50 protein-coding genes and 2 pseudogenes (1 of these 52 cut by a window edge) are annotated in these 56,378 nt (G+C 71.5%); 20 read left to right on the top strand and 32 right to left on the bottom strand.

The genetic code is table 11. The features are described from left to right. Positions 1–326 precede the first annotated feature (326 nt). Positions 327–1,025, top strand: coding sequence for an aggregation-promoting factor C-terminal-like domain-containing protein (locus ABS735_RS31560; protein ID WP_373902674.1), 699 nt, complete (start codon positions 327–329; stop codon positions 1,023–1,025). Between the two features lie 163 nt (positions 1,026–1,188). Then, positions 1,189–2,592, top strand: a complete 1,404-nt coding sequence (locus ABS735_RS31555; RefSeq protein ID WP_373902673.1) for an AI-2E family transporter — start codon at positions 1,189–1,191, stop codon at positions 2,590–2,592. Positions 2,593–2,697: 105 nt separating this feature from the next. Here ABS735_RS31555 and ABS735_RS31550 read toward each other — a convergent pair whose 3' ends face one another. After that, a complete protein-coding gene (locus ABS735_RS31550; RefSeq protein ID WP_052840909.1) occupies positions 2,698–3,234 on the bottom strand; it encodes an alkyl hydroperoxide reductase in 537 nt (178 codons plus the stop codon). A gap of 6 nt (positions 3,235–3,240) precedes the next feature. Next, positions 3,241–3,795, bottom strand: a complete 555-nt coding sequence (locus ABS735_RS31545; protein ID WP_003973945.1) for a peroxiredoxin — start codon at positions 3,793–3,795, stop codon at positions 3,241–3,243. A gap of 137 nt (positions 3,796–3,932) precedes the next feature. On the opposite strand from ABS735_RS31545, the gene ABS735_RS31540 reads away from it, so the two are divergent. Further along, positions 3,933–4,871 (top strand): LysR substrate-binding domain-containing protein, encoded by a 939-nt coding sequence (locus tag ABS735_RS31540; RefSeq protein WP_373902672.1) that lies wholly within the window; start codon positions 3,933–3,935, stop codon positions 4,869–4,871. A 66-nt stretch (positions 4,872–4,937) separates the two neighbouring features. Here ABS735_RS31540 and ABS735_RS31535 read toward each other — a convergent pair whose 3' ends face one another. The 5 genes from ABS735_RS31535 to ABS735_RS31515 all read right to left on the bottom strand — a co-directional run bounded on the left by ABS735_RS31535 (position 4,938) and on the right by ABS735_RS31515 (position 9,849). Beyond that, positions 4,938–7,280 carry an ABC transporter permease gene (locus tag ABS735_RS31535; RefSeq protein ID WP_373902671.1) on the bottom strand — a complete coding sequence of 781 codons (2,343 nt, stop codon included), beginning with the start codon at positions 7,278–7,280 and terminating at the stop codon, positions 4,938–4,940. Next, entirely contained in the window at positions 7,277–7,966 is a 690-nt protein-coding gene (locus tag ABS735_RS31530) for an ABC transporter ATP-binding protein (RefSeq protein WP_373902670.1), read from the bottom strand. The genes ABS735_RS31535 and ABS735_RS31530 overlap by 4 nt, the downstream gene beginning before the upstream one ends. Beyond that, complete coding sequence (locus ABS735_RS31525; protein WP_373902669.1) at positions 7,963–8,487, bottom strand: PadR family transcriptional regulator; 525 nt, start codon at positions 8,485–8,487, stop codon at positions 7,963–7,965. The genes ABS735_RS31530 and ABS735_RS31525 overlap by 4 nt, the downstream gene beginning before the upstream one ends. 148 nt (positions 8,488–8,635) lie before the next feature. Then, positions 8,636–8,914, bottom strand: coding sequence for a type II toxin-antitoxin system antitoxin (locus tag ABS735_RS31520; protein WP_373902668.1), 279 nt, complete (start codon positions 8,912–8,914; stop codon positions 8,636–8,638). Further along, entirely contained in the window at positions 8,911–9,849 is a 939-nt protein-coding gene (locus tag ABS735_RS31515; protein ID WP_373902667.1) for an SPFH domain-containing protein, read from the bottom strand. Before ABS735_RS31515 ends, ABS735_RS31520 begins: the two co-directional genes overlap by 4 nt. A gap of 248 nt (positions 9,850–10,097) precedes the next feature. Here ABS735_RS31515 and ABS735_RS31510 point away from each other — a divergent pair, with 248 nt between their 5' ends. Next, positions 10,098–12,425: a transglycosylase domain-containing protein gene (locus ABS735_RS31510; RefSeq protein WP_373902666.1), complete on the top strand. Its 2,328-nt coding sequence runs from the start codon at positions 10,098–10,100 to the stop codon at positions 12,423–12,425. Between the two features lie 85 nt (positions 12,426–12,510). Here ABS735_RS31510 and ABS735_RS31505 read toward each other — a convergent pair whose 3' ends face one another. The 4 genes from ABS735_RS31505 to ABS735_RS31490 form a co-directional block, all read right to left on the bottom strand. Beyond that, on the bottom strand, positions 12,511–14,715 hold the full coding sequence (locus ABS735_RS31505; RefSeq protein WP_373902665.1) for a SpoIIE family protein phosphatase: 2,205 nt from the start codon (positions 14,713–14,715) through the stop codon (positions 12,511–12,513). A 282-nt stretch (positions 14,716–14,997) separates the two neighbouring features. Then, positions 14,998–15,708 (bottom strand): cytidylyl-2-hydroxypropylphosphonate hydrolase, encoded by a 711-nt coding sequence (gene fomD, locus ABS735_RS31500; RefSeq protein WP_373902664.1) that lies wholly within the window; start codon positions 15,706–15,708, stop codon positions 14,998–15,000. Between the two features lie 88 nt (positions 15,709–15,796). Beyond that, positions 15,797–17,200 (bottom strand): class II fumarate hydratase, encoded by a 1,404-nt coding sequence (locus tag ABS735_RS31495; RefSeq protein ID WP_373902663.1) that lies wholly within the window; start codon positions 17,198–17,200, stop codon positions 15,797–15,799. Positions 17,201–17,278: 78 nt separating this feature from the next. Next, positions 17,279–18,946 (bottom strand): fumarate hydratase, encoded by a 1,668-nt coding sequence (locus ABS735_RS31490; protein ID WP_373902662.1) that lies wholly within the window; start codon positions 18,944–18,946, stop codon positions 17,279–17,281. A gap of 222 nt (positions 18,947–19,168) precedes the next feature. Between ABS735_RS31490 and ABS735_RS31485 the strand changes: the two genes are divergently transcribed. Continuing rightward, on the top strand, positions 19,169–19,849 hold the full coding sequence (locus ABS735_RS31485) for a DUF1707 SHOCT-like domain-containing protein (RefSeq protein WP_373902661.1): 681 nt from the start codon (positions 19,169–19,171) through the stop codon (positions 19,847–19,849). Between the two features lie 104 nt (positions 19,850–19,953). Then, positions 19,954–20,331, top strand: coding sequence for a WhiB family transcriptional regulator (locus ABS735_RS31480; RefSeq protein WP_373902660.1), 378 nt, complete (start codon positions 19,954–19,956; stop codon positions 20,329–20,331). 237 nt (positions 20,332–20,568) lie between these two features. Here ABS735_RS31480 and glpX read toward each other — a convergent pair whose 3' ends face one another. After that, a complete protein-coding gene (gene glpX / locus ABS735_RS31475) occupies positions 20,569–21,600 on the bottom strand; it encodes a class II fructose-bisphosphatase (protein ID WP_030145768.1) in 1,032 nt (343 codons plus the stop codon). A gap of 126 nt (positions 21,601–21,726) precedes the next feature. Here glpX and ABS735_RS31470 point away from each other — a divergent pair, with 126 nt between their 5' ends. Next, entirely contained in the window at positions 21,727–22,263 is a 537-nt protein-coding gene (locus ABS735_RS31470) for a DUF4245 domain-containing protein (protein WP_373902659.1), read from the top strand. A gap of 97 nt (positions 22,264–22,360) precedes the next feature. Here the strand turns inward: ABS735_RS31470 and ABS735_RS31465 are convergent, their stop codons facing one another. Then, positions 22,361–22,951: a malonic semialdehyde reductase gene (locus tag ABS735_RS31465; RefSeq protein ID WP_373902658.1), complete on the bottom strand. Its 591-nt coding sequence runs from the start codon at positions 22,949–22,951 to the stop codon at positions 22,361–22,363. 238 nt (positions 22,952–23,189) lie between these two features. Between ABS735_RS31465 and ABS735_RS31460 the strand changes: the two genes are divergently transcribed. Beyond that, the gene (locus ABS735_RS31460) at positions 23,190–23,411 is read left to right on the top strand and encodes a DUF4287 domain-containing protein (RefSeq protein ID WP_153178150.1); all 222 of its coding nucleotides are present in this window, start codon (positions 23,190–23,192) and stop codon (positions 23,409–23,411) included. On the opposite strand, the gene ABS735_RS31455 is transcribed toward ABS735_RS31460, so the two are convergent. The 3 genes from ABS735_RS31455 to ABS735_RS31445 all read right to left on the bottom strand — a co-directional run bounded on the left by ABS735_RS31455 (position 23,408) and on the right by ABS735_RS31445 (position 26,456). After that, entirely contained in the window at positions 23,408–23,674 is a 267-nt protein-coding gene (locus ABS735_RS31455; protein ID WP_373902657.1) for an exodeoxyribonuclease VII small subunit, read from the bottom strand. The two genes, ABS735_RS31460 and ABS735_RS31455, sit on opposite strands and share 4 nt — an antisense overlap. 9 nt (positions 23,675–23,683) lie before the next feature. Further along, positions 23,684–24,892 carry an exodeoxyribonuclease VII large subunit gene (gene xseA / locus ABS735_RS31450; protein WP_373902656.1) on the bottom strand — a complete coding sequence of 403 codons (1,209 nt, stop codon included), beginning with the start codon at positions 24,890–24,892 and terminating at the stop codon, positions 23,684–23,686. Positions 24,893–25,073: 181 nt separating this feature from the next. Then, the gene (locus tag ABS735_RS31445; protein WP_373902655.1) at positions 25,074–26,456 is read right to left on the bottom strand and encodes an APC family permease; all 1,383 of its coding nucleotides are present in this window, start codon (positions 26,454–26,456) and stop codon (positions 25,074–25,076) included. Between the two features lie 104 nt (positions 26,457–26,560). Here ABS735_RS31445 and ABS735_RS31440 point away from each other — a divergent pair, with 104 nt between their 5' ends. Both ABS735_RS31440 and ppgK read left to right on the top strand, forming a co-directional pair. Further along, entirely contained in the window at positions 26,561–27,577 is a 1,017-nt protein-coding gene (locus ABS735_RS31440; protein ID WP_373902654.1) for a 4-hydroxy-3-methylbut-2-enyl diphosphate reductase, read from the top strand. Positions 27,578–27,630: 53 nt separating this feature from the next. Beyond that, complete coding sequence (gene ppgK, locus ABS735_RS31435) at positions 27,631–28,371, top strand: polyphosphate--glucose phosphotransferase (RefSeq protein WP_373902653.1); 741 nt, start codon at positions 27,631–27,633, stop codon at positions 28,369–28,371. 69 nt (positions 28,372–28,440) lie between these two features. Here ppgK and ABS735_RS31430 read toward each other — a convergent pair whose 3' ends face one another. Next, positions 28,441–29,046: a DUF6542 domain-containing protein gene (locus tag ABS735_RS31430; protein ID WP_373902652.1), complete on the bottom strand. Its 606-nt coding sequence runs from the start codon at positions 29,044–29,046 to the stop codon at positions 28,441–28,443. Between the two features lie 194 nt (positions 29,047–29,240). Here ABS735_RS31430 and ychF point away from each other — a divergent pair, with 194 nt between their 5' ends. After that, positions 29,241–30,329 carry a redox-regulated ATPase YchF gene (gene ychF, locus ABS735_RS31425; RefSeq protein ID WP_373902651.1) on the top strand — a complete coding sequence of 363 codons (1,089 nt, stop codon included), beginning with the start codon at positions 29,241–29,243 and terminating at the stop codon, positions 30,327–30,329. A gap of 364 nt (positions 30,330–30,693) precedes the next feature. Here ychF and ABS735_RS31420 read toward each other — a convergent pair whose 3' ends face one another. Next, positions 30,694–31,887: an MBL fold metallo-hydrolase gene (locus ABS735_RS31420; protein ID WP_373902650.1), complete on the bottom strand. Its 1,194-nt coding sequence runs from the start codon at positions 31,885–31,887 to the stop codon at positions 30,694–30,696. 266 nt (positions 31,888–32,153) lie between these two features. Between ABS735_RS31420 and ABS735_RS31415 the strand changes: the two genes are divergently transcribed. Further along, positions 32,154–32,780, top strand: a complete 627-nt coding sequence (locus tag ABS735_RS31415; RefSeq protein WP_373902649.1) for a TetR/AcrR family transcriptional regulator — start codon at positions 32,154–32,156, stop codon at positions 32,778–32,780. Between the two features lie 168 nt (positions 32,781–32,948). After that, on the top strand, positions 32,949–34,061 hold the full coding sequence (locus ABS735_RS31410; RefSeq protein WP_373902648.1) for a cobalamin-independent methionine synthase II family protein: 1,113 nt from the start codon (positions 32,949–32,951) through the stop codon (positions 34,059–34,061). 7 nt (positions 34,062–34,068) lie between these two features. On the opposite strand, the gene ABS735_RS31405 is transcribed toward ABS735_RS31410, so the two are convergent. The 8 genes from ABS735_RS31405 to ABS735_RS31370 all read right to left on the bottom strand — a co-directional run bounded on the left by ABS735_RS31405 (position 34,069) and on the right by ABS735_RS31370 (position 43,848). Beyond that, positions 34,069–35,121: a chorismate-binding protein gene (locus ABS735_RS31405; protein WP_373902647.1), complete on the bottom strand. Its 1,053-nt coding sequence runs from the start codon at positions 35,119–35,121 to the stop codon at positions 34,069–34,071. A 97-nt stretch (positions 35,122–35,218) separates the two neighbouring features. Beyond that, complete coding sequence (locus tag ABS735_RS31400) at positions 35,219–36,082, bottom strand: bifunctional 5,10-methylenetetrahydrofolate dehydrogenase/5,10-methenyltetrahydrofolate cyclohydrolase (protein ID WP_373902646.1); 864 nt, start codon at positions 36,080–36,082, stop codon at positions 35,219–35,221. A gap of 322 nt (positions 36,083–36,404) precedes the next feature. Beyond that, a complete protein-coding gene (gene purU, locus ABS735_RS31395) occupies positions 36,405–37,316 on the bottom strand; it encodes a formyltetrahydrofolate deformylase (protein WP_373902645.1) in 912 nt (303 codons plus the stop codon). Further along, positions 37,313–38,185, bottom strand: coding sequence for a methylenetetrahydrofolate reductase (locus ABS735_RS31390; protein ID WP_373902644.1), 873 nt, complete (start codon positions 38,183–38,185; stop codon positions 37,313–37,315). The genes purU and ABS735_RS31390 overlap by 4 nt, the downstream gene beginning before the upstream one ends. Before the next feature lie 153 nt (positions 38,186–38,338). Then, positions 38,339–39,685, bottom strand: a complete 1,347-nt coding sequence (locus ABS735_RS31385; protein WP_373902643.1) for an aminomethyl transferase family protein — start codon at positions 39,683–39,685, stop codon at positions 38,339–38,341. Between the two features lie 191 nt (positions 39,686–39,876). Continuing rightward, positions 39,877–40,770, bottom strand: coding sequence for a dihydropteroate synthase (gene folP / locus ABS735_RS31380; RefSeq protein WP_373902642.1), 894 nt, complete (start codon positions 40,768–40,770; stop codon positions 39,877–39,879). Positions 40,771–40,942: 172 nt separating this feature from the next. Continuing rightward, positions 40,943–41,911, bottom strand: a complete 969-nt coding sequence (locus ABS735_RS31375) for an Lrp/AsnC family transcriptional regulator (RefSeq protein WP_373902641.1) — start codon at positions 41,909–41,911, stop codon at positions 40,943–40,945. A 335-nt stretch (positions 41,912–42,246) separates the two neighbouring features. Beyond that, complete coding sequence (locus tag ABS735_RS31370; RefSeq protein WP_373902777.1) at positions 42,247–43,848, bottom strand: MFS transporter; 1,602 nt, start codon at positions 43,846–43,848, stop codon at positions 42,247–42,249. A 327-nt stretch (positions 43,849–44,175) separates the two neighbouring features. Here ABS735_RS31370 and ABS735_RS31365 point away from each other — a divergent pair, with 327 nt between their 5' ends. Continuing rightward, positions 44,176–45,075 carry a LacI family DNA-binding transcriptional regulator gene (locus tag ABS735_RS31365; protein WP_373902640.1) on the top strand — a complete coding sequence of 300 codons (900 nt, stop codon included), beginning with the start codon at positions 44,176–44,178 and terminating at the stop codon, positions 45,073–45,075. 61 nt (positions 45,076–45,136) lie between these two features. Here ABS735_RS31365 and ABS735_RS31360 read toward each other — a convergent pair whose 3' ends face one another. Continuing rightward, entirely contained in the window at positions 45,137–46,075 is a 939-nt protein-coding gene (locus ABS735_RS31360) for a sugar ABC transporter substrate-binding protein (RefSeq protein WP_373902639.1), read from the bottom strand. A gap of 541 nt (positions 46,076–46,616) precedes the next feature. Here ABS735_RS31360 and ABS735_RS31355 point away from each other — a divergent pair. Continuing rightward, positions 46,617–47,963, top strand: a complete 1,347-nt coding sequence (locus tag ABS735_RS31355; RefSeq protein ID WP_373902638.1) for an aminomethyl transferase family protein — start codon at positions 46,617–46,619, stop codon at positions 47,961–47,963. A 43-nt stretch (positions 47,964–48,006) separates the two neighbouring features. Here ABS735_RS31355 and ABS735_RS31350 read toward each other — a convergent pair whose 3' ends face one another. Further along, positions 48,007–48,939 (bottom strand): MFS transporter, encoded by a 933-nt coding sequence (locus ABS735_RS31350; RefSeq protein ID WP_373902637.1) that lies wholly within the window; start codon positions 48,937–48,939, stop codon positions 48,007–48,009. A gap of 52 nt (positions 48,940–48,991) precedes the next feature. On the opposite strand from ABS735_RS31350, the pseudogene ABS735_RS31345 reads away from it, so the two are divergent. After that, a pseudogene (locus tag ABS735_RS31345) lies at positions 48,992–49,175 on the top strand (IS200/IS605 family accessory protein TnpB-related protein); the annotation flags it as partial. Between the two features lie 21 nt (positions 49,176–49,196). Here ABS735_RS31345 and ABS735_RS31340 read toward each other — a convergent pair. Next, positions 49,197–50,501: a M14 family zinc carboxypeptidase gene (locus ABS735_RS31340; protein ID WP_373902636.1), complete on the bottom strand. Its 1,305-nt coding sequence runs from the start codon at positions 50,499–50,501 to the stop codon at positions 49,197–49,199. A gap of 310 nt (positions 50,502–50,811) precedes the next feature. On the opposite strand from ABS735_RS31340, the gene ABS735_RS31335 reads away from it, so the two are divergent. Together ABS735_RS31335 and ABS735_RS31330 are read left to right on the top strand one after the other, a co-directional pair. After that, positions 50,812–52,023: a HesA/MoeB/ThiF family protein gene (locus ABS735_RS31335; protein ID WP_373902635.1), complete on the top strand. Its 1,212-nt coding sequence runs from the start codon at positions 50,812–50,814 to the stop codon at positions 52,021–52,023. Next, the gene (locus ABS735_RS31330; RefSeq protein WP_373902634.1) at positions 52,020–53,309 is read left to right on the top strand and encodes a hypothetical protein; all 1,290 of its coding nucleotides are present in this window, start codon (positions 52,020–52,022) and stop codon (positions 53,307–53,309) included. The genes ABS735_RS31335 and ABS735_RS31330 overlap by 4 nt, the downstream gene beginning before the upstream one ends. A gap of 5 nt (positions 53,310–53,314) precedes the next feature. On the opposite strand, the pseudogene ABS735_RS31325 reads toward ABS735_RS31330, so the two are convergent. Further along, positions 53,315–53,824: pseudogene (locus ABS735_RS31325) on the bottom strand (LysR substrate-binding domain-containing protein); the annotation flags it as partial. A 10-nt stretch (positions 53,825–53,834) separates the two neighbouring features. Between ABS735_RS31325 and ABS735_RS31320 the strand changes: the two are divergent. Next, the gene (locus ABS735_RS31320; protein WP_373902633.1) at positions 53,835–54,614 is read left to right on the top strand and encodes an MFS transporter; all 780 of its coding nucleotides are present in this window, start codon (positions 53,835–53,837) and stop codon (positions 54,612–54,614) included. A 25-nt stretch (positions 54,615–54,639) separates the two neighbouring features. Here the strand turns inward: ABS735_RS31320 and ABS735_RS31315 are convergent, their stop codons facing one another. Together ABS735_RS31315 and ABS735_RS31310 are read right to left on the bottom strand one after the other, a co-directional pair. Beyond that, positions 54,640–55,137 carry a mycothiol transferase gene (locus ABS735_RS31315; RefSeq protein ID WP_373902632.1) on the bottom strand — a complete coding sequence of 166 codons (498 nt, stop codon included), beginning with the start codon at positions 55,135–55,137 and terminating at the stop codon, positions 54,640–54,642. Positions 55,138–55,162: 25 nt separating this feature from the next. Beyond that, complete coding sequence (locus ABS735_RS31310) at positions 55,163–55,789, bottom strand: class I SAM-dependent methyltransferase (RefSeq protein ID WP_373902631.1); 627 nt, start codon at positions 55,787–55,789, stop codon at positions 55,163–55,165. Between the two features lie 108 nt (positions 55,790–55,897). Here ABS735_RS31310 and ABS735_RS31305 point away from each other — a divergent pair, with 108 nt between their 5' ends. Then, positions 55,898–56,378, top strand: the 5' portion of a protein-coding gene (locus ABS735_RS31305) for a helix-turn-helix domain-containing protein (protein ID WP_373902630.1). Its footprint extends 104 nt past the window's final position; the window shows 481 of its 585 coding nt (coding positions 1–481); the start codon lies at positions 55,898–55,900; its stop codon lies beyond the right edge, outside the window.

Below are 56,378 nucleotides of genomic sequence, written 5' to 3'. Positions count from 1 at the left end.
TTTCCGTGAATCCCCAGGGCCAAACGGGATGTGAGCTTTCACACGCAACACAGAATTGCCTCACCCCGTCGGGTTACGGCAGAGTCTCATTCCTGTCAGGCCCCGCATACGACACAGCTGTACCCCCAGCGGTACGGCGCCCCAGAAGCACCAGTTCCAACTCCATAGTCGAGTCGTATGCCGCCCGAGCACCACGCGGCGCTCCCGCCGAGGGAGTTGTCCACCGGGCCCGTGCCTCCCGTGACCCGTAGTTGGGGAGGCCAGCGCCAGGGGCACGATTGCGTCCGCGAGGGTCACCGAAGCGGGCGATGCTGGAAGGAAACCGTGTGAGCCGGATCTCGGTCCGGGGATTCGCAGTGGCCTCGGCCACGGCGGTCACCGCCGTCGGAAGCGTCGTCGGAGTTGCCTCGGGCAGCGTCGCGCAGAACAACGACGACGCGGAGGCGACGGCAGCAGGCACGACCCTGCTTGCCGACATCCCCATGGGTGAGCAGGCGCAGGTGCAGACCGCGTCCCTGACGCAGCAGGCCGACGTGCAGGCCATCGCCGCGGACGCGAGCGCCAAGAAGGACGCCGAGGAGGCGGCCCGCAAGGCAGCCGCCGAGACCGCCGTGGCCAAGCAGGAGAAGGCCAAGAAGGCGGCCGAGGAGGCCAAGAAGCGCGAGGCGGAGAAGGAAGCGGCCAGCCGCGACGCCCAGCGCGAGTCCACCACCTTCGCCGTCCAGAGCTCCTACAGCACCAGCCAGATCCAGGCGATGGCCCGTCAGATGGTGCCCAGCGGCCAGTTCCAGTGCTTCAGCAACATCGTGGACCACGAGTCCAGCTGGAACTACCAGGCCGTCAACGCCTCCTCCGGCGCCTACGGCCTCTTCCAGGCCCTCCCGGCGGGCAAGTACGCCTCGGCGGGCGCCGACTGGCGGACCAACCCGGCGACCCAGATCAAGTGGGGCCTCAGCTACATGGACAACCGCTACGGCAGCCCGTGCGAGGCCTGGTCCTTCTGGCAGGCCAACCACTGGTACTGAGCCCGCCGTCCGCCCGCCTTCCCCGGCGGCGCGGTGCACGCTCAACCTCGCGCAGCCCCTCACCGTCCTACGGTGAGGGGCTTTCGCGCTCCCGCCATGTACGGTCGGACCGGAACGACTCCAGGGGGGAGTGGTGGGGAAAGACGGGGGAAGAGGACGGATCATGTCACGAGTGCCAGGGTGGCTCGGCCGGCTCGGCGCCGGACTGACGCAGATGAGCGAGCGGTTGGAGCAGCGCCGGGAAGAGGCGCGCCGGCACGACGCCGACGACGGACCTGGCCCGGACTCCGACCACGTGCCGCAGTCCGGGGAGGACCCGGCCGAGGACGCGGCCGCGGAACACCTCGCCGCACACCGTACGGTCGTCGTCGGCAACCGCCCCGACCCGGCGCAGGCCGTGCCCTGGGGAGTACGGGTGGCCGCGGAGGCCGGGTGGCGGCTGCTGGTGCTCGCGGGCACCGTGTGGGTGCTGATGCGGATCATCAGCGCCGTACAGCTGGTGGTGCTGGCGTTCGTGGCCGCGCTGCTGATCACCGCGCTGCTGCAGCCGACCGTGGCCTGGCTGCGCCGGCACGGGGTCCCCCGGGGGCCGGCCACCGCCCTGACCGCGATCCTCGGCTTCGTCGTGATGGGACTGATCGGCTGGTTCGTCACCTGGCAGGTCATGGAGAACATCGACAATCTCTCCGACCAGGTCCAGGACGGCATCGACGAGCTGCGCAACTGGCTGCTGAACAGCCCGTTCCACGTCACCGACAAGCAGATCAACGAGATCGCCAAGAATCTGCGGGAAGCGGTCGGCGCCAACACCGACCAGATAACGTCGGCCGGACTCGAGGGCGTCACGGTCGTCGTCGAGGCGCTCACCGGCATCCTGCTGGCCGCCTTCTCGACGCTTTTCCTGCTCTACGACGGCAAGCGCATCTGGCAGTGGTCGCTGAAGCTGGTGCCCGCGGCCGCCCGGCCGGGCGTGGCCGGGGCCGGACCGCGCGCGTGGCGGACGCTGACCGCCTACGTGCGCGGCACGGTGATAGTCGCGCTGATCGACGCCATCTTCATCGGTCTCGGCATCTACTTCCTTGATGTGCCGATGGCCGTCCCGCTGGCCGTGTTCATCTTCCTGTTCGCCTTCATCCCGCTCGTCGGCGCCGTGGTGTCGGGCGCGCTCGCGGTCGTCGTGGCGCTGGTGACGCAGGGCATGTTCGCGGCGGTCATGACGCTCGTCGTGGTGCTGGTGGTGCAGCAGATCGAGGGGCACATCCTGCAGCCGTTCATCCTCGGGCGCGCGGTGCGGGTCCATCCGCTGGCGGTGGTGCTGTCGGTGGCCGCCGGCGGCATGGTGGCCGGCATCGGCGGCGCCGTGGTCGCCGTACCCCTGGTGGCGGTGACCAACACCGTCGTGGGCTATCTGCGGGCGTACTCCCGCGAGGCCGCCCTGCGGCAGAAGCCGAAGCCGCACGGTGCCACGTCGACCGACGCCGCCCCGGCGGTCGACCGGGCGGCGGAGGCCCCGGAGCCCCAGGACCCCCCTGAGGCCGGTCCGCCGTCGGACGCCTCCCCGGCGTAGCGGAGCGACGCCCCTCCGGCATCGGCACGCGAACGGGCCCCGCCCACCTTTCGGTGAGCGGGGCCCGTGCCGTGTGCGCCGCGTCGGGACAGAGCCCGCGCGGGGCTACTCGGCGGCGAGGACCGCCTCGGCGTCCAGCGTGACACCGACGGCCTCGACCACGGCGGCGATCTTGAACGCCTCCTGGATGGTCTCGCGGTCCACACCGGCCTTGCGGAGCACCTGCTCGTGCGAGTCCAGGCACATGCCGCAGCCGTTGATGGCGGACACCGCGAAGGACCACAGCTCGAAGTCGACCTTGTCGACGCCCGGGTTGCCGATGACGTTCATCCGCAGGCCGGCGCGCAGGGTGCCGTACTCGTGGTCCGACAGCAGGTGCCGGGTGCGGTAGAAGACGTTGTTCATCGCCATGACGGCGGCGGCCGACTTGGCGGCCGAGTACGCCTCGGGCGTCAGGTTCGCCTTCGCCTCCGGCTCCAGCTCGCGCAGCACGATGGGGGAGCGCGAGGCGATGGCGGTCGCCAGCACGGTGCCCCACAGCTGCTGCGCCGGGAGGTCGGAGTTGCCGATGACCGAGCCCAGGTTGAGCTTCAGGTCCTTGGCGTAGTCCGGTACGGCGGACTTCAGGGAGTCGAGCGACATGTCAGATCACTCCCCCGAGAGCAGCGCGACCGGGTCGAGGGTCTCGTCGCCCTTGCTCCAGTTGCACGGGCAGAGCTCGTCGGTCTGCAGGGCGTCGAGGACCCGCAGGACCTCCTTGGGGTTACGGCCGACGGAGCCGGCGGTGACCATCGTGAACTGGATCTCGTTGTTCTGGTCCACGATGAAGACCGCGCGCTGCGCGAAGCCGTCCTCGCCCTCGATGCCGAGGTCACGCATGAGCTCGTGCTTCGAGTCGGCCAGCATCGGGAACGGCAGGTCGGTCAGGTCCGGGTGGTCCTTGCGCCAGGCGTGGTGCACGAACTCGGAGTCGCCGGAGAAGCCGAGGATCTGGGCGTCACGGTCGGCGAACTCGTCGTTCAGCTTGCCGAAGGCGGCGATCTCGGTCGGGCACACGAAGGTGAAGTCCTTGGGCCACGCGAAGACGACCTTCCACTGACCCTCGTAGGTCTTGTGGTTGATCTGCTGGAACTCCTTGCCCTTCTCCAGCGAGACGCAGGCGGTCAGATCGAACTCGGGGAACTTGTCACCGACAGTGAGCACGCGCTCTCCAAAAGTGCAGCGAAGAAACACCCATTTTGCGAGTGTTTCCCATGGGTTGGACGTTAATGATGTTGGCACAGGGTGCATTGATTAGGGAAATAGCTATACTCGGTCGAGTTGATCGGAGGTGGCTATTAGTGTCCGGTAAGAAGAGGCAGCCCAGCCTCGCTCAGCTGCGGGCTTTCGACGCGGTCGCCGAGCACCTGCATTTCCGCGACGCCGCCGCCGCGATCGGCATGAGCCAGCCGGCGCTCTCGGGCGCCGTCTCCGCCCTGGAGGAGGCACTGGGTGTCACCCTCCTGGAGCGCACGACGCGCAAGGTGCTGCTCTCGCCGGCCGGTGAACGGCTCGCGGTGCGGACCAAGGCGGTACTGGCGGAGGTCGGCGCGCTGCTGGAGGAGGCCGAGGCGGTACGGGCACCCTTCACCGGCGCGCTGCGGCTCGGCGTCATCCCGACCGTGGCGCCGTACCTGCTGCCGACGGTGCTGCGCCTCGTCCACGACCGTTACCCCGACCTCGACCTCCAGGTCCACGAGGAACAGACGGCGAGCCTCCTGGAGGGCCTGACGACCGGCCGGCTCGACCTGCTGCTGCTCGCGGTGCCGCTCGGCGTGCCCGGCGTCACCGAACTCCCGCTCTTCGACGAGGACTTCGTCCTGGTCACGCCGCTCGACCACCGGCTCGGCGGCAGGGAGGGCATCGAGCGCTCGGTGCTGCGCGAGCTGAAGCTGCTGCTGCTCGACGAGGGCCACTGCCTGCGCGACCAGGCGCTCGACATCTGCCGGGAGGCGGGCCGCGCGGGTGTCCCGGCGACGACCACGGCCGCAGGACTGTCCACGCTGGTGCAGCTGGTGGCGGGCGGCCTCGGGGTGACGCTGCTGCCGCGCACCGCCGTCCGCGTGGAGACCTCACGCTCCAGCCAGCTCCTCACGGCGTCCTTCACCGACCCGGCACCCACTCGCCGCGTCGCCCTCGCCATGCGCACGGGCGCGGCCCGCGCGGCGGAGTACGAGGAACTGGCGGCGGCTTTGCGGGAGGCGATGGCGGACCTGCCGGTCCGGACGGTGCACGACTGAGCGACCGCCCGGCGGGGCGGTCGCTCAGTCACATCGGTCTGGAAGCGTCGGTCGTACGCCGCGGAGCTACTCCGTCCGGAGCCCCTCCGGCCGCATCAGCCGCAGCAGCGGCGGCAGGCTGCACAGCGTCACCACCAGAACGACCGCCGCACCGATGCCGGTCATGGCCAGGACGCCGGTCCAGTCGACGCGGACCGGGGTGCTCGTCATCTTCAGCAGCACCGTGCCCAGGGTCAGGCCCACCACGGAGGCGAGGAGCAGGCCGAGCACGATGGGGATCGCCGTCTGCCACAGCACCGACAGGCTCAGCGTGCGACGCCGGGTGCCGAAGGCGACCAGGGCCGACAGCAGCTTCTTCCGCTCGCGCAACTGCTCCAGCTGCGAGACCAGCAGACTGGCGCCGATCAGCGCCAGCACACAGGCCGCACCCACGAACAGGCCGGTGCGGATGGCGTCGAAGCGGTCGGTCCGCTCGGTCGCCGCCCAGGTGACGGCGTCAGCCAGCGGGTCGATGGCCACCGTGGTGTTCCGCACCAGGTCGTGCACGTCCGGCACCGAGCCGTCCAGCTGGAGGTAGGCGTGCCCGTCCAGCGCCGGCGCGAGCGCGTCCGGCATCGCCTTCCGCGTCATCAGGAAGCCGCCCCGGTCGGTTCCGGCCAGCAGCCCGGTACGCGGCTTCGCGGCCTTGACGCCCTCCGGTACCGCCCAGGTGATCGCATGGCGCTTCGGGATGCCCTCGTAGGACGGGTCCACGTAGAGTTTCCGGCCCGGCGTGGCCAGCTTCGCGACGTCCTCCTCGCCGTCCCACTCGGCGCCGTGGACGACGAACACGTCCCCTTCGGCGCACGAGGACAGGCTGGCGATCTCCCGCAGCGCGGCGCAGTCGCCCACGGTCAACGTCGTGCCGTGCTCCGGGTCCAGGGGGCGGTCGCCCAGCCAGGCCTCGGAGTAGGCGAAGGCCGCCTCGACCCCCTTCGTGTCACGGAACTTCTCGGCCGCCTGGTCCATCTGGACCCCGCTCCGGAGGATCGCCTCCATCTGTGCCCGCGACACGTCCTGCCCGGTGGGCTTGGTGTAGTCGCTGTCCACGCCCGCGAACAGCATCTGCAGCGCGATCGCCCCGGCGACGGCCACCGCGATGCCGTTGACCATCCGGGCCGCCGTACCGCTGCTCAACTGCAGCCTGCGCACGGCCAGCTGCCAGGCCACGCCGCCGGAGCCGAGCCGGGCGACGACGCTCTCCACGATCCACGGCAGCAGCGCGGTCACGCCGACCAGGAGCAGGACCACACCGCCGGTCACCAGGTACTGGTTGAAGTCGCCGTTGTCGCGGCCGTTGCCGATCATCGGGTAGAGCATCGCCAGTCCGGCCAGCGGCAGCAGCAGCCGCCACCACAGCCGGCGCCGGGCAGGACGGCCCGCGCGCACCACGCCGAGCGGCTCGATGACGACCCCGCGCAGCGCGAACAGCGTCACCAGCACCGCCGCCGCCGGCACCGCCACCGCGACCAGCAGGGCCAGCACCGGCGAGGGGTTGAGATAGCTGGGGAACACGCTGATGCGGAACACCTCGGCGGTACCCGCGAGTTGCCGCCCGACCATGAAGAACCCGGCGCCGAAGACCAGCCCGAGGACCGCGCCGGCCAAAGCCTCACCGGCGGCGATGCGCCGGGTCATGCGGCTGTCGGAGCCCACCAGGCGCAGCGCCGCGAGCCGCCGGTCCCGCCGCTCGCCGCCGAACCGCACGGCGGCGGCGATGAACACCGCGACCGGCATCAGCAGCACCACGAAGACGACGAGGATCAGCAGGAGCAGCACCGGGTCGGACCGCTCCTCGCCCGGCTCCGGGTCGCCGAACCGGTCGATGCGCTCGATCCGGCCCGCGGTGATGTGCTCCGCGAGTCCCTCCGCACCCCGGTAGTAGGCGAGTTCGGCCGAGCCGATCAGCCCCTCCTCGGCGATCGTGCCGACGATCCGGTCCGGCAGCCGCTCGCGCAGCAGCGCGCCGGAGTCCGAGCCCAGCAGCTTCTTCAGCGCGGGGGAGACCACCATCTCGCCCACCGCCGGGAACTTCTCCACCCCCGGTGGCAACGGTGCCCGCGGACCCTCGGGTTCCAGGGCCCGGCCCCGGACGTCGTCGTCGCGGAAGCTCTCGTCGACGTCGGCGATCACGAGCGTGTCGTTCGCCTTCGGCATCGGGTCGGTGGCGAAGGTGATGTCGGAGCGCGCCGCCTCCCGTTCGTGCCGGACGGTGAGCGCGTTCGGGATCGCCGTCGTCAGCAGCAGCAGCGCCACGCCGAGCCCGACGCCGACGGCCGTCAGCACGGCCCGGGTCCAGCCCTCCCGGCCCCCGGTGAAGGCGAAGCGGACACCCAGCATCAGGTCCGCGGCCCACTGGCGCACGCTCATACGACCCGCTCCATGTCCCGGGACTTGCCGTCCCGTACGACGATCTCGCGGTCGGAGTAGGCCGCCACCCGCGCCTCGTGCGTGACCAGCACGACGGCCGCGTTGGTGGAGCGGGCCGCGTCGGTGAGCAGCTCCATCACGCGCTCCCCGTTGAGGGAGTCCAGCGCGCCGGTCGGCTCGTCGGCGAAGAGCACGCGCGGGCTGGTGACCAGCGAGCGCGCCACCGCGACCCGCTGGCCCTGGCCGCCGGAGACCTCGCCGGGCCGCTTCTTCCTGAGGCCGTCCACCTCCAGCCGTTCCATCCAGCTCAGCGCGGCCCGCTCGGCCTCCTTGCGGGAGGTGCCGTTCAGACGCAGCGGAAGGGCGACGTTCTCGACGCACGTCAGCTCCGGCACCAGCTGGCCGAACTGGAACACGAACCCGAAGTCCGAGCGGCGCAGCGCACTGCGCCGGGCGTCGGACATGGCGGACAGCTCGCGCCCGTTGTACGTGATCGTCCCCGAGTCGGGCGGCACGATGCCGGCGAGGCAGTGCAGCAGGGTCGACTTGCCGGACCCGGAGGGACCCATGACGGCGACGACCTCGCCGGGGTGGATGGAGAACTCGGCGCCGTCGAGGGCGAGAGTGGGGCCGTAGGCCTTGCGGAGCTGGTCCGCCGAGAGCAGGGAACCTGCGGGAGGAGTCATCGGGCTACCGCCTCACGGAGCTTGTCGAGGCGCGCGGCGGTCAGTTCCAGCCAGCGCAGGTCGGCCTCGAGGTGGAAGAGGGCGTGGTCGCAGATGAGCTGGTCCGCGAGGTCGCCCTTGCGCTTGCGGTCGGTCAGGATGCGCATGCTGCGCAGGTGCTCCGAACGCTGGGTGTCGAGGATGTCGGCGGCGTCGCGGTGGGTGAGCAGCGCGAGGACGACCTTGGTGTACAGCGTCGACTGGAGGTACGGCTCGGGCTTCTCCGGCGTGGCGAGCCACCGTTGTACGTCGGTGATCCCCTCGTCGGTGATCGCGTACCGCTTGCGCTCGGGACCGCCGCCCGCCTCGATGCCGTCGACGACGACGAGACCGTTCTTCAGCAGGCGGGACATCGTCGAGTAGACCTGGCCGTAGTGCAGCGGCCGGTCGTGACCGAACTTCTCGTCGAAGGCGCGCTTGAGGTCGTAACCGTGGCGCGGCCCGGACTCCAGGAGCCCCAGGAGGGTGTGACCGATGGACATGCCGAGCACTCTACACACGGTGTATACGCCCCATGTATACGCACGGTGCAGAGATCGTGGCGGCGGGTGCGGGCCGGCCACGGGAGCGCAGGTCGGGGCCGATTGTCACGGTTCCGCTACGACGGGTGGCGCGCCTGGCGCCGTACGGTCAAGGCGGTGGCGTGGCCCCCGGGCCGCCGCCCCTCGGCGGGCGGCCGCGGCGCGGCAGCGGTCCGGTGTCGCCGGGCAGCCGGCCGGCCTCCGCCAGCGCCCTGCGGAGCAGGAACTCGATCTGGGCGTTGGCCGAGCGCAGCTCGTCGCCCGCCCAGCGGGCCAGTGCCTCGTACACCTGCGGGTCCAGCCGCAGCAGCACCTGCTTGCGCTGCTGCGGCCGACGCCGCGGAGCCGGGCCCTCGGGAGCCGCGGAATCCTCGGGCGGGGTCGTCACTGGTAGAGCGTCCCCGTGTTCAGGACCGGCTGGGCGGCGCGGTCCCCGCAGAGCACGACCATCAGGTTGGACACCATCGCCGCCTTGCGCTCGTTGTCCAGCTCCACGATGTCCTGCTCGCTGATCCGGGCGAGCGCCGCCTCGACCATGCCGACCGCGCCGTCCACGATCTGCCGCCGCGCCGCGACCACCGCACCGGCCTGCTGCCGCTGGAGCATCGCCGAGGCGATCTCCGGCGCGTACGCGAGGTGTGTGAAGCGGGACTCGATGATCTGCACGCCGGCCGCCTCCACGCGCGCGTGCAGCTCGACGGCGAGCTTCTCGGTGATCTCCTCGGCGTTGCCGCGCAGCGAGAGGCCGTCCTCGTCGTGGGCGTCGTAGGGGTACTCGATGGCGATGTGCCGCACGGCCGCCTCGGTCTGGGTGGAGACGAACTCGACGTAGTCGTCCACCTCGAAGGTGGCCTGCGCGGTGTCCTCCACCCGCCACACCACGACCGCCGCAAGCTCGATGGGGTTGCCGTAGGCGTCGTTCACCTTCAGGACGGCCGTCTCGTGGTTGCGCACCCGCGTCGAGATCTTGGTGCGGGAGGTGAAGGGGTTGACCCAGCGCAGGCCGTCCTGCCGGATCGTCCCCCGGTACCGCCCGAAGAGCTGCACCACGCGGGCCTCGCCCGGCGCCACCATGTTCAGCCCGCACATCGCGAGGAAGGCGGCCAGGGCGACCAGGATGCCCCCGATGATCAGCGCCGCCTTCCCGCCGGTCGCGTCGACCGCCGTGGCGGCGGCGATCAGGCCGGCGCCGACGAGCAGCCCGACCAGTCCGAGCAGCAGCGCGAAACCGCCGCCGATGCTGTGTGCCTGCTTCTCGCGCACCCGCGGCACCGGCATCTCGGGCACGTCCGCGGTGACCTGCGGGGCATCGTGCGTGGACATGGGTGGTCCCCCGTTCTCTCATTGATGGCTAAGTGATATCACTTTACCCGCGAATGACAACCCTGAACCCCTCTCGTACGTCGGTTCCTATGGAGCGGGTGCTGATTCTCACGTCCGTACAAGGCCGGATCAGTTGCCGTTTGTCATATCTCCCGGTGTTAGCTTTCTGAGCTGACCTGAGCGACGAACCTGTGTGACGCGTGAGCGAGACGTGCCCACAGATGACCGAAGCGGAGCGGATCGGACCCATGGGACGAGCGGAAGAGAGAAGAGCGCGACAGCGCGGTGGCCGCCGCGCGGCGCCGAAACGCCGCCGTTCGTCGGGCGCGGGCGGGGCCGCGGGCGGGAAGAGCCGCATACGCCGGCTGTTCACCTGGAAGAAGATCGTCGGCACGTTCTTCGGTCTCTGCCTGCTCGGCATGGGCGCCTTCATCGTGCTGTACATGATGATCGACATCCCCGAGGGCAACCCCGAGGCCGATCTGCAGAGCAACGTCTACAAGTACAGCGACGGCAGCATCATGGCCCGCACCGGCGAACGCAACCGCGAGATCGTCGACCTGGCCAAGATCCCCAAGGACGTCCAGCGCACGTTCGTCGCCGCCGAGAACAAGACCTTCTACAACGACGCCGGCGTCGACCTCAAGGGCACCGCGCGCGGTGTGCTCAACACCCTCTCGGGCAAGGGCGCGCAGGGCGGTTCGACGATCACCCAGCAGTACGTCAAGAACTACTACCTGACCCAGGAACAGACGGTCTCGCGCAAGCTGAAGGAACTAGTCATCTCCCTGAAGCTGGACCGGGAGAAGTCCAAGGACTACATCCTCGCCGGGTACATCAACACCAGCTACTACGGCCGCGGCGCCTACGGCATCCAGGCCGCCGCCCAGGCCTACTACCGCGTCGACGCCGAGGACCTGACCGTCGAACAGGGCGCCTACCTCGCGGCCCTGCTCCAGGCGCCGAACCAGTACGACTGGGCGATCGCCAGCGAGACCGGCAAGAAGCTCGTCCAGCAGCGCTGGAACTACGTCCTGGACAACATGGTCGAGCAGAAGTGGCTGAGCGCGGGCGACCGGCAGGGCATGACCTTCCCGGAGCCCAAGGAGCCCAAGGCCGCCGCGGGGAAGGAAGGCCAGGTCGGCTACCTGGTGGACGCGGCCGACTACGCGCTCAAGAAGCAGCTCGTCGCCCAGGGCGCCGCCGAGGACATGGAGCAGGCCAAGGCCCTGGTGGACCTCGGCGGCTACACCGTCACCCTCAACATCGACAAGAAGAAGCAGGCCGCGCTGGAGGAGGCGGTCAAGAAGCAGCTCACCAGCAAGCTGGACCCCGACAAGCGCAAGGTCGACGCCGACGTCCAGGCCGGAGCCGTCTCCGTCGACCCCAAGACGGGCTCCGTCGTGGCGATGTACGGCGGCGTGAACTACCTGAAGCACTTCACCAACAACGCCACCCGCGACGACTACCAGCCCGCCTCCACCTTCAAGCCGGTGATCCTCGCCGCCGCCGTGGACCACGACGCCGAGACCCAGGACGGCGTGCCGATCACGGCCAACACCCTCTACGACGGCGACAGCGAGCGCCCCGTGGTGGACGGTGGCAAGGAGGTCGGCTTCGCCCCGCCGAACGAGAACGACACAAACTACGGCGAGATCGACGTCCAGGAGGCGATGAACCAGTCGGTCAACTCCGTCTTCGCGCAGATGGGCGTCGATGTCGGCATGACCGAGGTCATGAAGGTCGCCTCCGACCTCGGCATGGACACCGAGGGCGACGACCCCGTGCCCGCGCAGACCCTGGGCAGTATGGGCGCCAGCCCCCTGGAGATGGCCGGGGTCTACGCCACCTTCGACAACCACGGCAAGAAGGTCACCCCGGCGATCGTGAAGTCGGTCGAGCACAAGGACCGCACGATCGAGATGCCCGACCCCATCGGCGAGGAGGTCATCAGCCGGGAAGCCGCGGACACGGTGACCTCCGTGCTCACCGGTGTGGTCGACGACGGTACGGCCAAGACGTCCGTGCGGGAGAACCCGCTGCGCGACGACCAGCAGGTGGCCGGCAAGACCGGTACGTCCGACAACAACAAGTCGGCCTGGTTCACCGGCTTCACCCCGGGGCTCGTCACCTCGGTCGGTCTGTTCGGCGAGGACGACAAGCCCCCGCACAAGCAGGTCCCGATGTACGAGGCGGCCGGCGTCGACTACCGCGTCAACGGTGGCGGGCCCCCGGCGGAGATCTGGGCCGCGTACACCTTCGGCGTCATGGAGAAGGTCACCAAGTTCGACCTGGAGACCAAGCAGGGCGCCGCGGTGAAGCCCAGCACGTCGCCGACGGCCTCTCAGTCGCCGAGCCAGTCGCCGACCCAGGAGGAGACGACCGAGGCGCCGCCCCCGTCGAACGATCCGACGACCGAGGCACCCCCGTCGAACGAGCCGACGACCGAGGAGCCGCCCGAGTCGCCGACGCAGTCGCCGTCGAACAGCGCGTCCAGCGGTGAGACACCGCCGGACGACGGCGGGTCCACCGAGTCGGAGGATCCGGAGTTCCCCGGCGGGGACTGGGAGCCGTAGACCGTCGGCAATCGCGGACACGCGCGAAGGGGCGCCCGGTGCTCACCGGGCGCCCCTTCGCACGCTGCTGCTCGCCGGCCGCGGATCAGCCGCGGTTCAGCTCGAACCACACCACCTTGCCGGTGCTCAGCCGCGTCGCGCCCCAGCGGCGGGCCAGCCGGTTCACCAGGTACAGCCCGCGCCCGCCCTCGTCGGTCGCCCGCGCCTGCCGCAGCCGGGGCAGCTGCGGCACGTCGTCGCCGACCTCGCAGCGCAGCACGTCCGTGCGCAGCAGGCGCAGGGTGACCGGCTTCGAGGCGTAGCGCACCGCGTTGGTCACGACCTCGCTGACGAGCAGCTCCACGGCGTCCGTGAGGTCCTCCATGCCCCAGCGGGCGAGCGCGCGCCGGGCCAGGCGCCGGGCACGGCCGGGTGCCGCGTCCTCCGGCTCCAGGAACCAGTACGCCACGTCGCTGGGCGCGATGCCGTCGAAGCGGGCGGCGAGCAGCGCGATGTCGTCGTCCCGGTCGCCCGGGCCGAGCATGTCGAGCACCTCGTCGCACAGGGCTTCCAGGGGCGGCGGATGGTCCGGGCCGGTCAGCTGCGCGGTCGCGGCCAGCCGCTCCCGCAGCTGCTCTATGCCGGTCCACACGTCCCGCAGCCGGGACTCGACCAGCCCGTCCGTGTACAGGAGCAGGGTGGCGCCGGCCGGGGCGTCCAGCTCCACGGCCTCGAAGTCCACGCCGCCCACACCGATCGGCGCGCCGGCCGGCACCCGCAGCACCTCGGCGTGGCCGCCCAGGTGCAGCAGGACGGGCGGCGGGTGGCCGGCGTTGGCGACGGTGATGCGGTGCGAGACCGGGTCGTACACCGCGTACAGGCAGGTCGCCATGCGGTCGGTGCCGAGCCGCTGGGCCTGCTCGTCCAGGTGGTGCAGCACCTCCTGCGGCGGCAGGTCGAGCCCGGCCAGGGTCTGCGCCGTGGTCCGCAGCTGGCCCATGATGGCCGCCGACGTCATGGAGTGGCCCATCACGTCCCCGACCACCAGCGCGACCCGGCTGCCCGGCAGCGGGATGGCGTCGTACCAGTCGCCGCCGACCCGCGCGGTCTCGGCCGCCGGGAGGTAGCGGGAGGCGAGCCGTACGCCGGTGCAGCGCGGCAGGTTCTCCGGGAGCATCGTGCGCTGCAGCTCGTCGGCGATGTACGCCTCACGCCCGTACAGCACCGCCTTGTCGATGCCCAGGGCGCTGTGCGTGGCGAGCTGGGCGGCCACCAGCAGGTCGTCGGCCTCGAAGGCGACGCGCTCCGGGCCGCGCAGGAACAGCGCGGCACCGATCACCCGGCGCCGGCCGCGCAACGGCGCGAGGATCGCCCTGCGGCCGTCGGGCAGGGCGAAGTCGCGCTCGTCGCCCAGCAGTTCCGGCAGCGCGGCGCGGGCGGCCGGGGTGTCCGTGAAGACCGGGCGCACCCCGCGCAGCACCTCGGCCAGCGCGCTGCCCGGGCGCACCTCGCACAGCTCGGCGCCGACCGTCTCCAGCTCCGAGGGCTCCGGCTGGGCCGCCGGCGTGAAGCCGCCCTCGGTGTCCCGCTCGGCCGGTATGCGGTCGGTGCGCCGCAGCCGCAGCACCAGGGGGCCGGTGGGCCGCTCGTCGCCGACCGGCAGCGGCTCGCGCAGATAGACGAGGATGGCGTCCGCGAACGTCGGCACGGTGGCCCGGCACAGCCCCATCACGATCTCGTCGAGGTCCATGCCCCGGGCGATCCGCCGGGTCGCGGCACCCACGAACCGCAGCCGGTCCCCGTCCCGCCGCATGGGCGTGGGCTGCCCGGGCGCGGTGGGCTGTCCGGTACGCCGGTCCGGCTCCGGCACCGCTCCACGGCGGTCCGCGGCGCCGGCCGGTGCCCCGGACCCCGGCTGCGCCAGACCGGCCTGCCCGCCGCCCGAGGCCACGTCACCCGACGCCATGCCCGCCGAAGGCAGGTCGTCCGACCGCCCACCGGCCGGCTGCACGCCGTCCGGCTGTCCTCCGTCCGGCTGGACCGGGACGCTTTCGGACACGGGACGCGGACGGTGCGTGTCGGGCTCGGCGGCCTGCTCGGCGCCCGGCTGGGAGTGCTCCGAGGCCCCCGGGGAGCCCGCGCCCGCGCCGGGCGGCGTCTGACCGGTGCGGCCCTGGGCCGGTAACGCCGACCCGGAGACGCCCGGCGGCACGGGGGTACGCAGGAGCGCCCCGCGGGGGTCCGTGGGGTCGGCGCCCGGCGAGGGGCGGTCGAAGGATGTCGGGTGCTCCGTCACGCGTGTCGAATCCATCCGTCCGGGACTGCGCGCGGCGCGTGCAGTTCGTCCCGCAGAAATCCCGATACCCGCAATCCGTGCCCAAGGAACGGGATTCCCGCGTGGTCAGAGGCAGTTCCTGTGTCACCGGCGGACCGTCTGCGGCCCGCCCGCGTGTTGCCCTCGTACCCCTCGCTCACGTCCTGCCGCCCCTCGGTGACGATCGGTCAGGCACAGTGCCCACTGCGCCGGTTGCCGCTGCCGCGCTCATTGCGGAGGACGATCCTACGTTTGTTGCCGGGGGGCACAACAAGGGTCTCATGAGGACACGTGCGCGGGCGTGCGATCCCAGTCCCCCGGCAGAGAAGGTACCGGCCAAGCCGGATCGGGCCGCCAGTCCTCCCAGCCGTCGGCGAACGGGGACCCCCAGGCACGGATCTCCGCGACCGCGGCCCGGCCCGCCCGGCGCACCAGCTCGGCCAGCGCCGGGTCCATCAGCCGGTCCCGCTGGGCCTGCGCGAACTCGTCCTCGTCCCGCCAGTGCCAGGTGCGGTCCGGGTGCACGGAGATGTCCAGGAAGTGGTCCTCGGAGTCGACCCCGCCGTCCCAGCGGGTCAGCGGCTGCTCCAGGTTCACGTACCAGTTCTTGAACCGCCAGCCCGGGTCCCAGAACAGCCACACCGACCAGGCCTCGCCGGGCCGCGCCAGCTTCAGCACCCCCGTGCCGAACCACCGGTCGCGCTGCACGGTGCGCGGCTTGGTGTAGCGCGAGGCCAGCGGTTCCAGGTGGACGGGCGTACCGTCCGCGAGGACCGGCTTCACACACTCGGTGCCGGGTGCCAGCCACACGGCGAGCAGGTCGGCGTCGTCCCGTACGACGGTGACGGGGCGCGCGATGTGCACGTGCGGGCCGCCGTTCTCCCGGTACCGCCACAGGATGTGGCTGCCGGGCGCCCAGTAGTCCACCGGGCCCGCCGGGCCGTCCGCTCCCGGCCCCGTCGCCGCGCTCACCGCTTCACCGTCTGCCATGGACAGATATTAGGTGCCATGGCCAATCGACGCGCCGAAGATCGCGAGAGCGTACGCCGGCGTACGCCCCCGCGATCGCCGGGACCCCTCACGGACGGGTCATCCGCAGCACGTCGAGCGCCTCGTCCAGCTGCTTGTTCGTGAGGTCGCCGCGTTCGACGTACCCGCCGTCCAGCACCACCTGACGGATCGTCTTCCGCTCCGCCAGCGCCCTCTTGGCGACCTTGGCGGCCTCCTCGTACCCGATGTACTTGTTGAGCGGCGTGACGACGGAGGGGGACGACTCGGCGTACTCGCGGGCCCGCTCCCGGTGCGCGACGATCCCGTCCACGGTCCGGTCGGCGAGCAGCCGGGAGACGTTGGCGAGCAGGCGCACCGACTCCAGTACGTTCTTGGCGATGACCGGCAGCATGACGTTCAGCTCGAAGTTGCCGGCCGCTCCGGCGGCGGCGACCGTCGCGTCGTTGCCGGTGACCTGGGCGGCGACCATGAGGACCGCCTCGGGGATCACCGGGTTGACCTTGCCGGGCATGATGGACGACCCGGGCTGGAGGTCGGGGAGCGCGATCTCCGCGAGCCCGGTGCGCGGCCCGGACGCCATCCACCGCAGGTCGTTGGCGATCTTCGTCAGCCCGACGCCGATGGTCCGCAGCTGCCCGCTCGTCTCCACGATGCCGTCCCGGGCACCCTGCGCCTCGAAGTGGTCGCGCGCCTCGGTCAGCGGCAGCCCGGTCGCGCGGGCCACCTCCTCGATGACGGCGGCGGAGAAGCCGGGCGGGGTGTTGATGCCGGTACCCACGGCGGTGCCGCCCAGCGGCAGCTCGGCGAGGCGGGGGAGGGAGGCGTTCAGCCGCTCGATGCCGTACCGCACCTGCGCCGCGTACCCGCCGAACTCCTGCCCCAGCGTGACGGGCGTGGCGTCCATGAGGTGCGTACGCCCGGACTTCACCACGTCGGCGAACTCCTCCGCCTTGCGCTCCAGGGCGCCGGCGAGGTGGTCGAGGGCCGGGATCAGATCGCGGGCGACGGCGGCGGTGGCGGCGATGTGGATCGAGGACGGGAAGACGTCGTTGGACGACTGCGAGGCGTTGACGTGGTCGTTGGGATGCACGTCGCGGCCGAGCCGCTCACCGGCCAGGGTGGCGATGACCTCGTTGGTGTTCATGTTGGACGAGGTCCCGGACCCGGTCTGGAACACGTCCACGGGGAAGTGCTCGTCCCACTTCCCCTCGGCCACCTCACCGGCCGCCTCCTGGATGGCCCCGGCGAGGTCCTTGTCGAGCACCCCCAGCTCGGCGTTGACCTTGGCCGCCGCGCCCTTGATCCGCGCGAGCGCCTCGATGTGCGCGCGCTCGATGCGCTGCCCGGAGACGGGGAAGTTCTCGACGGCACGCTGCGTCTGCGCGCGCCACTTGGCGTGGGCGGGCACCCGCACCTCTCCCATGGAGTCGTGCTCGGTGCGGTACTCGGTCCTGTCCTGCTCGTCGGCCATCGACGATCACCTCCACGTGTCACAGCGTCCTGGATGCGACCACTGTTCCCCGTGGAGGTGAACCGTCACCGGCCCGGCTCAGGCGAGCCCGGGCCCCCGCACCGGAATCGTCGTGAACGTCGGCGCGGGCGCCGGGTCCTGGAAGAAGTCGTTGCCCTTGTCGTCCACCACGATGAACGCCGGGAAGTCCTCGACCTCGATCTTCCAGACCGCCTCCATGCCGAGCTCCTCGTACTCGACGACCTCGACCTTCTTGATGCAGTCCTGCGCGAGCCGCGCCGCCGGACCGCCGATCGAGCCCAGGTAGAAGCCGCCGTGCGTGTCGCACGCGTCGGTGACCTGCTTGCTCCGGTTGCCCTTGGCCAGCATCACCTTGGAGCCGCCCGCCGCCTGGAACTGCTCCACGTAGGAGTCCATGCGCCCGGCCGTGGTCGGACCGAAGGAGCCGGAGGCGTACCCCTCGGGTGTCTTGGCCGGGCCCGCGTAGTACACCGGGTGGTCCTTCAGGTACTGCGGCATCTCCTCGCCCGCGTCCAGCCGCTCCTTGATCTTGGCGTGCGCGATGTCGCGGGCCACGACCAGCGGGCCGGTCAGCGACAGCCGGGTCTTGACCGGGTGCTTGGTCAGCTCGGCGAGGATGTCGTCCATGGGCTGGTTGAGGTCGACCTTGACGACGTCTCCGTCGGCTTCGAGGTGCTCGTCCGTCGTCTCCGGCAGGAACCGCGCCGGGTCGGTCTCCAGCTGCTCCAGGAAGACGCCCTCGGCGGTGATCTTCGCGACCGCCTGCCGGTCGGCGGAGCAGGACACGGCGATGGCGACCGGGCAGGACGCGCCGTGCCGGGGCAGGCGCACGACGCGCACGTCGTGGCAGAAGTACTTGCCGCCGAACTGCGCACCGATGCCGATCTTCTGGGTCAGCTCGAAGACCTTCTCCTCCAGCTCCTTGTCCCGGAAGCCGTGCCCGAGCGCCGAACCCTCGGCCGGGATCTCGTCCAGGTAGTGCGCGGAGGCGTACTTCGCGGTCTTGAGCGCGTACTCGGCCGACGTGCCGCCGACCACGATCGCCAGGTGGTACGGCGGGCAGGCGGCCGTGCCGAGCGAGCGGATCTTCTCCTCCAGGAACTTCATCATGGAGGACTCGTTCAGGACGGCCTTCGTCTCCTGGTAGAGGAACGACTTGTTGGCCGAGCCGCCGCCCTTCGCCATGAACAGGAACTTGTAGGCGCCGCCGTCGGTCGCGTACAGCTCGATCTGGGCCGGGAGGTTGGAGCCGGTGTTCTTCTCCTCCCACATGGTGAGCGGGGCCATCTGCGAGTAGCGCAGGTTCAGGTTCTTGTAGGCGTCGTAGATGCCCCGGCTCAGGGCCTCCTCGTCGCCGCCCGCGGTGAGCACGTTCTGCCCGCGCTTGCCCATGACGATCGCCGTGCCGGTGTCCTGGCACATGGGCAGCACGCCCGCCGCCGCGATGTTGGCGTTCTTCAGCAGGTCGAGGGCGACGAACTTGTCGTTGCCGGACGCCTCCGGGTCGTCGATGATGCGGCGCAGCTGCGCCAGGTGGGCCGGGCGCAGGTAGTGCTGGATGTCGTGGACGGCCTCCTCGGCCAGCTTGCGAAGCGCCTCCGGCTCCACCTTGAGGAACGTCCGCCCGTCGGCCTCGAAGGTGGAGACACCCTCGGCGGTCACCAGCCGGTACGGAGTGGTGTCCTCGCCCTGGGGGAGCAGATCGGTGTACGCGAACTCAGGCATCTCGCCCATTCCTCACTCGACATCACGCGCGGCTGGATTTCGCTGGATCTCTCAGCGGATCTCCCAGCGACGACGGCTGACCTCCGTTGGCAGCGCCAACCAGCGTAGAACCTGCCCGTGACGCCGAGCCTGTGAGGTAAGGCTCAGTTGGCCACTCCCGGTCCGCGACAAGGTCGTCCACAGGGCTGGTCGCGATCTATCGCGTTTGGGTACGCTACGGCCGTGGACCTTCACAAGCACGCCCCAGCCGCACCGCGCACCTCCGAGCTGCGCGCCTCGGACGCCGACCGTGACCGCGTCGCCGACATGTTGCGCGAAGCCCTCGCCGAGGGGCGGCTCACCGCGGACGAGCACGCCGAGCGCGTCGAGGGTGTGCTGGCCGCCAAGACCGTCGGTGAGCTGGACGTTTTCGTGCGGGACCTGCCCGCCGCCCACCGCGGCCGGGACACCGCCGCCCCGGCCCCCCACCACCCCACCGCCGGCGCCATCCCGGCCGAGCCCGACGAGAATGTGGTGGCGGTCTTCAGCAGCGCCGTCCGCAAGGGCCGCTGGCGGGCGAACCGCCGCATCCACGCCTACGCGGTCTTCGGCAGCGTCGAGATAGACCTCAGCGAGGCGGTCTTCGAGTACCAGCAGGTCGTCATCAAGGCGTTCTCCGTCTTCGGCAGCGTCGAGGTGCGCGTCCCGGAGAACGTTTCGGTGCGCGGCGCGGGCGGCAGCGTCCTCGGCAGCTTCGAGGTCCACACCCTCGACTCCAGCGAGGCCGAGGCTCCCGTGATCTACGTGGACGGCTGGGCCGTCCTCGGCAGCGTCGAGGCGCGTCCCAAGCGCGGCAAGGTCGTCGCGGACATCCTCGACCGGGTGCACCGCCGGGTCGAGAAGGGCATGCGCAAGCACCTGTAGCGCGGCACGGCAGCGGTTGGGAACCCAGTGCATAGGCACGCGTACAACGGGTAAGCCTTGACGCATCGTCTCTCGCTAGCGAAGCCGTCGTCAGGAGTAGACCCGTGCTGCAACCGCCGCATTCGTCCCTGCAGGTAGCTGCCGTTCCGGCCCAGCGGGGGCCCGTGCGGGACAGGGACCAAGACGCTCCCTGGCACACCGAGGCGGTGTGCCGGCGCGACGAGGCCGCACTGTTCTTCGCCCCCTCCAAGGAACCGACCGCCGCCCGGCTCTCCCGCGAAGAGGCCGCCAAGCGGGTCTGCGCGCGCTGTCCGGTCATGGTCGAGTGCCGCGAGCACGCCCTGCTGCAACCGGAGCCGTACGGCGTCTGGGGCGGCCTCACCGCCGCCGAACGCCGCGTGGTCCTGGCCAGGCGCCGCCGCCGCGACGTGGAACTCAAGAACGCCGCCCGCACGACGGGCCGCATAGCGGCGGCCGGCTGAAGACCCAGACAAACGAAAGGGCACCCTCTCCGCACAGAGGGTGCCCTTTCGGCGCCGGGAACGCTTCACGACTTGCCCACGGCACTTCCCGGCGCCGGGGAAGGCAGCCAACCAAGGGGCGCGGGGCTGTGTCTGACCTGCGGCTCCGCCGCGCGGGCGCGACCGGCCACGACGGCGCCGCAGCCGCCACACAACAGGCACCCCCGCTTCAAACGGCGCCCCGCACAACCGACGGAGTCACTTCGCCCGGTCGAAATCGATCGCGCTGTACGCCCGCAGCTTGCTCAGCCGGTGCTCGGAGTCGATCCGCCGCACCGTGCCCGACTTCGACCGCATGACGATCGAGTCGGTCGTCGCCGTCTCCGAGCGGTACCGCACCCCGCGCAGCAGCTCGCCGTCGGTGATGCCGGTGGCGACGAAGAAGACGTTGTCCCCGGAGACCAGGTCGTCGGTGGTCAGCACCCGGTCCAGGTCGTGCCCCGCGTCGACCGCGCGCTGCCGCTCCTCGTCGTCCTTGGGCCACAGCTTGCCCTGGATGGTGCCGCCCAGGCACTTCACGGCGCAGGCCGAGATGATGCCCTCCGGCGTGCCCCCGATGCCGAGCAGCAGGTCGATGCCGGTGCCCTCGCGCAGGGCCAGGATGGAGCCGGCCACGTCGCCGTCGGAGATCAGCTTGATGCGGGCGCCGGTCTCCCGGACCTCCTTGATGAGGCCCTGGTGCCGGGGCCGGTCGAGGATGACGACGGTGACGTCCTCCGGCGTGCGGCGCTTGGCCTTGGCGATCCGGCGGATGTTCACGGCGACGGGCGCGTTGATGTCGACGAAGTCGGCGGCCTCCGGGCCCGTGACCAGCTTGTCCATGTAGAAGACCGCGGACGGGTCGAACATGGAGCCGCGCTCGGCCGCGGCCAGCACCGCGATCGCGTTGGTCATGCCGTTGGCGGTCAGCGTGGTGCCGTCGATGGGATCGACGGCGATGTCGACCTCCGCCCCGGTCCCGTCGCCGACCCGCTCTCCGTTGAAGAGCATCGGCGCCTCGTCCTTCTCGCCCTCGCCGATGACGACGACGCCGTTCATCGAGACGGTGTGGACGAGGGTTCGCATGGCGCGCACCGCGGCACCGTCGGCGCCGTTCTTGTCACCGCGGCCGACCCAGCGGCCGGCGGCCATCGCCGCGGCCTCGGTGACCCGCACCAGCTCCATGGCGAGGTTGCGGTCGGGGGCCTCTGAGGGGACGTCCAGTTCGGACGGGAGATGATGCTCGGTCATCGGAACGCACCTTTCTGATACGACGACGGCCGGATGAGGGTGTGGCCACGACTCTATCGTCAGTCCGACAGAATGAGCAGGGGACCCCACGTATGAGCACATGGGGGACCTGCGACGATAGGGGGCGTGGCAGGTACGAACGGCAAGCAGAAGACGGCCCGGGACATGGTCCTCTCCCTGGGGGTCATCGTTCTCGCGGGACTGGTCATGTATCTCTTCATCCCGCACGACGACGACGGCGGGCCGGACATCAGGCGGGTCGACTACACGGTCGAGCTGACCACCGCGCGCCGAGCCGCCCCGTATCCGGTGGCGGCGCCCGAGGGGCTGGCCGAGGAGTGGAAGCCGACCTCCGTCCGCTACCGCGGCGCCGAGGGCAACGCCTGGCACCTGGGCTACCACGCCCCCGACGGGGAGTACGTGGCGGTCGAGCAGTCGACGCGGAAGCCGGCCGAGTTCATCGAGGAGGCCAGCCAGGGCGCGCGGAAGACCGGGACCACCGAGGAGATCGGCGGCCGGACGTGGACCCGTTACACGGGCGGGCGGTACGAGGCCCTGGTGCTGCACGACACCGACGGCGTGAAGGGCGCGACGACGGTCGTGGCCGGCACGGGGTCGTTCGAGCAGCTGGGCAAGATGGCGGCGGCGCTGAAGCTGGCCTGAGCCGGCGCCGTACCCGCACGGTTTCCGCGGAGGAAGCTTCGCGAGCACGACGAAGCCCCCGGTGCGCGCACCGGGGGCTTCGTCGTGCTCGTGGGTCTCAGACGGTGGTGACGACCTGGTCGTAGGCCAGGCGCGGGGAGCGCGGGAACCAGGCGTCCGGGCCCGGGCGGCCGATGTTGACGACCATCAGCGGGGTGTGGTCGTCGTCCAGGAACTCCTTGCGCACGCCCTCGAAGTCGAGGCCGGTCATCGGCCCGGCGGCCAGGCCCGCGGCGCGGACGCCGACGATGAAGTACGCGGCCTGCAGGGCGGCGTTCAGCGTGGCGGCACCCTCGCGCACGGGGCGCTCGCTGAAGAAGGCGTCCTTGATCTGCGGAGCGTGCGGCATGAGCTGCGGCAGCTCCTCGTGGAACTCGTTGTCCGCCGACAGGATCGCGACCAGCGGGGCGGTGGCCGTCTTGGGCCGGTTGCCCTCGGCCATGTGCTGGACGAGGCGCTCGCGGGCCTCCGGGGAGCGGACCAGCGTGATGCGCAGCGGCGACTGGTTGAAGGCGGTCGGGCCGTACTTGACCAGGTCGTAGATCGCCTGCACCTGCTCGTCGGTCACCGGCTCGTCGGTGAAGGTGTTCGCGGTGCGGGCCTCGCGGAACAGCAGGTCCTGCGCGGCGGGGTCAAGAACGAGAGACATACGTGATCTTCCTTGCGGGGTGCGTCGGCTCCGCGTGACGTGGGGGCCGGAGCCGTTGACGGCGACGACACTACGCCAAAGAAGTTCAACCTTCAACCAAAAAGGGAGTGGGGTGATCCGCTTCACAGAGTCAACCGTTCAAGTGATGCGGATCACAGGCGTCCGGCGATTGTTTTTCCTGCCGACCGCGGTCCTGTATGGCAGTACACCGTCGTTCGAACGCAGGGAGTGCACCGACATGAGCAGCAGCACCGTGAAAGGCCCCGCCTCCTACTTCCCCTCCATCGAGAAGAAGTACGGCCGCCCGGTCGCGGAGTGGAAGGACCTCATCCGGTCCTCGCCGCTCACCAAGCACATGGAACTGGTCACCTGGCTCAAGACCGAGCACGGCCTCGGCCACGGGCACGCCAACGCACTCGTCGCGCACACACTGGCCGAGGACACGGCGAAGGAGAGCTAGGAGACCCCGGCCTCGTTCTCGCCGTCCCCGCCCTCCGTGTCCGCCTCCTCGGCCAGCGCCGCGTCCAGGCGGGCCCGGGCGCCGTCCAGCCGGCGGCGGCAGACCTTCGCCAGCTCCTCGCCCCGCTCCCACAGGGCGAGGGACTCCTCCAGCGTCGTACCGCCGGCCTCCAGCCGCCGGACGACCTCGATCAGCTCGTCCCGCGCCTGCTCGTACCCGAGCGCCTCGGACATCGCCGTCGGCTGCTCCACCTCGCTGGTCATCCATCCACCCTATGCGTCGACTCGTACGGAGAAATCGCCCTCGGAGACCCGGGCACGCAGCGTCTCACCGGGCTCCACCTCGCCGGGGTCGCGGACCGCGTGGCCGTCGGCCCGCTGGAGCACCGCGTACCCGCGCTTGAGGGTCGCGGCGGGGGAGAGGGCCACCACGCGCGCGTGCGTGTGCGTCAGCTCGGAGTCGGCCCGGTCGAGGTGGTGCCGCAGCGAGCGGCGGCCCCGCTCCAGCAGGGCCGTCACCTGTTCGGCCCGCTCGTCGATCATCCGGTGCGGATCCTGTATCGACGGCCGGGCCAGCGCGTGGGCCAGCCCCCGCTCCTCACGGTCGACGAACGCCGCCACACACCGCCGGGCGCGGTCGCGCAGCAGCCGTACCCGCTCGTACTCCTCGCCGACGTCCGGTACGACCTTCTTCGCGGCGTCGGTCGGCGTGGAGGCGCGCAGGTCCGCGACCAGGTCGAGCAGCGGACTGTCCGGCTCGTGGCCGATCGCCGAGACGACCGGCGTACGGCACTGGGAGACCGCCCGCACCAGCTGCTCGTCGGAGAACGGCAGCAGGTCCTCCACGCTGCCACCGCCCCGCGCTACGACGATCACGTCCACGTCGTCCAGCGCGTCCAGCTCCTTCACCGCCTGCACCACCTGCGGCACCGCGTGCACGCCCTGCACCGGGACGTTGCGCACCTCGAAGCGGACGGCGGGCCAGCGGTGCCGGGCGTTCTCCAGGACGTCACGCTCTGCCGCCGACGCCCGGCCGCACACCAGGCCGATCAGCTGCGGCAGGAACGGCAGCGGCTTCTTCCGCTCCGCCGCGAACAGCCCCTCGCGCGCGAGCGCCTTCTTCAGCTGCTCCAGCCGCGCCAGCAGCTCCCCGACGCCCACCGGCTTGATCTCGGCGGCCCGCAGCGACAGCTGCCCGCGCGGCGCGTACCACTCCGGCTTGGCGTGCACCACCACCCGCGCGCCCTCGCCGACCACGTCCGCCACGGCGTCGAACACCTGCCGGTAGCAGGTCACGCTCACGGAGATGTCGTACGACGGGTCGCGCAGCGTCAGGAACACCACACCGGCGCCCGGCCGCCGCGACAACTGCGTGATCTGTCCCTCGACCCACACCGCGCCGAGCCGGTCGATCCATCCCCCGATCAGCCGGGACACCTCGCCCACGGGCAGCGGGCTTTCGGGAGTCGAGTTGGCAGCCATGCGCCCGAGCGTAACGGCCGGGTCCGACAATCCCGGCCCGCACAGCCCGCGCGACCTCACAGCCTGGCCGCGACGACCACGTCCCTGCGCGCCTCCCCGGCCTCCCAGTCCCGCGGTGTCCGCGTCCCCCGGCGCCCCGGGCCCTGCGGCCCCGCCGAGCCCGCGTCGCCGCGCCCCGGCCTCACGCCCCCGCCGTCTCCGCGTCCCGGCGCCCCCGCCACTGCGCCGCCAGCACCACCAGACCCACCGCCAGCCAGATCGCCCCGACCACCTGCGCGGTCCCCGACGCCTCCACGATCACCGCGATCGTGATCGCCGCGCCCAGCACCGGCACCAGCAGGTGCCGCCACCAGCTCACCGGGCCCCCGCCGCGCCGGACCACGAACCAGCCCACCACGCTCGCGTGCAGCAGCGTGAACGCGGTCAGCGCGCCGACGTCGACCACCGAGACCAGGTGATCGAGACCGTCGTCCCGGCGCGCCGCCCACACCGCCGCCGCCATCGTGATCACGGCCGACACCAGCAGCGCCACGCGCGGCACCCCGGCGTACGTCCGAGACAGCACCCCCGGCAGCCGCCGGTCGCGGCCCATCGCGAACAGCAGCCGCCCGGCCGCCGCCTGCCCGGCCAGCGCCGCGAACGCCGCGCCGATCGCCTTGCTCACCGCCACCAGATCGTGCAGCCACGTGCCCACCGACGCGTCCACGGCGTCGTAGAACGCCGACCCCTGCCGCTCCGGCTCCGCCGCCAGCTGCGCCGACGACACCGGTTCGAGCAGCGCCACGAGGTACGTCTGCGCCACGAACAGCACACCCGCCAGCGCCAGGCAGAACAGCAGCGCCCGCGCGACCTTCGCCGAGCCTCCGGTGACCTCCTCCGCGAAGGTGGCGATCGCGTCGAAGCCCAGGTACGACAGCACCGCCACCGACACCGCGCCGACCACCGCCGACAGCGCGAACGCCCCCTGCGTGCCGTCCCCCGACAGCGGCGAGAGCCAGTCGCGCTCGGCCCCGTCCTGCGCCAGGACCACGATCGCCGTGGCCACGAAGACGATCAGCACGACGATCTCCATGGCGAGCACCAGGAAGCCCACCCGGGCCGCCGTCCGCACCCCCCACAGGTTCAGCAGCGTCGTGACGACCACCGCGATCGCCGTCCACACCCACCGCGACACCTCGGGGACCAGCGCCTCCATCGCGATGCCGGAGAACAGGTACGCCACCGCCGGGATGAGGACGTAGTCCAGCATCGCCATCCAGCCCGCGATGAACCCGGCCCCGTTTCCGAGCCCCGCGCGCGCGTACGCGAACACCGACCCCGCCTGGGGGACCACCCGCACCATCTGCGCGTAGCTGAAAGCGGTGAACGCCATCGCGACCGTGGCGACGAGGTAGACGAGGGCCACCGCACCGTGCGACTTGGCGTCCAGCGTGCCGAACACGCCGACCGGCGCCATGGGCGCGATGAACAGCAGACCGTAGACGACCAGGTCCCTGAAGCCCAGGCTGCGCCTCAGCTGGTGTTCCTCACCGGCCCCCGGGGCCGTCGTACCGGTCTGCGACATCGTTCCTCCGCCAGCGCCTCGGACTCCGTCTCCAAACGTTCCCGCCAGTCTCCCCGGCAACGCCGCACCCACGCGATCTTTGACCCGCCGAACGCGGCCTTACGATGGGTGCCATGACTGCTTCGCCTGGCCGCCGTGTCCTGCTCGCCGCCCCCCGTGGCTACTGCGCGGGTGTGGACCGCGCCGTGATCGCCGTCGAGAAAGCCCTGGAGCAGTACGGGGCTCCGGTGTACGTCCGACACGAGATCGTCCACAACAAGTACGTCGTCCAGACCCTGGAGAAGAAGGGCGCGATCTTCGTCGAGCGGACGGAGGAGGTCCCGCCGGGGAACATCGTGATGTTCTCCGCGCACGGCGTGGCCCCCGTCGTCCACGAGGAGGCCGAGCGCGGCCGGCTCGCCACCATCGACGCCACCTGCCCGCTCGTCACCAAGGTCCACAAGGAAGCCGTCCGCTTCGCGAACGACGACTACGACATCCTGCTGATCGGCCACGAGGGCCACGAGGAGGTCATCGGCACCTCCGGCGAGGCCCCCGACCACATCCAGCTCGTCGACGGACCCGAGGACGTCGCGAAGGTCGAGGTCCGCGACCCGTCGAAGGTCGTCTGGCTGTCGCAGACCACCCTCTCCGTCGACGAGACCATGGAGACCGTCGACGCGCTCAAGGACAAGTTCCCGCAGCTCATCTCCCCGCCGAGCGACGACATCTGCTACGCCACGCAGAACCGTCAGCTCGCGGTCAAGCAGATGGGCGCCGAGGCGGAGCTCGTCATCGTCGTCGGCTCCCGCAACTCCTCCAACTCCAAGCGCCTCGTCGAGGTCGCCAAGCAGGCCGGCTCCCGCGAGGCGTACCTGGTGGACTTCGCCGACGAGATCGACGAGTCCTGGCTGGAGGGCGTCACCACGGTCGGCGTCACCTCCGGCGCCTCCGTCCCGGACGTCCTGGTCGAGCAGGTCCTGGAGTGGCTCTCGCAGCGCGGCTTCGAGGACGTGGAGATCGTCAAGGCCGCCGAGGAGTCCATCACCTTCTCCCTGCCCAAGGAACTGCGCCGCGACCTGCGCGATGAGGCGACGTCCCTGGCGGCGGAGCGGGGCGGCTCGGGTACGGCGGGAGCCTGACCGGCCGGGCCACCGCCTGGGTGACTGTCAGTCGTCCGTCGTAACGTGGAGCCATGCAGATCTTCGGCGTGGACATCGGCGGATCCGGGATCAAGGGCGCCCCTGTGGACCTCGACAGGGGCGACCTGGCCCAGGAGCGCTGCAAGGTGCTGACCCCGCACCCGGCGACCCCCGACGGCGTGGCCGACGGAGTCAGACAGGTCGTCGAGCACTTCGGGTGGACCGGACAGGTCGGCCTCACCTTCCCGGGCGTCGTGACGGGCGGCGCGACGGTGCGCACCGCGGCCAACGTCGACAAGAGCTGGGTCGACACCGACGCGCGCGGCCTGTTCAGCGAGCGGCTGGGCGGGCTGGACGTGACGGTCGTCAACGACGCGGACGCGGCGGGCGTCGCCGAGATGCACTTCGGGGCCGGCCGCGGCCGCAAGGGCACGGTCATCCTGCTCACCTTCGGTACCGGCATCGGCAGCGCGGTGTTCACCGACGGGGTCCTCGTCCCCAACACGGAGCTGGGCCACCTGGAGCTGGACGGGCACGACGCGGAGAAGCGCGCCTCCAGCAAGGTCAAGGACGACCACGACATGTCGTGGGAGCACTGGACCCACCGCGTCCAGAAGTACCTCGCGCACGTCGAGATGCTGTTCTCGCCGGAGCTGTTCATCATCGGCGGCGGAGTCAGCCGGAAGTCCCACAAGTTCCTGCCGCACATCGAGGGCGTCCGGGCGGAGATCGTCCCCGCTCAGCTGCAGAACAACGCGGGGATCGTGGGGGCGGCGATGCGGGCGGCGGGCTGAGCGGGGCCCGGCTGAGCGGGGGTCGGTTGCGAGGGGCCTGGCTGAGGGGGGTCGGCTGCGAGGGTGCCGTCAGGCGGCCGGGGGCCGGTTCCGGGCGGCGGCCCGTCGCCGCACCAGCCGGATCCGGCGGACGATCACGGCCGACCCGGCGACCAGCGTCCCGCCGTACAGCCATCCCGCCTCGGTGGCCAGCGCGGTCACGAGCCCCATCAGCCGCCCGCCGAGACCGTCCCCGCTCTCGGCCACGGGCACCAGCCCCACCGCGAAGGCGATCGGCACGACCACGGGGGCGGTCAGCAGGTCGCCCCTGCGCACCCAGAGCGCGGTGAGCAGGCTCACCGGCACGAACAGCACGCCGTACACGGTCAGCGACGCTCCGAACAGCAGCCCGTCCAGGAAGCCCAGCAGGGTCATCACGGCCGCGCAGAACAGACCGCTGCCCAGTCCCGTCAACCGGGGATTGGGCAGCGCGCGCAGAGCACGCACCGCCCGGGCCACCGGCGAACCCGGCGGTCCGGGAGCCGGCCGCACCGGTGCCGGTCGCTGTCGCACCGGCCGCCCGACCCGCCCCACCGGCGGCCGTGCGGCAGCGGCGCCGCCCCGCCCCTGAGCGGGCAGCGGCGCCCCGTTTCGTCGCGGTCCGTACTGCGCAGGTCGCGTGCTGTATTGCTCCACTGGACCAACTTAGGTCTGTTTATGTGCCGAATAGCCCGACAGACACGCCGTCGGTCGGAGCTTGGCCAAGCGTTCGACTCCGCGCGGGCCCGGCACGGCACACCCCGTAGACTGGTGGATCGGCCCTGCCTGGCCTACCCCGTCCCGCCCCACTCCACCCATCCCTCCGCATCTCACGTACGGGAAGTCGCAACGTGTCGCTCACGATCGGAATCGTCGGTCTGCCGAATGTCGGCAAGTCGACCCTGTTCAACGCCCTGACCAAGAACGACGTGCTCGCGGCCAACTACCCGTTCGCCACGATCGAGCCCAACGTCGGCGTCGTGGGCGTCCCCGACCCCCGCCTGACGAAGCTGGCCGAGATCTTCTCCTCCGAGAAGATCCTCCCGGCCACGGTCGACTTCGTCGACATCGCGGGCATCGTGCGCGGTGCGAGCGAGGGCGAGGGCCTGGGCAACAAGTTCCTGGCCAACATCCGCGAGTCCGACGCGATCTGCCAGGTCATCCGCGCCTTCAAGGACGAGAACGTCGTGCACGTCGACGGCAAGGTCTCGCCGAAGGACGACATCGAGACGATCAACACCGAGCTGATCCTCGCCGACCTGCAGACCATCGAGAAGGTCCTCCCGCGCCTCCAGAAGGAGTCGCGCATCAAGAAGGACGTCGCTCCCAAGGTCAAGGCGGTCGAGGAGGCCAAGGAGATCCTGGAGAAGGGCGACACGCTCTTCGCGCACGGCATCGTCCAGGGCACCGAGCGCAACGAACTGCTCCACGACCTCCACCTCCTCACCACGAAGCCCTTCCTCTACGTCTTCAACGTCGACGAGGACGAGCTGACCGACGAGGACTTCAAGAACGAGCAGCGCGCCCTGGTCGCCCCCGCCGAGGCGATCTTCCTCAACGCCAAGCTGGAGGCGGACCTCGCCGAGCTGGACGAGGACGAGGCCCTCGAACTCCTCCAGTCCGTCGGCCAGGACGAGCCCGGCCTCGCCACCCTCGCCCACGTCGGCTTCCGCACCCTCGGCCTGCAGACCTACCTGACGGCCGGCCCCAAGGAATCCCGCGCCTGGACCATCAAGAAGGGCGCCGCCGCCCCCGAGGCCGCCGGTGTCATCCACACCGACTTCCAGAAGGGCTTCATCAAGGCCGAGGTCATCTCCTTCGACGACCTGGTCGAGACGGGCTCGGTCGCGGAGGCCCGCGCCAAGGGCAAGGCGCGCATGGAGGGCAAGGACTACGTGATGCAGGACGGGGACGTGGTGGAGTTCCGCTTCAACGTGTAGCCGTGCCGTACGGCCACGCCGATGGCCCGACGGACACGCAAGCCGGCCAGGGGCCCGGCCTTTCGAGGCCGGGCCCTTCCGTTTCCGCGTCGGGATGCCGGCGGCGCGCCGGTGAAGAAACCTCGGAGGTCTCGGCTGTCTACGCCAACGTCTATGTTAGTAACATCGGATTTAGTATCACGCGTGGAGGTCGCCGGGCATGCCGCCCTCACCGACGCGCCTGTTCCCGTCGTGGCGGTCTCGCGCAGTGGAGTCGACTGCCGGGGGCTCGATGCCGCCTACGGCCCCGGCGACCTGCTGACTGCTTGGCCACTGTGAGTGCCTACAGCCTTGCTGTCCGGTGCGGGGTCAGGCGCCTTGATTTTCATCGTGCTGGGTAGGTCCTGGATTTCCTGCCCCCTGCGCCGGGCTCCACAGGAAGGTGCAGCAGGTCGGCTCCCAGGACCGTGCGGCCGCTGAAGCCGGCTCGGCGCGCGCTGTTCCTGAGCAGTCGGCGCCATGTCGCTTCGGGAACGGCCGCCGGGTCACCGGGGCTGAGGTGGGTGGCGACGAGTGTCCGTACGTCGGCTTCGGCGGCGATCCTGCCGAGGTCCGCGACATCCGTGTGGGTGGCCAGGATGTGGTCGATCATCTCCTGCGGCAGCCCCAGGCCCGCCAGTCCGTCGGGATACAGGGCCTCGTGCACGAGGACGTCCGCGTGCCGGGCGAGTGCGACCAGGTTCGGGGTGGGCGAAGTGTCGCCGGAGAAGACGACACTGCCGTGGTCGGTGTCGAAGCGGTAGGCGTAGGCGGGGAACACCGCGCCGTGCGGGACCAGCACCGCGGTGACCTTGACGTCGTCGTCCTCCATGACGGTGAAGGGGAGCATCCTCGGGGCGGTGTCGGTCGCCGACGCACCCGTGCTCGCGGGCGGCAGAACGTCGTGGACGCGCAGCAGGGCGGTGGGGTCGGAGCCCGTGTGCTCGCTCATGAAGAAGCTCGGCGAGGCGGCGTACGCCCGCGCGGCCAGCTCTGTCATCTCGGCGGTGCCCGGGACCGGTCCGGGCGCGGTGGCCACGGTCGACGGGATGCCTGCCGGACCGGGTCCGTAGACGTCGATCGGGGTGCGGAAGCCCGCCTCCCCCGAGGCTCCGGCGGAGAGCAACGGAAAGGCGTAGTAGTCCACGACGTGGTCGGCGTGCAGGTGGGTCAGGAAGATGCCGGTGAGCGAGGGCATGGACAGGCCGGCCCTCATGTACTGGCTGACCGCTCCCCGGCCGCAGTCGACGACGTACGTCCTGCCGTTGACGACCAGGGCCGAGGAGATGCCGTACCGGGCGGCCAACGGGGGCGGGCCCCCGTTGGTGCCCAGCAGGGTCAGTGACACAGGCGCCTCGGACGGAGGTGCCGGGCGGGCGGGTGCGGCCACCGCCTGCGGGCCTGCCCACTGCGCCGTGACCGCGGCCGCGCCGGCGAGACCGGCGAGCATCGCTCTGCGCGTGGTACGGCCGGGCGCCACGGACCGCGCCTCGACGGTCTCACGGTCCTTCGACGGCTGGTCCCCTGCGGATCGGTGCATATGGCAGCGCCTCTCTACGGCTCACGGCGGCTCACGGCGGCTCGCGGCGGCTCACGGGAGTGGGGCGCGCGGACAGGAAGGGCAGGCCGGGACGGGATGGGGCCGCTGTGACTGCCGCGCCGTGCAACGATCTCCGCCGGCTCAGGCCGTGTCCACACTGTGGTCGGGATCGAGCGTGCGCGGAGCGCAGGATTAGGTGGCGCGGTACGTCGGGACGGCACCGTCGCCGGGAAGCCCCCGACCGGTGGTCGCCTACCATCCATGGCATGACGAGCGTACGAAGGATGACGGCGACGGACCGTCGGCAGCGCATCGTGCGGGCGGCCGGCGAGTTGTTCATCGTGCGTGGTTACACGGGCGTCTCCATGGAGGACGTTCTGGCGGCGGTGGGCGGGTCGAAGGCGACGCTCTACCGGTACTTCGCGGACAAGAGCGCGCTGTTCCGCGCCGCCGTGGAGGCGCTGTGCGACGAGTGGTCGCGGCCGTTGCACGCCTTCGCGCCGGACGGCGAGAGTCTCGCCGACAACCTGGTGGCGCTGGGTGAGCACTTCGCCTCCATCGTCCTCAGCCCGCAGGCCGTCGCCCTGCACCGGCTGGTGACGGCCGAGGCGGAACGGATTCCGGGGCTGGGCGCGGTGTTCGCGGAGCACGGACCGGCCGCGGGGCACGCGGTCATCGGGCGTTGTCTGCGACAGGCGTGCGACGACGGCCTGATCGAGGTCACCGATCCGCTCCGGGCCGCGGCGCAGTTGTACCAGGCCATGCTCGGGGACGCGCAGATGCGGCTGCTCACCGACGCGCCGCGCAAGCTCACCGAGGCCGAGGTGCACGCGTCCGTCGTGGAGGCGGTGCGCGTCTTCCTCCGTGGCGTGGCCGTTCGCGCCACTGAGTGACGGGGGCCGACCTCTTCCCGTTCCCCGTTCCCCGTTCCACAGCGGTCACGTTGGCGCGGGCGGACCTCTTGCGGGCATGTGTACTGGACCGTACCGTACATCCGTCCGCCACCGTCGTCAGCCCGACGGCCGAGCGAGCGCTTCTGGTACCGCACGGAGGGAAGGCCGATGACGACGACGATCCGGGCCGAGCACGTGGGAAGCCTGCTGCGACCCGCCGAACTACTGGCGGCGCGCGCCGAGCACCGGCAGGGCGCCCTGCCGGCCGAGCGCCTGACCGAGCTGGAGGACGCCGCGGCGGCGGCCGCGCTGAAGCTGCAACGGGACGCCGGCATGCAGGTCTTCACCGACGGCGAGGTGCGGCGCGACGACTTCATGGCCTCGGTGGTCCAGACCGTCGGCGGACTGGTCCCCGCCGAGGAGTCGTCGACCCGGCCACGCTGGCACCGCGACACCGACGGCGCCGAACTGGAGGGCGAGGTCGCCGCCGTCGCGATCGGCGGACCCCTGTTCCGGCGCACCCCGCTGTCCCTGACCGAGGCCCGGTGGCTGGCCGAGAACTCCTCCGGCCCCTACAAGATCACCATGGCGAGCCCGACCATGGTGGCGGGCTTCTGGCGTCCGGGTGTGTCCGACGGCGTCTACCCGACCCGGCAGGACGCGGTCGCCGCGCTCGCCGAGATCTACCGGCGGGACATCGTCGGGCTGATCGACGCCGGGGCCACCTGGCTGCAGCTCGACTCCCTCGCCTACTGGGCCAACATCGACCCGGAGGCCGCGCGGATGCGCCGGGTGACGGATCTCGACGCTCACCTCGGTCACATCATCGACACGGACAACTCGCTGATCCGTGCCGCGCGCGCCCATCGACCCGGGACGACCGTCGCCATGCACTTCTGCCGCGGCAACATGCGCAGCGCCTGGTCCGCCAAGGGTGGTTACGAACCCATCGCCGAACGGGTCTTCGGCGAGGTGGAGGTCGACCGGTTCCTGCTGGAGTACGACACCGAACGTTCCGGCGGCTTCGAACCGCTGCGGCTCGTCCCGCCCGGCAAGACCGTCGTGCTGGGGCTGGTGTCGACCAAGGTCGCGGAGCTGGAGTCGGTCGACACCCTGCGACGCCGCATCGACGAAGCCTCCCGGTACCTGCCCCTGGAGCAGCTCGCCCTCAGCCCGCAGTGCGGGTTCGCCTCCACGAGCCAGGGCAACCTGCTGACCGTCGACGACCAGCGCCGCAAGCTGGAGCTGGTGGCCAGGACGGCCCGCCTCGTGTGGGGCTGAGGGAACGCTACGGGGCGGGGGAGGGGGCGCCGCCGCCGGCGCCCGTGCCGTTGGAGGCGAGGGCCAGCAGCCGGGCCGCCTTGAGTTCCGTCTCCTCCCACTCCCGCTCGGGGTCGGAGCCCCAGGTGATCCCGGCGCCGGTCCCGAAGAACAGGCGCTCCAGGACGCGGTCGGCCCAGAAGGTGCGGATGCCCACGGCGAGTTCACCGTGGCCGCGGTCCGCGTCGACCCATCCGACAGCACCGCAGTACGGCCCCCGGGGCGCGGTCTCCAGAGCGCGGATGATGTCGAGCGCGCTTTCCTTGGGGGCGCCGGTGACGGAGCCGGGCGGAAAGGCCGCCGCCAGCAGGTGCGCCCAGCCGGCCCCGGCACGCAGTTCCCCGCGTACGGTGGAGACCAGGTGGACCAGCCCCGGGTGTTTTTCCACGGCGCACAGGTCCGGGACGGTGACAGTGCCGGTCGCGCAGACCCGGCCGAGGTCGTTGCGGACCAGGTCGACGATCATGACGTTCTCGGCGTGGTCCTTCTCCAGGAGATCCGCCTCGGTACGTCCGGTCCCCTTGATCGGTCCCGACTCGATCACCCGGCCGGAACGGCGCAGGAACAGCTCGGGAGAGGCCGAGACCACTTCCACGCCGTGCTCCGGCAGCCGGACCAGACCGGCGTAGGGGGCATGGTGCCGTGCGGCGAGCCGGTCGGCGAGCGCCTCGATGTCCGCGTCGGCGGCGAGCGGCGCGGAGAGTACGCGGCAGAGGTTGGCCTGGTAGACCTCCCCGGCGGCGATGTGTGCGCGAACACGCCGTACGCCCGCGGTGTAGGCGGCCCGGTCGAGCGAGGTGGTCCACTGGTCCCGCCCCGGTCCACGCCACCGGCCCGCCGGACGCGCGTCCCGCGGAGAGAAGCGGACGTCACGGAAGCGGGCGCACGTCAGACGGCCTTCGAAGTCGGCGACGACAGCCCAGAAGCCCTCGGAGTCGAGAGCCCCGGGATCGTGGGTGACGTCGACGAGACCGGTCGCCAGGCGGCCGGCGAACCTGGCCAGCGGAGCGAGATCCTTCAAGTCCGGCGCCTTTCCTGGGCTTTCCTGGGCTTTCCTCGGATTTCCTCGGCGGAGACGCGCGTGCTGGTGTCGGCGCTCGCCCGGGGCCGGAGCCCGGCTACGCGGGCACGGCCTCCCGCCCGGCTTCCCACTCGGCTGCCTGGAGGGTGTTGACCAGGAGCATGGCGATGGTCATCGGGCCCACGCCGCCGGGCACGGGCGTGATGCGGCCGGCGATGCCGTCGAGTTCGGCGGCGCGGACGTCCCCGGTGATGCCGTCGGGGGTGCGGTGGATGCCGACGTCGATGACGGTGGCGCCGGGCTTGACGTGCTCGGGGCCGATCAGGCCGCGGACGCCGGTGGCGACCACGACGACGTCGGCGGGGCGGGTGACGGCGGCGAGGTCGGCGGTGAACTCGTGGGCGACGGTCACCGTGGCACCCCGGCGGAGCAGCAGCTGGGCCAGAGGGCGGCCGACGAGTTCGCCCCAGCCGACGACGGCGACGCACGCGCCCTTCAGCGCGATGTCTTCGGCGTCGAGGAGTGCGATGACGCCGCTGGGGGTGCAGGGGCGCAGCCCGCGTTCGCCCCGGGCCAGGCGGCCGGCGCTGGCCGTGGTGAGGCCGTCGACGTCCTTGGTGACCGGGACGCGGTCGATCAGCGGCGCGGCGTCGAGGTGCACGGGCAGCGGGAGTTGGAGGAGGATGCCCGAGACGTCCGGGTCGGCGGCCAGTTCGTCGACGACCTCCGCCACCGCGTCCTGGGTGGCGTGCCGAGGAAGGTGTCGGTGGACGTCGCGCATCCCCGCCTCGCGGATGGCGTGCCGTTTGGCGGCGACGTACACGGCACTGGCCGGATCGTCGCCGACCAGGATCGTCGCCAGCCCGGGAACGTGACCGTCGGACTTGAGCTGGGCGACCCGCTCGGCGACGCGGGCCCGGATGTCCCGGGCGAGCCGGGCGCCGTCGATCGTGGTGGTCATGGTGGCGAACCGCTTTCTGTGATCGGTGGACGATTCGCCCGGTGGCGAGGGTTGCGTGCGGGGTCGCGGCCGTACGCGACCGCGGTGTACGGCGCCGGGGGGACCGGGGCGGCGGTGAGCACCGCGGCGGACCGTGCGGAGTCCGCCACGTCCGCCGCCCCGGTGGCCTGTTCCGGCGCGCGACGAGACCACCTGTCCCCCGTTCCGGGCGGTTTCCCCGTCGGGCCGTGTGGACGGACCGACGGGATCGGCTGTGATTCACACGAAGAATTCAGGTGACGAATTCACACGAAAGTTCGGGCGAAAAGTCCAGGCGAAGAATTCAGGCGAAGACGATGGTGTGGTTGCCGTTGCGGACGACCCGGTCCTCGGCGTGCCAGAGCACCGCGCGGGAGAGGACGGCGCGTTCGACGTCGGCGCCGCGGCGGGTGAGGTCGGCGGCGGTGTCGGCGTGGCTGACGCGTACGACGTCCTGCTCGATGATCGGGCCCTCGTCGAGGTCCTCGGTGACGTAGTGGGCGGTGGCACCGACCAGCTTCACGCCGCGTTCCTTGGCCTTGGCGTAGGGGCCGGCGCCGATGAAGGCGGGCAGGAAGGAGTGGTGGATGTTGATGATCGGCACGCCGGCCTGCTCGATGAAGTCGCCGGAGAGGATCTGCATGTAGCGGGCGAGGACGACGAAGTCCACGTTGTCCTTGAGCAGCCGCAGGTGCTCGGCCTCGGCGGCGGACTTGTCCGGCCCGGCGGAGGGGACGTGGAAGAAGGGGATGCCGAAGCTGCGCACCTCCTCGGCGACGTCGGGGTGGTTGGAGATGACCATCGGAATGCTGACCGGCAGTTGGCCCTGCCGGTGGCGCCAGAGCAGGTCGAGCAGGCAGTGGTCCGACTTGGAGGCGAAGACGGCCACGCGCTTGGGGACCGACAGGTCTCGCAGGGTGTAGGTGAGTCCGTAGCGCTTGACCAGCTCCTCGTCGAAGTCGGCGCGCAGTGCGGGCAGGGCGGCCTGGAGGCCGTCCAGGCCGAAGACGGTGCGCTGGAAGAAGGCACCTCCCTGCGGATCGTCCGAGTACTGGTCCAGGGAGACGATGTTGGCGCCGTGCTTGCTCAGGACGGAGGCCACGGCCGCGACGATGCCGGTCGCGTCGGCGCCCTGGACGATCAACGACGCCTGGTGGTCGGTCCCCTTGTTTCTCCTGGCCGCCGCGGTGAGAGCGGCCTGGGTGGTGACCGTCATGCGAGCGCTTCCTTCCTGAACTGGGCGATCCATTCGGACGTGGCCTTGAGACCGCCGAACGTGTAGAAGTGGATCTTCACTGTGCCGTGCCGGGCCGGGTCGTAGCCCTCGGCGAGGGCGTGCAGGAACTTGTCCGGTCCCGCGGTTCCCATGAGGTTGGTGATCGACAGGCCGTACTTCTTGGCGATGGAGGCGCTGGTGCCCACACCGAACCGGGCGGCGTACGACATCAGCCGCCGCACCCCGGCCGGACCGGGTACGCCTATGCGGACCGGCAGCGTGATGCCGTGGCCGCGGACCTGCTCGAGCCAGGCGAGGACGGGGTCGACGTCGAAGCCGAACTGGGTGATGACGCTGCCGTCCAGGCCCTGGGCGGCCAACGACGCGCTCTTCTCGCGGAGCGCGGACCACAGCACGTCCCCCGGTATGTCCGGATGGCCCTCCGGATATCCCGTGATGCCGACGTGCCGGACGCCGTACTCCGGGAGCAGGCCCGACTCGATCAGGGCCAGGGAGTCCGCGTACGGACCCTCCGGGCGCGTCGGGTCGCCGCCGACGGCGAAGACGTCCGCGCCGGTACCGTCCGCCTGGAGGCCGGCGAGGAACTGCTCGAAGTCGGCCCGGGAGGTGAGGCGTCGGGCGGAGATGTGCGGTACCGGCGTGAAGCCCAGGCGTTTGACGGCCCGGGCGGCGTCGAGCCGCATCCGCAGGTTCTCGTTGCCGAGGAAGGTGACGTTGAAGCGGGTGCCCTGGGGGATGAGGCCGGCGGCCTCATCCAGCTTGGGCACGTCCTTGCCGGTCATTTCCAGGGAGAAGTCCTCCAGCAGTGACGTACTCACCACCGGGGACGCGGTGCCGAGGGGGTTCATGATGCTCCTTGCGAAGGCGGGGGCGACCGGCCCGGCGGGTCCGATGCCCGCGGTCGAGGACGGCGGTGGGAGGGCGCCCGGAACCGGGCCGGCCGGGACGTCTTCTCCCGGCCGGCCGTGCGGGGAACCGACCGGGCCGCGGGGCGGCCTCTGTCAGGCGTTCCGGCGGTAGTCGGTGCGGGCGTACCGGTCGAACGGGCTGGGCTGGACGGTGGCGCGGATGCGCGGGAGGCCGAGGTCGGCTTCGGGGTCGGTACCGGTGCCGGGGTGCTCGCCCCAGACCACCGTCACCTCGGTGCCGGGCGCGGCGTGGGCGGTGTCGATCAGCGTCAGGGCCAGGACGGAGCCGACCGGATCGATGGTCGCCGTCTGCATGGTGACGCCGGCCAGACCGGCGGAGGTCTCCACCCGGTGGCGGGCGTAGCTGAGCACGAAGCCGGGGTCCTTCCCCCCGCCGATCACGCGGCGCACGTCGTCCGGGTCGAAGACGAGGGTGACCTTCCGGCGCAGGTTCTCGTCCGCCCTGGCGGCCAGCAGGGCGTCCCGGCCGTGGAAGTCGTGCCCGAAGTGGATCATCTTCCCGTAGCCCAGCTCGTACGGGGAGACGTAGTAGTCCTCGATGTTCTCGGAGAAGTAGCTGCCGTTCAGGGGGCGCTTGCCCTCGATGCCGAACAGCGGGAGCCACGCGCGGTACTCGGCCAGCTCGGGGTCGGTGTAGATGCCGGGCACGGGTGACGGGATCCAGCCGCTCTCCACGCTCGGCGTCGCGTACGCCAGGGCTCCGACCTGGACCAGGCCGAGCGGCTCACCGGCCTTCACGAACGCCTCGTGCACGTACGCGGCGTGCTCCCAGGGGCCGATGAACTCGTAGCCGGCCTGGCCCGCCATGCCGTGGCGCAGCGCCTTGAACGCGCGGCCGTCCAGGGCGACCGGCGTGGAGTGGAAGAACTTGGTCTCCGGGATCGGGCCGCCGAAGACCTCGCCGATCAGTTCGAGGGCCAACGGGCCCTGGATCTGGTAGCGGAAGAGCTTCGGATCGCCGCCGCCCGGGCGGAAGGCGGAGGACGGGTCGGTGGCGAAGGAGACGTCGTACCCGGCCTTCTCCGCGTGGTACTGGACCCAGTGCTGGGAGGCGGGCACACCGCTGAGCACGTAGGCGTTCTCGGCCTCCCGGGAGAGGATGCCGTCGGTGACGATGTGACCGTGACGGGTCACCGGCACGTACTGCTTGGCCTGGCCGATCGCGAACTTCTCGAAGTTGTTGGCTCCGTACTCGGCCAGGACCCGGGTGGCGTCCGGGCCCTCGATCCACAGGTCGAACATGTGGTGCGAGAGGTTCAGCAGGGCGACGCCCTCGTGCCAGGCACGCTGCTCCGTGCGCCAGCCGACGAACTCCCGGTCCACCACCTCCGGCGTCCACGGCTCGGCGCCCGGCTGCCACAGCAGGCCGATCGGCGAGCCGGCCTTGTCAATGCCGTCCTGAAGGCTGGGGGCTGTCATGCGACTCCTTCTTTCCAAGCGGTACGTCCGGGAACTGGATCGATCTAGTTCCTGTGGTTCCGAGTGCGGCTCAGTGGTCACGGATGGACTGTGCTCCAAGGGAGCTAAAACGATCTAGCGGAAGCTAGCAGAAGAGTGTTCGCCCTGGCGAGACCCGTGCGGGCACCTTGTCGCGGCCGTCCCATCACTCCTCACGCGGCCGACGGGGCGCGGCCGCTCCAGGCCGCGGCCATGCACACCGCGTGCAGACTGGAGCGGACGTCGTGCACGCGCACGCACATGACCCCGGCGGCCGCCGCGAGCGCGGACACGGCCGCCGTCGCGGCATCCCTCGCGTCCGGCCCGTGGGTGCCGTCCGCCAAGCAGCTCAGAGCGGCTCCGATGAAGCGTTTTCTCGACGCGCCCACCAGTACGGGAAACCCTGTCGCCACCAAAGTGCCCAGGTGGGTGAGGAGTTGCCAGTCGTGGCCGGCGCGCTTGGCGAAGCCGAGGCCCGGGTCGAGGATGACGCGCCCGGGATCCACGCCGGACGCGGTGAGGCTGTCCACGCGCGCCAGCAGCTCGGCGGCGACCTCGCCGACGACGTCCCGGTAGCGGGCGTGGCGCTCCATCTCGCCACTGGGGGCACGCCAGTGAGTGACGACGTAGGGGACCCCGGCCGCCGCCACGGTCGCCGCCATGTCGGCGTCGGCCAGGCCGCCGCTGACGTCGTTGACCAGGCAGGCGCCGGCCTTCACCGCGGCATGCGCGACTTCGGCGTGCATGGTGTCCACGCTGACGGGCACGCCCTCGCGCACCAGCCCGCGCACCACGGGCACGACCCGGGACAGCTCCTCCTCCACCGGCGTGGGCTCGGCTCCCGGCCGGGTGGACTCACCGCCCACGTCGACGAGGTCGGCACCCTCCCGGGCCATCCGCAGGCCGTGCCGGACCGCCCGGCCCGTGTCGGCGTACCGGCCGCCGTCGGAGAACGAGTCCGGGGTCACGTTGACGATGCCCATCACCAGGCACCGGCCGGACCTCGGGAGTCCGTCGAGCGGGCCGGGTGACGGCCGCGCACCTGGGAGGGGGAGTGTGTCGATCATGGCGGGAGAGACCTCCTCCGCCCGCAGGTCTGCCGCCTGCGCGCTGGGAAAGCTGAATCGATATGGCAAACACGCTACGACACCTCACTAAATCGTTCTAGCCCCTCGGAGTCGATTTTTCCGTCGTCTGTCGCGGAGCCCGTGGGCACCGGCGCGGTGGCCGGGCGACGGCTCAGCGGCGGGGAGCGTAGGTGTGGGTCTTCACCTGGCGCAGGGTGGGTACGGTTTCGACGGCACGTACGCCCTGTATCGCTCCGACCCGGTCGGCCAGGTAGGCGAAGAGTTCCTCCGTGGTGCGGCAGAGTACCGAGACCACCACGTTGGCCTCGCCGCTGACGACGGCGGCGAAGCGGACTTCGCGGTGGTGGGCGAGGGCCTGCCCGGCCGCACGCAGGCGGGTCGGCTCCACCCGTAGCCACAGCACGGCTTCGGTGCCGTGCCCGAACGGCTCGTGGTCGTACTCGATGTCGAAATAGAGCACCCCGGTCCCGCGCAGTGCCTTGACCCGCCGCTTGACCACGGACTCCGTCTGCCCGGTCGCCGTCGCGAGATCGGTCGCCGTCGTGCGGCCGTCCTGGCGCAGCAGCTCCAGCAGTTTCTCGTCGAGTGCGTCCGGGACCACTGCTTGCGGCGCCGTCTCGGGCAGGGGCGGCCGCAGGGCGGTTTCCTGCGCCGGGTCAAGAGCGTCGATCTTGTTGAGCCAGCCGAGCGGTCCACCGTAGAAGTGGTGCAGGACGCAGTAGGCGTCGACCGAGGTGACGCGGCGGGTGCGGGGAAGCCGGTCCAGCAGAAGCTCGTCGCGGTCCTGCTGATTGCGTGGCTTCATCGCGCACATCACCTCGGTGCCGCCGGACATCAGTCCGATGTACGAGGTGTCGGGCCGGCGGGCGAGGGCGTCGGCCAGCGGCTCGGCCGCCTCGGGGTTGCAGCGCAGCCGCATGATCCAGTTGGTGCGGCCCAGCCGGCCGTGGTCGGCCATGCCGAGCACTTTGAGCCGGGCCTCGGTCCGCAGCCGCCGGTAGCGGCGGGCGATCGTCTGGTCGGAGACGCCGAGGACCTCCGCGATCCGGCTGAAGGGCGCGCGGCCGTCCAGTTGCAGCGCCTGCAGCAGCCGCAGGTCGAGTGCGTCGGGCTGGTACACGGGGGCCGCCTTCCTGGGGCACGCGTTTCTGCTGCGGAGGGTCACACGGGGGCCGGTCGTCTCGGGCGATCCGACACGCGACGGTGTCCCCGGCCCCCGCGTGTTTCCGGCCCCCGCGTGTTTCCGGCCCCGCGTGTTTCCGGCCCCCCGCGTGTTCCCGGCCCCCCGCGTGTTCCCGGCCCTCGCGTGGCAGGGCCGGGGACCTGCCTGGCCGGTGCCGCCCCGTCCCCAAGGGGGCCCGGCATCGCCCCGCTGCCCCCTGCTCCGCCGCGGCGGGGCGACGGTCCGAGGGCGCGCGGTGCGCGGTCCCGCGCGGGTCCGCGAAGGCCTGCTCGCTACCGGGGACCGGCTGCCGCCTCGGCGGCCGGGCTGCCGTGCCCGGCCTCGGCCGGGTGGGCACCGCCCGACGCCACCGGCGCGGCGCGGCCGCCTCGGGAAGGTCGCAGCAGCACGGCTGCCACCGCGGCGCCGAACAGCATGAGCACGCCCGACACCACCAGGCACAGCTGGAGTCCGTCCAGGAAGGACTGGGACACCGCGTCGAGGGCCGGTCCGGTGGCCCTGCCCAGCGGCAGGGCCGCGACGGCTCCGAGGCCGTCGGCGTCCACGGCCCGCAGCACCTCGCCACTGGTCGTGCCCGGCAGCCCGGCGGCGGCGAGGTGGCCGGGCAGCGTGTCGACCGCCTTGCCGGTCAGCAGCGCGCCCAGGATCGCGGGACCGAGGGCGCCGCCGACCTGGCGGAAGGCGTTGTTGCCGGCCGCCGCCATGCCCGCCTGCTGGTAGGGCACCGAGGAGACGGCGGTCGCGGTGATGCAGGGGAAGGCCAGGCCGAGTCCGAGGCCCAGCAGGGCCAGCCGCCAGGCCAACGATCCGAAGGACGTGTCGGTCCCGACGTCGATCAGCGCGAAGAGAGCCACCGCCGTGACGACCAGACCGCTGGTGATCAGGACGCGCGGTGACAGGTATCGCATCATCCGTCCCACGGCGGTGCCCAGGACCATCGGCAGCACGGTGACCATCAGCAGCCGCAGGCCGGCCTCCAGGGTGCTGAGCTGCTGCACCATGCCCAGATACAGGCTGAGGACGAAGAAGAAGCCGATCAGGCCCAGGAAGCTGATCATGACGACCAGGGCGGATCCGGTGAACGCGGTGCTGCGGAACAGCGTCAGGTCCAGCATCGGGCTCGGGCTACGGCGCTCGAACACGACGAACGCGACGCCGGAGCAGACGGCGACCGCCAGGGCGACGACGACCCGCACATCACCGAAGGACGTGGCCCCGCCCTCGATGACGCCGTACACCAGGGCGACGATCGCGACGGCGGCGGTGATCTGGCCGGGCCAGTCCAGCTTCCGCTCGACCTGTGACCTGGACTCGTCGAGCACGAAGGCCGCGATCACCATCGTCAGGAGCGACAACGGGATGGGCAGCAGGTAGATCCAGCGCCAGGCGACGTGTTCGACGATGACACCGGCGATGAGCGGGCCGACGGCCAGGGAAGCCATCATGGAGGTCGTCCACAGACCGATGTACTTGCCCCGCTCCCGCGGGTCGGGGACGACGTGGCTGATGAGGGCCAGGGTCATCGGCAGCAGGGCTGCCGCGCCCACCCCCAGCAGGGCCTGACCGGCCCACACCTGGACGATGGACTGGGCGCACAGGGCGACCGCGGCACCCACCACACAGAACCCGAGACCGGCCTGGAAGACCTTCTTGCGTCCGTGGACGTCACCGAAGACCCCGGCGGTCAGGATCAGCGCGGCCACCGGCAGCACGAACGCGTCGGACACCCACGACAGATCCGCGGTCGACGCGTCGAGGGCCTTCTGGATCACCGGAAGGCTCACGGAGACCGTGGTCACGGGCAAGTACCCGACGAAGACCCCCAGACATGCCATGACCAAGGTCGCCGTACGCCGGTCACGGCGCTGTTCCATCACTGCTGCACTCACTGAGGACTCCTTCGCGACAGCGGCCGGGCCACCGTCGGTCGTATGACTCGGGAACTATGGAGTCCACGCGGCGAGCGGGGCGAGCCAGTCGCCCTCCCACGCCCGAATCCGACAGAACAGACGGCCGGGAACTCGGAAACTGCCACGGTCCGCGAACCGGTGAGCGGTCGCGGTGGCATCACCGGCGGTGCGGTGACGGGCGCGCCGGTGCCGGCCGGTTCCCTAGAATGACAGTGCGCCGTTCCAGGGGAGGGGCGCCGACGCATCGGAGCAGGGGTGATGGGCACTTCCGGAAGAGTCACGCTGAACGACGTGGCAGCGGCCAGCGGTGTCTCCCGCGCCACCGTCAGCTTCGTCCTCAACGACGACCCGCATCAGACCATCTCGGCCGCGACCCGGGACCGGGTCAAGCAGGCCGCCCGGGACCTCGGCTACGTACCGCACGGGGTGGCCAGGGCCCTGCGCGAGGGCTCGTCCCGCGTCGTCGTCCTGAACATCGACGCGGGCATGGAGGGCAATTACTCCCGCAGCTACGTACAAGGGCTTGACGCGGAGCTGGCCGCCCATGATCACGTCCTGCTGGTCCGGCACGGCCACCACACCCCGCAGTCCACCCAACAGGTCCTGGATGCCATTGCCCCCCGTGCGGTCATCCGCTTCGGCGAGACCTACCTCACCGGCCGCGAACTCGACGACCTCGGCGGTGGCTGGCGCGACGGTCTCGCCGCCCACTCCGCACTCCAGCTCCGGCACTTGGTGGAACAGGGCCACACCCGGGTCGCCCTCGCCCTGCCCGAGGGCGAGTCGCCCCTGGCGGCGGCCCGCCTGAAGTTCACCGGGCACGCCGCGCGGAATCTGGGCATCTCCGTCCCGGACTCCTTCGTCACCCCGCTGGAACGCTCGGCCTGCGCCGAGGCCGTCGGGGCGTTCCTCACCGCGGCGCCCGAGGTGACCGCGATCGCCGGGTTCAATGACGACGTCGCGCTGCGCGTGCTCCGCGCCCTGTGCGACCTGGGCCGCCGAGTGCCGGACGACGTGGCCGTCATCGGCTTCGACGACAACGGGTACGGCGCCTACACCACTCCGGCGCTGACCACGATCCACGTCGACGCGGAAGCCCACGGCCGACTCAGCGCACGCCTCGCCCTCGGACTCGCCACCGACGGCCTCCGCCCGCCCCCCGCACGGGTCGTCGTCCGCCGATCGGCCTGATCGCCGCTGGACCGCGTCGCGGACATCAGCGGCACACCGGCCTCCACCGAGGAACGCGAAGTCACGGACAGTACCGGGGCGCCTGGTCTGCGTTGTCCGCGGTCACGAGCACGTACGGGGCGTAGGAGACCTTCTCGATCCGCTTCTCGTCGAGGGCGTCGAGCGTGTTCCGCACCGCCGTCTCCCCGATGGGAATGGGCGAGTTGGCGACCGTGGCGGACAGCTTCCCCGACCTGACCGCCTCCAGACCGGCCTCCGTTCCGTTCGTCGTCACGATGCGGACGTCGGCTCCCGCCGCGTCGAACGCCTTGCGGGCGGCCAACGCCATCTCCTCGTTGGCGACGAAGGCGTACCGCAGCTCCGGATGGGCCTGGATCATGTTGTCCGCCACGTCCTGTGCCTTGGCCGCGTTGAACATGCCGGGCTGGTTGGCGACGACGGTGACGTTGTCCGGCAGCCCTTCGACGAACCCCTCGACCAGCAGGTCCGAAGCGGCGCCCGGAGCGCCGGCGATGACTCCCGCCTGTACCTGCTCGCCGCCGGCGTCCTCGGCCACCCAGTCCGCGTCGAGCCGGCCCACCTTCTTCAGGTCCACGACGACCGCGCCCAGGATGTCGTCCGGGTCGGAGACGACCGAGGTGAGGTAGAGCGGAATCCCGGCCGCCTTGGCCTTGGCGATGCCGCCCTCCAGGGCGTCGTTGTTGACGGTCTGCAGGATGATCGCGTCCACACCGCGCGCGATCAGGTCCTCCATGTTGGCCAGCTCGGTGGCCGCGTTCTGCCGTGAGTTGACCGTGATCAATTCGGCACCGTCCGCCTTGGCCGCCTTCTGCACGGCCTTCTCCAGACAGGTGTGGAACTCGGAGGTGCCACCGTTGACGAACCCGAGGCTGACGGCGCCGTCGTCGGCACCGGACTCGCCGCCGCAGCCTGCGAGCAGCAGCCCGGCACATACCGCGGGTGCGATCAATGTGGTTCGGACGTGCACGGATCGGGACATGCGATACCGCCTTCGTACGAGGTGGTGGAGGACCGCAGACGGTGGTGCAGGGGCGCGGCTGGGCCGCGGAGGGGGAGTGCGCGGAGCATCCGGTGGCGGACGGGAAGGGCGGACCGGTCGTGCGGCCCGCTCCCCTCACGCGGACGGCCCGGCCCCGTCGGCAGCAGAAACTACCCCCGCCGCCCGAGCGGACGACCCCGCACGGAGCGCAAGGTAAGCCTGCGCCGCAAGCGACCCGCGGTGCCCGCGCAGATCAAAGGGCGGACGGTCGGACCGCTGCCGGGGCAACGACGATGCGCGGCTCGGCCTCCCGCTGCGGATCCCTTGTGACACCCCGAGCTGTACCGTACCGTACAGTTCGCTGACTGGCGGAGGCACCCGCCGTTGGCATGCAACCCAGCGTGAGCTGCGGAAACGCCCGAACGCCACCCGCGACGAGCCCTCTTTCGGCAGCCAACTCACCGGTCGGCCGAGCCGTACGACAGCGGTCACCGCACCGCGCCGCCTCCCAAGCGCATCGCGCGACGACATGGAGAATCCGATGGCACACCTCGAAGACCAGATCAAGGCGAGCGGAAGCCCGCTGGCCCTCCTGCGCAGCGGCCGTTCCGGCGCCTATCCCTTCCCGGTCAAGGCCGAGTTCACCAACTGGCGTGACGAGCAGGAGGCCTGGCGCACCTCCGCGGCCCTGATGGACCTCTCCCACCACATGACCGACCTGACGGTCGAGGGCCCGGACTGCTACCGCCTGCTCTCCGAGGTCGGCGCCAACACCTTCGCCGGCTTCGGCCCGATGAAGGCCAAGCAGTTCATCGCCGTGAACCACGACGGCTACATGGTGGGCGACTGCATCCTCTTCTGCCTCGCCGACAACCTGGTGCGCCTCGTCGGCCGGCCACCGGCCCTGAACTGGGTCCAGTTCCATGCCGAGACGGGCGGCTACGACGTCGCGCTCCGCCGCGACGAGCGCACCGCCCAGAACCCGAACGGCCGCGAGTTCTTCCGCCTCCAACTCCAGGGCCCGCACGCTTCCGCCATCTTCGAGAAGGTCAACGGCGGTCCCATGCCCGACATCCCCTTCTTCAGCATGGGGAAGTTCCGCATCGGCAAGCACGAGGTCACCGCCCTCAACCACCGCATGTCCGGCTTCCCGGGCCTCGAGTTCTTCGGGCCCTACGAGCACATCGACGACGTACGAGACACCATCCTGGAGGCCGGTGAGTCCTTCGGTGTCCGCCAGATCGGTGCCCGCGCGTACGCGTCGGTGGCCACGGAGTCCGGCTGGATCGCGAGCACCGTCCCCGCGGTCTACTCCGGCGAGAAGACGAAGCCGTACCGGGAGTGGCTGCACGCCCGCACCTTCGAGGCCAACCTCTCCCTCGGCGGCAGCTTCGTCTCCGACCGGGTCGAGGACTACTACGTCACTCCCTGGGACCTCGGCTACGGCCACATCCTCAAGTTCGACCACGACTTCATCGGCCGCGAGGCGCTGGAGGGACTGCGCGGGCAGAAGCACCGCAAGAAGGCGTGGCTGGCGTGGCACCGCGACGACGTCGCCCGGATCTTCGCCGGCCAGTACGAGCAGGGCGAGCGGCGCTTCAAGTACATCGAGATGCCCGCGGCCTTCTACGCGGCCTCCCAGTTCGACCGCGTCGAGTCGAACGGCCGTCTCATCGGCCTGTCCACCCTGTGCAGTTACACCGCCAACGTCCGCGGCTGGATCTCCGTCTGCATGATCGACGAGGACGAACTCACCTACGGGCAGGAAGTCGAACTGGTCTGGGGCGAGCCCGACGGCGGCTCCGACAACCCCACCGTGGAGCGGCACTCCCAGACGAAGATCCGCGCCACCGTCTCCCGCAGGCCCTTCGCCACCGACAAGCGCTGACACCGACTGCCCCCGGTGCTCCCCCTCGGCGCCGAAGCACACGTCACCGCCGTGCGGCGGAGCACGCGGCGGGTCCGGGAGCGCGTCGCGCCCCCGGACCCGCCGCGCAGACCGCGCGGTTGCTCCGACGCGGAGACGAGAAGCCCCATGACGCACCTGGTGCTGATTGCCCGCGCATTACCGCAGGTGAGGGGCTCGTTGCCGAGTTCCGCCCCGACGGCCAGGTGTTCTGTCCGCGCCCGGCGCGCGACGTCTCGTGCGGGACCATGGCGAGGAAGGCCAGGACCGCCAGCCCGACGCCGAGGACGATCGGGGCGCGCAGGCCGTGCTGCGGGACGAGGGCCGAGCCGACGGCTGAGCCGATCATGACTCCGAGGGTGATGAAGGAGCCGTGCACGGTGTTCACCAGGGGCGAGCTGCTGCCGGCGCGCTGCACGCGTACCGCCATCGCAGGATTCATGGTGACTCCGACCAGGCCGATGCCCACCATGAACGCGAGCGCGAGCGGCGGTACGTCCGTGAAGAGCGCGAACCCGGTCAGGAAGAGCACGTTCAGACCGGTGCCGAGCAGCAGGGTGGAGATGGTCCGCCGGTCCGCGAGCCGCCCCACGACGATGTTCCCGACCAGGGTCGCGGTGCCGTAGACGAGCAGGAGGACGGGCACGACGCCTTCGGAGAACCCGGTGACCTCGGTGAGGATCGGGGTGAAGAAGCTGAACACCGAGAACGTCGCGCCGATGATGAAGGTGCTGGAGGCGAGCGCGAGCAGGAACTGCGGCCGGCGCAGCACCGCGAGGTCGGAGCCGGTTCCCGCCCGGCTCCGCGTGCCCGAGGCGGCTGCGGGGTTGCGCACGCCGCCGAGCGTCAGGGCAGCGGCGGCCACGGTGATCAGTGAGATCGTCCAGAACGCGGACCGCCAGCCGAACCGTTCGCCGACGAACGTCGCCAGGGGCAGGCCGAGCAGGGTGCCGAGCATGAGCCCGTTCATCACGACCGCGACAGCTCGGCCGCGCATCCGCTCGTCGACCAGGACCGTCCAGGCCGACCGGCGTGCCCCTGGGCGTGAGGGACCCCGCCCCCGCATCCCCGGACCACGGACACGCTCCATGCCGCCGGACGCGGCGAGTACGCGGGCGACCAGGACATCCAAACCGTTCGGGATGTCCGCAGTGACCAGGATGGGTCCAAGACTCACTCCTGCTCACTGATTAGGAACGGTTCACCCGAGGTGCTTCAGCGTGTCAGCGCGCACTCCGCCGCCGCCAGCACCGTGCGGGTCTGGAGTTCCACCTGGGCGGGCACGGGCACCCAGCGCAGCCGCAGGGACGTCTCGAAGTCCGTGCACCAGGTGGTGAAGAGCTCGTCCAGTGCGTGGCGGAGACCGGCGGCCGCCGGGTCGTCGGCCGCCTGGAGGAGCCGCAGCAGGAGTCCCGCCGCGCGCAGGGGCTGGCGGCGTGCGACGACCTCCAGCGCGCTGATCCCGGCCGTCGTCGGCCGGAGAGAGGTCTCGGCGCGGGACCCCTCGTCCGCCTGCCGGACCAGGGGTTCCCAGGAGTCGGCCACCAGGTCGTACAGGTCGTCGGCCATCCATTCCAGTACGCGCCTGGGCGGGCTGTCCTCGGCCGACGGCAGGAAGCCCCGGGCCTTGTCGAAGACGGCGGTCACCTGCCGGCCGCCCTCCCGCACCAGCCCGGACAGTTCACGCAGGGCCCCGGCCGGGTCCGGGTGCGGGGACAGGTCGTCGGCCGTTCCGGTGGCCCACAGGGGCACTTCGACGATCGCGGTGACACCGCCGTACCGCTGGGGCGCGCACCAGGTGGACAGGCCGATGTTCTCGGACCCGGCCGCCAGCCGGGCGGTGCTGTCCGGCGGAGGCAGGACATGGACGCCGGGGGCCGGGTTCTCCCAGTACAGGGCGTCGTACGTGCCGTGCTGGACCGGGACGCCGACCGTGGCGGCGGACGCGCGGAAGGGTGCCGCGAGGCCGGGGAGGTCGCGGGTGAGCTGGACCCATGTGCCGCCGGCGTCGACGCTGTGCAGCGAGCACTGGAGAACGGGCCGCAGCTCGTCGATCGCGTCGAACAGGGCGCGGCTCTCCGGGAGTTGCCGTCCCTCGATGGGCGCCCACTCCGGCTGCTCCGCCGCGACCGGGCGGAAGGCGGCGCGGTAGTAGCGGTCCAGGGCGTGTCCGGGATCGGCCGTCGCCGCCTCGAGGCCCTCGCTCAGGGCCGCGCCGTCCGGGTCGAGGCACAGGACGATGTCCCAGGTGACGGCGTCGGGGTCGGTCGCCGTGGACCGACGGTCGCCGTCGGCCACTCGCTCCGCCAGCGCCAGCGCGGTCGCGCCGCCCACCGGCTCGTCCGAGTGCGGCCGGGCCACCACCAGGACGTGGCGCGGCCCGTGGCCCACGGACAGCATCGGGATCGGCCGGCCGGCCCTGGACGTGCCGATCCGGCGCAGGCGGCAGGCCCCGGGGAACCGGGAGACCAGCCGCCGCGCCGACTCGGTGACTTCCGCGACCGTGGGGTAGCGGTGCATCGGGCGCTCCGGTCAGGAGCCGCCGTTGCCACCGCTGTCGCCGGTGGTCTCCTTCTTGTCCAGCGGACGGATCTCGATCTTGTTCGCCATGCCGTCTCCTTCCGATGGTGCCTGTGACGCCTGTGACGCCTGTGACGCCTGTGACGCCTGTGACGCCTGTGACGCTGTGATGCCTGTGATGCCTGTGGCGCATGCGGTGCCCGTGCGGGTGCGGGGCATGTTGTGCTCTTGTCAGCGTTCGCTCCCCCGGTCACTGTTGTCAACGTCCCTTGTTGCCCGTGCGGTTGGGAAGTGCGAGGTTGGCGCGAAAATGACGGTGCACGCGATGCGGCGGCCCCGGATCAAGCCGGAGCACCGCGCCTACCGGACCGTGGACGGCCACGTGCGGATCGGCAGTGTCGTCCACGGCATCGGTGCCGAGGTCACGGACCCCGACGGCTGGGTCTGGACGCTGGTCCAGGCCATGGACGGGACGCGGGAGGCCGCGGACATCGTCGACGACGTGTCCGGGCGCCACCCGGAACTGCGGCTGGCCGCACCGGACATCGTCCAGGCGATGACGGACCTGACCGACGCCGGATTCGTCGAGGACGCCGGTGCCCCGCCGCCCGCGGAACTGACGGAGCGGGAACGCGAGCGCTACAGCAGGGGCATGACCCTGCTGCGCTGGATGGACCTGCGGCCCAGAAGCAGCGCCTGGGAGCCGCAGGTGCTGCTGCGCCGGTCACGGGTCCTGCTGGTCGGCGTCGGCGGTACCGGCTCGGCCGCCGCCCGGGACCTGGTGGCCTCGGGAGTGGGGCGACTGCACTGCGTCGAACCGGACGTGGTCGAACTGTCCAACCTCAACCGGCAGACGCTCTTCGGCGAACACGACCTCGGCAGACCCAAGATCGACGCGGTGCTCGCGGCACTGCGCGCGCTGAACGCGGACACCGAGGTCACCGGCGAACGGCGCGAGGTGCGCGGCCCGGCGGACCTGGAAGACCTGCTGACCGGCGCCACGGGCGCCACCGGAGCCACCGGCGCCTCGGGCTACGACGCGCTGCTGCTCGCCGCCGACCGACCCGCCACGATCCGCAGGTGGGCCAACCAGGTCTGCCTGGCCTCGGGCACCCCGTGGGCCGAGGCGGGCTACCGCGGGCCGCTGGTCAGCGTGGGAGTCTTCACGCCGGGCCGGGGCGCGTGCTGGCAGTGCCTGCGCGACGCCGAGATCGAGCGGCGCGACCTCCGGCTCGCCCCGGGCCAGGACGAGGACGTGGCCTCGCCCCGCATGCCGTGGAATCCGGCCAACGCCGTGACCGCGGGCCTGTCCGGGGGGCTGCTGGCCCACGCCGCCCTGATGCTGCTGTGCGGCGTTCCGCCCGTCGAACCCGGCTGCCGGTTCGGCCTCAACCTCATGATGCCGGGCGACCCGGTCATGCAACGCTCGCAGCGGCGCCCCGACTGCCCGGCCTGCCGCCGGGCGGAGCCCGACCCGGTACCGGCCGCGCGTCCAGGCTCCGGCGGCCGGGGTATCTCATGACGGACACCGCCGCCGACGGCCCGCCCCGGATCGGGCCGACGACCCGTGTCCTCCTGCACGACCTGGCCGTACGCCGGGACCGGGACGAGTGGATCGTGGGCCGCATGGCCACCCGGACCTTCGTCGCCCTGCCGGCGGTCGGGGCACGCGCGGTGGAACTCCTGGGCACGGGGCTGAGCGTGGGGCGCACCGAGGAGTCGCTGCGGGCCGAGACCGGGGAGGAGTTCGACATCGCGGACTTCGTCGGGGACCTGGCCGCGCTGGGGTTCGTGGCGCGGATCGGCGGCCGCCCCGTCCCGGACGTCGAACCGCCGCGGGCGTCCCTGCCGTGGCTGCGCCCCCGCCACGTCCGCCTCGCCCTGCACCCGGTGCTCCCGCTGCTCGTCGGAGTGCTGCTGACGGCCGCCGTCGCCGTCCTGGTGCGCCGTCCCGACCTGTTTCCGGGCTACCGCGACCTGCTGTGGAGCCGCCACGGCAGCGTGGTGCTGCTGAGCGGGGCGGCGGCCGGGTGGGCGCTGCTGCTGGCCCATGAACTGGCGCACCTGGTCACCGCCCGTGCGGCGGGCGTGCCCGGGAAGATGCGGCTGGGCACCCGGCTCCAGTTCCTCGTCATGCAGACCGACATCAGCGGCATCGAACTCGCGCCCCGCCGACACCGGCTGACGGCCTATCTGGCCGGCATCGCCCTCAACCTGTCCGTCGCCTCGTCCCTGCTCCTGGCCCTCGCCCTGACGGAGACGGGGACGACCGCCCACCGACTGCTCGCCGCGGCCCTGCTGCTGGCCCTGCTGCCCCTGCCCTTCCAGTGCATGGTCTTCACCCGCACGGACCTGTACTTCGTCCTCCAGGACCTCACCGGCTGCCGTGACCTGTACGGCGACGGCCTGGCGTACGCCCGGTACCGGTTCCGGCGGTCGGTGCGGTCGGTGCGGTCGGTGCGGTCGCTGCGTCGCGGCGCCCGGGCGTGGGCCGCGAAGCGAGCGGGGCGCCCACGGGACGACGACCCCAGCGCCCGGCTGCCCGCCCACGAGCGCCGTGCCGTCCGCCTCTACAGCGTCGTCCTCGTGGTCGGCACGGCGGTCTGCCTGACGTTCATGGCCGCGGTCACCCTGCCCGCCGACGTCGCCCTCCTGGTCCGCGCGGTGCGCGGCCTGGGACCGGGCCACGGCCTCGCGGGCAACGCCGACGCGGTGACGGTCCTCGTGGTCCTGGGCGGGGTCAACGTCCTCTGGCTGGTCACCTGGTGGCGCAACCGCCGCTTACGCGGGTCCGTGCGCGCGACCTGACGGCGTCACGGCCCTTCGCCGACGTCCGGGACGTCCAGCAGGCGGAGGAACGCGGTCGCCGCGGGTGTGCGGCCGGCGGTGGAGAAGGCCAGGTCGGACTGGATGCGTCCGGCGGTCCTCGCGGGCAGGTCCACGAACTCCTCCTCGGCGAGCCGTCGTAGATCGACCGGTCCTCGGCCGGCGAGGGGGTGGCCGGGGGCGACCACCGCGACGAGCCGGTCGCGCCCGATCGCGTGGGCCTCGACCCCCCGGGGCCGCGCCGTGGTCGGCAGCCCGAGGAAGGCGACCTCGATGTCCCCCTGCCCGACCCGCTCGACGAGTTCCTCGCTGGCACCCACGCGCAGGCTGACGCGCACCTTCGGATACCGCCGGCGGAAGTCGCGCAGGGCGCCCGGGATGTCGACGGCGGCGACGGACGAGATCACTCCGACCGAGAGCCTCCCGCGTACCTCGCCGACGGCGGCGGCGACTTCGACGGCCGCGCGCTCGGCCGCGGCCAGGCACTGACGGGCCGCCGCGGTGGTGATGTCCGGCATCTCGGTCGCCACGGTCGTCGGCATCCCCCTCGGCACCGTCATCGAGGCGCGGACGGACTGGCGGACCACCTTCGGCATCTGGGCCGGCCTCAGCGTGCTCGTCCTGGTCGCGGTCGCGGCCCTCGTCCCCTCCATGCCCGCGCGGAACACGGTGTCCGTCCGTGAGGTCTTCGGCCTGCCGGTCAGGAACGGGCAGCTGCGCGCGGTGCTGTTCGTCGTCGTCTTCTTCGTGCTCGGGCACTTCGGCGCCTACACGTTCGTACGCCCCTACCTGGAGGACACCGCGTCCGCCTCGTCCGCCTTCATCACCACCGTCCTGATCATCTTCGGGATCGGCGGTTCCGTCGGGAACTTCGTCGCCGGATACACGGCCGGCAAGAGCCTGCTGGGCACCTTCGCCGTCGGCCTCGTCGGTCTTCTGGCGGCCCTGTTGCTGCTGCGTGCCTTCGGGGACGGGGAACCCGGCGCCGTCGTCGCGCTGGTCTTGTGGGGGCTCTCCTTCGGCGCCGTGCAGTTGTCGCAGGTCAACATGACGCTCGCCGCCGCGCCCGAGACCTTCGAAGCCGCCATGTCGCTCAACACCATGGCGTACAACACCTGCATCGCGCTCGGCGCGCTGTTCGGCGGCCTGTTCGTCGACCATCTCGGTGTCACGAGCGTCATCTGGTTCGGTGCGGTCCTCGCGGCGGCCTCGCTGCTGCTGCGGCTCGGCACCGGCCGGGGGAGGAAGACCTCGGGCCCCGTGTCCGAGGACGTGCTCGTGGGGTAGGGCCGCGCCCGCCGGGCCGGTGCGCTCAGCGCCCCGTCGTACCGTCGATCAGCTCGCGCAGGATGTCCGCGTGGCCGGCGTGGCGGCCGGTCTCCTCGATCATGTGGGTCAGGGCCCAGCGGACGCTGGGCGCGGGGCGGCCCGGACGGGGCCGGGGGAGTGGTTCGCCCGGGTCGGCGCAGCCGTCGAGCACGTGGTTCGCCCGTTCGACGGCCTCCCGGTAACGGGCGACGACCTCGGCCACGCCGTCCTCGGGTGCGGCCCGGAAGGTGGCCGGCCAGCTCCGTACCTCTTCCCCGAGGAAGAGCGCGCCCTCGACGTGGGTCAGGTGGTGGAGCAGCCCGAGCAGGTTGGTGCCGGACGGCACCGCGGCCGTGCGGACCCGCGGTTCCGGCGCGCCCTCGACCTTGCCGGCGATCGAGGTCCGCAGGTAGTCGAGGAACCCGCGCAGGGTCTCCGCCTCGCTGCCGCCGGTCCGGGGCGGCGGGGTGTCCCGGCGGTGGGTTCGGGGGGTGGTGGGCATGGTGGCCTCCTTGGGACTCGCGCGGTCAGCCCGCGCGGCGGACGAGCAGGACGTGGTCGACGACCTCGGCGGTGCGGCCGCCCGGCCCGGTCGCGGTACGGGGCGCGGCCTCGGCGCGTTCGGCCTGCCACGTCACCGGGTCCAGGGCGAGGTCCGCCGCGACCTCCTTCGGGGACGGGTACCGGACGTCGGGGTCCTGGTCCCACGACCACGGCGCGGTCGAGCCGTGGTCGACGACCAGCAGCCGCCCGCCCGGGCGCAGCGCGTGCGCGGCCGTACGCAGGACAGCCGCCCGGTCCAGGCCGAAGGGCGTGTGCAGGTAGTGCGCGCAGACCAGGTCGAACCGGCCCTCGGGGAAGGACGCGCGCAGATCGTGTCGTACGGCGTCGATCCGGTCGCCGAGGCCGTGCGCACGGGCGTGCCCCGCGAGCCGCTCGGCCGCCACGCCGGAGATGTCCACGGCCGTGACCCGCCAGCCCCGCCGGGCGAGCCACAGCGCGTCGTCGCCGCCGCCGCACCCCAGGTCCAGCGCGTCGCCGGGCGGCAGGCCGGTGACCGTCTCGACGAGACGGACGTTCGGCCGCGGGGCGTCGGACGCCGGGCGGGCCGCGTACACGCCGTCCCAGAACGTGACCGCATCGGTGGCGCTCATCGGAACTCCTTCAGTCGTTTCAGCCGGTCGCGAGCAACGGATGCCGCCAGTCTCGACAGCGGCCGCCCGATCCGGCACGGAAACTTGCCGTTGTGGCAAGGTGGCCCGATGGGCGACGCCGGAACGGACGACGTGGACGACGTACTGGACGCGGTGGGCGCACGTCTGCGCGCGCTGCGACGCGAGCGGGGCATCACCCTCGCCCACCTCTCGGCGGCGACGGGCGTGTCGGAGAGCACCCTGTCCCGGCTGGAGAGCGGACAGCGCCGCGCCACCCTGGAACTGCTGCTGCCGCTCGCCCGGATCTACGACGTTCCCCTGGACGACCTCGTCGGCGCCCCGCGCACGGGTGACCCGCGCATCCACCTGAAGCCGATCCGGCGCTACGGGATGGTCTTCGTGCCGCTGTCCCGGCGGCCGGGCGGCACCCAGGCCTTCAAGATGATCATCCCGAGCCGCCCGGCACCGCTCGAACCGACCCCGCAGACCCATGAGGGCTCCGAATGGCTGTACGTGCTCAGCGGCCGTCTGCGGCTGCTGGTCGGGGAGCGCGACCTGACGCTGTCGCCCGGTGAGGCGGCCGAGTTCG

It is taken from the genome of Streptomyces sp. MMCC 100, from assembly GCF_041538145.2.
GTDB lineage: Bacteria > Actinomycetota > Actinomycetes > Streptomycetales > Streptomycetaceae > Streptomyces.
The sequence above is the reverse complement of the archived record's forward strand: the minus strand, read 5'-3'. Positions and strand labels throughout refer to the sequence as shown.

Coding starts and splice junctions, on each gene's coding strand:
- ABS735_RS31400 (WP_373902646.1), bottom strand. CDS start 36,082: ATGACCACCACGATCGACGGCGCCCGGCTCGCCCGGGACATCCGGGCC.
- ABS735_RS31440 (WP_373902654.1), top strand. CDS start 26,561: ATGGGTGCCATGACTGCTTCGCCTGGCCGCCGTGTCCTGCTCGCCGCC.
- ABS735_RS31515 (WP_373902667.1), bottom strand. CDS start 9,849: ATGTCCACGCACGATGCCCCGCAGGTCACCGCGGACGTGCCCGAGATG.
- ABS735_RS31530 (WP_373902670.1), bottom strand. CDS start 7,966: ATGACTCCTCCCGCAGGTTCCCTGCTCTCGGCGGACCAGCTCCGCAAG.
- ABS735_RS31320 (WP_373902633.1), top strand. CDS start 53,835: ATGTCCGGCATCTCGGTCGCCACGGTCGTCGGCATCCCCCTCGGCACC.
- ABS735_RS31360 (WP_373902639.1), bottom strand. CDS start 46,075: ATGTCCCGATCCGTGCACGTCCGAACCACATTGATCGCACCCGCGGTA.
- ABS735_RS31385 (WP_373902643.1), bottom strand. CDS start 39,685: ATGACAGCCCCCAGCCTTCAGGACGGCATTGACAAGGCCGGCTCGCCG.
- purU (WP_373902645.1), bottom strand. CDS start 37,316: ATGACGGTCACCACCCAGGCCGCTCTCACCGCGGCGGCCAGGAGAAAC.
- fomD (WP_373902664.1), bottom strand. CDS start 15,708: ATGGCAGACGGTGAAGCGGTGAGCGCGGCGACGGGGCCGGGAGCGGAC.
- ABS735_RS31310 (WP_373902631.1), bottom strand. CDS start 55,789: ATGAGCGCCACCGATGCGGTCACGTTCTGGGACGGCGTGTACGCGGCC.
- ABS735_RS31355 (WP_373902638.1), top strand. CDS start 46,617: ATGGCACACCTCGAAGACCAGATCAAGGCGAGCGGAAGCCCGCTGGCC.
- ABS735_RS31410 (WP_373902648.1), top strand. CDS start 32,949: ATGACGACGACGATCCGGGCCGAGCACGTGGGAAGCCTGCTGCGACCC.
- xseA (WP_373902656.1), bottom strand. CDS start 24,892: ATGGCTGCCAACTCGACTCCCGAAAGCCCGCTGCCCGTGGGCGAGGTG.
- ABS735_RS31510 (WP_373902666.1), top strand. CDS start 10,098: ATGGGACGAGCGGAAGAGAGAAGAGCGCGACAGCGCGGTGGCCGCCGC.
- ABS735_RS31340 (WP_373902636.1), bottom strand. CDS start 50,501: ATGCACCGCTACCCCACGGTCGCGGAAGTCACCGAGTCGGCGCGGCGG.
- ABS735_RS31525 (WP_373902669.1), bottom strand. CDS start 8,487: ATGTCCATCGGTCACACCCTCCTGGGGCTCCTGGAGTCCGGGCCGCGC.
- ABS735_RS31350 (WP_373902637.1), bottom strand. CDS start 48,939: ATGCTCGGCACCCTGCTCGGCCTGCCCCTGGCGACGTTCGTCGGCGAA.
- glpX (WP_030145768.1), bottom strand. CDS start 21,600: ATGACCGAGCATCATCTCCCGTCCGAACTGGACGTCCCCTCAGAGGCC.
- ABS735_RS31390 (WP_373902644.1), bottom strand. CDS start 38,185: ATGAACCCCCTCGGCACCGCGTCCCCGGTGGTGAGTACGTCACTGCTG.
- ABS735_RS31415 (WP_373902649.1), top strand. CDS start 32,154: ATGACGAGCGTACGAAGGATGACGGCGACGGACCGTCGGCAGCGCATC.
- ABS735_RS31505 (WP_373902665.1), bottom strand. CDS start 14,715: ATGGATTCGACACGCGTGACGGAGCACCCGACATCCTTCGACCGCCCC.
- ABS735_RS31495 (WP_373902663.1), bottom strand. CDS start 17,200: ATGGCCGACGAGCAGGACAGGACCGAGTACCGCACCGAGCACGACTCC.
- ABS735_RS31460 (WP_153178150.1), top strand. CDS start 23,190: ATGAGCAGCAGCACCGTGAAAGGCCCCGCCTCCTACTTCCCCTCCATC.
- ABS735_RS31555 (WP_373902673.1), top strand. CDS start 1,189: ATGTCACGAGTGCCAGGGTGGCTCGGCCGGCTCGGCGCCGGACTGACG.
- ABS735_RS31335 (WP_373902635.1), top strand. CDS start 50,812: ATGACGGTGCACGCGATGCGGCGGCCCCGGATCAAGCCGGAGCACCGC.
- folP (WP_373902642.1), bottom strand. CDS start 40,770: ATGATCGACACACTCCCCCTCCCAGGTGCGCGGCCGTCACCCGGCCCG.
- ABS735_RS31315 (WP_373902632.1), bottom strand. CDS start 55,137: ATGCCCACCACCCCCCGAACCCACCGCCGGGACACCCCGCCGCCCCGG.
- ABS735_RS31550 (WP_052840909.1), bottom strand. CDS start 3,234: ATGTCGCTCGACTCCCTGAAGTCCGCCGTACCGGACTACGCCAAGGAC.
- ABS735_RS31445 (WP_373902655.1), bottom strand. CDS start 26,456: ATGTCGCAGACCGGTACGACGGCCCCGGGGGCCGGTGAGGAACACCAG.
- ABS735_RS31535 (WP_373902671.1), bottom strand. CDS start 7,280: ATGAGCGTGCGCCAGTGGGCCGCGGACCTGATGCTGGGTGTCCGCTTC.
- ABS735_RS31490 (WP_373902662.1), bottom strand. CDS start 18,946: ATGCCTGAGTTCGCGTACACCGATCTGCTCCCCCAGGGCGAGGACACC.
- ppgK (WP_373902653.1), top strand. CDS start 27,631: ATGCAGATCTTCGGCGTGGACATCGGCGGATCCGGGATCAAGGGCGCC.
- ABS735_RS31455 (WP_373902657.1), bottom strand. CDS start 23,674: ATGACCAGCGAGGTGGAGCAGCCGACGGCGATGTCCGAGGCGCTCGGG.
- ABS735_RS31420 (WP_373902650.1), bottom strand. CDS start 31,887: ATGCACCGATCCGCAGGGGACCAGCCGTCGAAGGACCGTGAGACCGTC.
- ABS735_RS31330 (WP_373902634.1), top strand. CDS start 52,020: ATGACGGACACCGCCGCCGACGGCCCGCCCCGGATCGGGCCGACGACC.
- ABS735_RS31465 (WP_373902658.1), bottom strand. CDS start 22,951: ATGTCTCTCGTTCTTGACCCCGCCGCGCAGGACCTGCTGTTCCGCGAG.
- ABS735_RS31370 (WP_373902777.1), bottom strand. CDS start 43,848: ATGGAACAGCGCCGTGACCGGCGTACGGCGACCTTGGTCATGGCATGT.